The following is a 48,140-nucleotide window of genomic DNA, read 5'->3' on the forward strand; positions in this document are numbered from 1 at the left end:
GGATGGTCGGGAACGTAAACGCGCAGTTGAAGACTCATGGCAGGGCAGGGGACGATGGGCTCAGAACATCTTACCGGCTCGCGGATCCAGCAGGGGGTTGTAACCCTCGTAACCATGATGCTGGTGTTTTGGCTGTTTGCAGAATCGAACAGCTCGTCAGCGCCCTCCCGAACATCCTCGGCGGCGTGCTAAAGTCACTGGCGTGATTGGAGGCACTCGCCGTGCTTCGACCCAGGAGCTGGTATTTCGTACCTGCTTTCGCGAGACTGAATGGCTAAGGGTTTCCCCAGCGCAGGATGTAATCATTTTGTTGCTTCGAACCGCACATCCCACAATAGAAGGGACGTTTTGGTCCGGCAACTGCATGAGTGTCAATCGACTTGCCAGCGGCTCGCTCTGTTGGCGTACTGGGATGCTAACGCTTGCCTGGTTGGGACTGCAAAGCGGGACCGCGATCGCGCAATCCGGTCTGCCGACCGCTGCACCAGCCGGACAAACTGGAAGCTGTCGGCCGTCGGTACTGTCGCAGCTAGAGCGCCATACAGTGAGTGCTGGCGAGACAATCTCGAGCATTGCCGCGCGCTATGGTTTGTATCCTGGGACGATCGCGCGGCTCAATCCCGGCGTGCCGGATGCGCCTGCATCGGGAATGGAAGTTTTGGTGCCGCCATTTAACGGCATGCGCTTGGAAGTGCCCTCAGGCACTACCTGGAACGATTTGGAAACAGCTTATGGCGTCCGAGCCGACGTGCTGTTCGAGCTGAATGGTTGCACGCCGCGTCCCGAATCCGTATTCTTGCCAGGCGTGAATTGGTCTCCTACCGGACGAGTCGGGGACTACAACGGTTTCGACGGCTATCCGCTACCGGAACGTGCCGAAGTTACGCTCGCTTACGGTCCGCACGGGCGCGGCTTCCACAGTGGCCTCGATTTGCAAGCTGCGCCGGGCACGCCGGTGCTGGCAGTGGCTGCCGGAACTACGGCCTTCGTCGGACCGAGCGATGCCTATGGCAATCTGGTCATTGTCAATCATCCCGACGGCCGACAGACGCGCTACGCACACCTGGGCGAGCTGGGAGTAACGGTCGGGCAACCTGTCGTCGCCGGTCAGCAAGTAGGTACCGTTGGGACGAGCGGCGTTCCGGACGCGCGGAAGCCGCACCTGCACTTTGAAATACGCATCCGCACGCCGCAGGGATGGGTCGCCCAGGATCCGGTGCTGCATTTAATCGGCGATCGCAGCAACCCCGAGACCAACCGCTATACTGGCGAGGAATTGAGCAAATGAGACGGATGCGGTCGCTGGCTAGAAGGCGTCTAATTTCTCGCGCGCGGTCTGCAACAGCTGTAGCGAGCTAGATAACCATGGACGTAGAGAGGGACCGAAAGCGATGGAGGGCGTGGCAGTGGATCGCCCTCGGGTGCGGGGGGACTCTCTTTGTGGGGTTGGGGCTGTTGGCAATCGGCGGGTACCTTATTACCCTTAGTGTCAGCAGGTCAAACAACCCCGAGGAGGCGCGTGCCGCCCTTTTGCCTACGAGATTCCGGGTGGAGATCGCGGTTTCGCCAGCATCAGCATGTTCGGCTTCGCGGTCTCGCAGGTCTCCGACCTCAACGAACCGCCGACGGCGTTCTTGTCTGTCGTTCAGTTGCCATGAGTCGGCGACGCGTCAGCCCCAGCAGTCGAAACAACCAATTTCGAGCAGAGACTCCTCGACTCGGCGCGCGAGTCGCTGATGCTGGCGGCAGGGCAACCTTGGATGAAATGCCCGAGCGAATGGAGCTGGTGGAGCTTTGTGGTGCAACCGTGCCCGTGACGAACTTGGCAGGGCAAGTGCGCGTTGCAGAAACGCCCGAGGCTATGCAGATAGTGGAATATTCGGCATCGGTCAGCTACGAAGGCCAAATCCGCATCGTATATGTCTACACGAAAGGTGCCGAAGCTGTTTCGCGCGCAGCAGCAATTTTCGACTCCTTGGAATGTCAGTAAAGGCCCGTACGGCCGGCGCGGGCGATCGCCTTGCCTTCACCCGCGCGCATGCCAAAATCAACCGACCTCGCGACGCAGGAAATCAATTAAGTCGCCGGAGATGTCCTCGCTCCAGTGTTCTTGCGGGTAATGTTTGGCATCGGGCAGCTTGGTAAGTTCGATATTGTCTGCTGCCGCGATCGCCTCGACCGCTGCCACGTCCAGCCAGGGATCGCGCGCGCCCCAGAAGATCGCTGTCGGTTTCGTCCAGGATTGCCAGCCGATGTCCAGCTCCGTCATCGCCTTGGCAAACTGCATGTTTTGAACGGCCATCAACAGGGAACGCCCGACTGCCGAACTCTCCAGAAACGGTGCGCGATAGGTGGCTAAATCGCGATCGTCGATGCGGAAACCGCTGCCACCCTCGAGCGTGCGATCCACCAACAGCGGGTCTTGGGTCAGCATGTCGCCGACAAACGGGATACCCCACTGTCGCATCGTCCAGGGCAGTCGCGCTGCCATCGATAGCGGTGCGTTCAGAACGACCAACCGCTCAATACGCTCGGGATGGCGCTGCGCGTACTGCAGCCCCACCGAACCGAGAAACCCTTGCACCACAATCGATACACGATCGCAGCCCGCGGCATCCAGAAAATCCCCCAGTGCGGCAACGAATGCATCCGGCGTGTAACGAAAATCGAAGCGGTCCGGCTTGTCAGAGCGTCCCGAACCGAGCCAATCGGGGGCGATCGCGCGAAACCCCGCTTCAGCCAGCGTTGGCATTAAATAGCGCCAGCAAAATCCGTGAGACGGCAACCCGTGCAGAAGCACGACAGGAGATTCACGCGGCGTGCGGTCGGGCGCGCTCTCGCGATAAAACCAGGTGAATTTGCCTGCCGTCACCGTTTGCTCGGCAATTCCAGCCATTTCCGCGCTCCAGCTAGCGTACCGAGCAATTATACGGGGAAGCCGAACCCGCTCGGTTGCGATCCGCATTAGCGTTACAACAACTTGCCAAGATCGGGCTCGGTTCTAGAATGGTAACCGTGCGCGGCGGTTGAGGAAGTTCTGCAAGCGATCGCGCCAGGTGGGCGGCGTCCAGGTGCCTCGGTCTTCCCATTCGGCAACAATTTGCCGGCCGAGCAAGGTGAGCCGAAACTTGTCGGTGATGCCTTGACCGTCTACCTCGCGACGCAACATGCCGACCTGGATCAGCCACATCAGAGCGGCTTCAGCAGCCAGCTCTGTCAGCGCGCGGCGAGCATAACCGTTGTCAATGCCTCGCTTGTCCGCGATCGCCGGCAACGCCACGCCCTGTTGGCGCATGTCTGCAAAAAGCGCGAGGAAGAATGGCGAGCAGCGCAATGCCAGATCGGCTCGAGCGATTGTTGCCGCGGGATATTGGATTTCATCTTGAGGCGATGCGGTTGTCACTGTTTGTCCCGAAGAATCTCGACCTGGCTTGGTTACATTCCTGCCTATTGTAAAGTTCGCGATTATAAAGTTCGCGATCGCCCGACCGCCGGGCTTTCAGAGATGCTTTTCGACCTGAATGGAGGTGTGTGTATTCGTACTTCGATCGGCGCAGATCGAATTCCAGTGCTCCATCCGGGACCTCAATTATCGCTCGAAAAACTCTGAAACCAAACCCGGGGGAATCTCATCTGAACCAGAACCCTGAAGGTCCCCCAGCAAGAGCTTGCAGGAATTTAGTTCTGGTAAGTATTTAGCCGTGTTTGATATGAGTATGACGATTGTCCCTCTTAGCAACTGGTTTGATTGCCAGCCTCGCTCGCAGCAAAACCACTGACTCGAGGGACAATTAGGTTACGGCTTCGGGTACGCGGACGGCGTATGGGTCGCTATCCTGTCCGGTGGCAAACCGTAACGAATGCACTAAGTCCTTACTAGATCGAGTCAGGAAGACTGCCAGCGCCAGCGCCGCCAGCCCAGCTGCCAAAAAGAACAAGCCCCGGTAACCAACGGCAAGCGATAGCGAACCCAGCAGCGGACCCCCGAGGGCGATCCCGAAATCGTACCCAAACAAGCACAGCGAGTAGATTTTGCCGCGCTCGTGAGCTCGCGAGCGGTCGGCCATCAAGGCAATTGCCATGGGAATCAGCGTGCCCGCCCCGGCTCCCTGCAACACCGCCGCCCCGAGGATTTGCTGCGGTGATTGCGCTGTTGCCAAGATAAACATCGCCGTGATGTAAGCAACTAAGCTGCAGCTAATGAACAGTCCGCGCCCGTAGCGATCGCTCGCGCGGCCAACGTAGACGCGCACCGTGAAGCTTGCCAAGGCCGACGTGGTGTAGAACCAGCCTGGATTCAGCGGCACGCTAAGGTCGCGCACGTAGAGCGGCAAGTACGACGCTAGCGTCCCGAACACCAAGCCCATCAGCAACATCACTGTTGCCGGCGTCCGCAGGCGATCGCCAAGGAGCAATTGCCAAAACTGCTTATCGTCCGAGCCGATTTGAGCCACTGCATCTTGACGCGCGCGCGATCGCGGCTCGTGTACGAGCGCGGCCGAAAAGAATCCCCAGAACCCTGCTGCTGCCGAGACCAAAAAGAGGGTCGTGTAACCTGCTTGAACCTGCAGCAAACCACCAACTGCAGGTCCCAGTGCCATGCCGATCGGCACGACCAAACTCATGTAGCCAATTAACTCGCCTTTCTTCTCCGGCGGCGAAATGTCAACCACTAAAGTACTGTAGCCCGTGGTAAAGGCAGCAATGCTAATCCCGTGAAACGCCCGAAAGAGAGCGAGTAGAGCGACTGAGTGCACCAGCGCGTAGCAGAGCGGCGCTGTGCCGACAATGGCTGTCCCCAACAGCACGACTGCCTTGCGACTGTGGCGATCCGCCGCACGCCCCAGAATCGAGCGAAAAAGTAGTAGCCCGATCGCAAAGCTGCCCATCACCCAGCCGACCAGATAGTCGGAGCCGCTCGCGTCCCGGATGTACGGCGGGAGCGTCGGCAGCAACATTGTCAGACTCGACCAGAACATCAAGCCTGACAGAAACAACGCCGCCAGATTGCGTTGCTGAGGGGGCGCGAGCGTTTGAAAAACCTTCAATTTACCTGAACCTCGGTACATAAACAAACGCGATCGCGTCAGTCGAATCAGGTTTTTTCCGCAGGGCGATCGAGTCCCGCTTCTTCACTATTCTTAATACTGCCGCCAACGACCTCCCTCACGCGGTAGATGGGACGCCCTTGGGACTCGTGATACGTCCGCATCAGCAGCTCGCCCAATAACCCGAAGCAAAATAACTGCACGCCAGCTAGCAGCAGCACCACGACTAAAATCAACAGCGGGCGATCGCCGATATTTTGGTTCATCATCAGCTTGAGCGCGCTGAGGTAAATGCCAAGTAGCACGCCAGCTGAGAACGATAGCAACCCCAGCGAGCCGAAGACGTGCATCGGGCGCGTGAGGAATTTCTTCATAAACCAAACGGTCAGCAAGTCCATTAGCACCCGGAAGGTACGCCCCAGCCCGTATTTACTCTGTCCGAAGCGGCGAGCGTGGTGCTGAACGGGGATTTCGGCGATTTTCGCCCCTTCAATGAAAGCGAGGGCGGGCAGGAAGCGATGGAGTTCGCCGTAGAGGTTCATGTCTGCCAATAGCTCAGAACGATAAGCCTTTAGAGAACAACCGTAGTCGTGGAGCTTGACCCCCGTTACTTTGCCGATCAGCCAATTGGCAATGCGCGAGGGAAGCAAGCGCGTGAGCGCTGCGTCTTGGCGTTGCTTGCGCCAGCCGCTGACGAGGTCGTAGCCTTCGTCGAGTTTGGCCAGTAATTGTGGTATGTCGCTCGGGTCATTTTGCAAGTCGGCGTCGAGGGAAACGATCGCCGCACCGCAGGCGTGCTCGAAACCAGCGGCCATGGCAGCGGTTTGACCGTAGTTGCGACGCAGCAAAATCGCTCTTAGGTCGGCGCGATCGCGAGCAAGTGTTTTGAGCAGGTCGGCAGAACCGTCGCTGGAGCCGTCGTCGGCGCAGACGATTTCATAGCAGAGTCCAGTGGCCGCAAACGTGGTGGCAATCGCGTCGATCAGGGCTGGGAGGCTTTCAATTTCGTTGTAAATCGGAAGGACCACCGAAACGTCCGGACGCTCGGTGGTGCTGGGGGCAGCGGGCAGCGGGGACATACGGACCATGAGCGGCAGGCAACCTTTGACGACAGGGCGGAAGGAGACGGACTGGCAATGAACGAGTGATAGCGATCGCCTGCGGGGGCGCTAAAGTTGAAAATCGAGAGCTTGATTGCCTTTCGACGAGATTCTCGCTAACTATGTCGTTCTACCATTCCGACGCCCTGCTCGACCAATTGGGTGCTGATGTACTCGCGGCCGTGTGGAAGGAGTTCCCGTCCTTATCCAAAACACACCTAGCCCTGACGTGGCTGGTGTACGACCCACCAGTTGTTGTAAATACGGGCGGCGCGCTCTCAGCAGAGGAGTTTTGGAAGCACTCGATGCGCGGCTTCTGCTATCGCGGTGTGGAGCCGTTTTATCCTGCTAGCATCGTGAAGTTGTTCTATCTGGTGGCGGCCCACGAGTGGCTGGAGCAGGAGATGATCCCGCTGTCCGGAGAGCTGGAACGGGCGCTACACGACTCGATCGTATTTTCCTACGACGACGCAGCCGGCCTGGTGGTGGATGCGCTAACGGGAACAACCAGCGGTTTGGAGTTGCCGCCAGGCCCGCTCGAGACCTGGGCAGCCCAGCGCAACATCGTCAATCGCTATTACCAATCGCTGGGATGGGAAGAACTGAAAGACATCAATGTTAATCAAAAAACATGGTGCGACGGCCCTTACGGACGGGAGCGCCAGTTTGCTGGAGACCTCTTGGAAAATCGCAACCAGCTAACAACCGATGCGGTGGCGCGACTGTTACACGCAATTGCGGGCGGCGTGGCCGTATCGTCTGCGCGATCGCAAGTAATGATGCAGTTGCTGCAACGCGATTTGACTCGTCCGGAACAATACGAAAATCACGGTGAAAACCAGATAGCGGGCTTTTTGTCTGAGAGTCTGCCGCCGACAGCACGCGTTTGGTCGAAGGGCGGATGGACGCGTCAGGTTCGGCACGATGCTGCCTACATCGAGCTGCCGGACTGTCGCCCGTATCTATTGGTGGTGTTCGCGCGCGAGAATAAGCGTAGCCGTCAACTCATCCCATTTATCTCCCAGCAAGTAGCCGTGGCGATGGCGGGATTGGACTCCTAAGCGAGATCTTCAGGCGGAAGGAATTGCGGTCGGCACGGGTAAATCTTGAAGTGATAGCATTGAACGGCCGACATAATGCTCACTGTGGTGGAGTTTTGCCTGCTAGAAAGCGTCAGCAGCTATTGCCCGCCCGCCCGATCTCTTAGGAAGTAATGCCCTTTCCCCGGCCATGTTTTTAAAAAATCTCTTAGGCGATCCCAACGACCGAAAACTCAAAAAGCTGCAACCCACCGTCGCGGAGGTTGCGCTCTACGAGGAGGATATGCAGCAGCTGTCCGATGAGTCGCTGCGCGGGAAGACGGCAGAGTTTAAAGCAAAATTGGCGCAGGCGAAGAACGACGAAGACGAAGCCGATATCCTTGAAGAGATCGCACCCGAGGCCTTTGCCCTCGTGCGCGAGGCAGCACGGCGCGTCCTCGGAATGAGACATTACGACGTCCAAGTGCTCGGCGGTCTCGTGTTGCACCAGGGACAGATTGCTGAAATGAAGACCGGCGAGGGCAAAACCCTCGTTGCTACCCTGCCCGCTTACCTCAACGCCCTCTGCGGGAAAGGGGTTCACGTCGTCACCGTTAACGATTACCTCGCCCGCCGTGACTCCGAGTGGATGGGGCAAGTGCATCGTTTCCTCGATCTGAGTGTCGGACTTATCCAACAGGGGATGTCGCCGAGCGAGCGCCGCCGCAATTACGCTTGCGACATCACTTACACCACGAACAGCGAAATCGGGTTCGATTATTTGCGCGACAATATGGCGACTTCGATCGAAGAAGTCGTTCAGCGTCCGTTTAATTACTGCATTATCGACGAGGTCGACTCGGTACTGATCGACGAAGCCCGTACGCCGTTGATTATTTCCGGCCAGGTCGACCGACCGACCGAGAAATACATGAAAGCTGCGGACGTGGCGCGATCGCTCGATCCGGAAGAGCATTACGAAGTCGATGAAAAAGCTCGCAACGTTTTGCTCACTGATGAAGGCTTCGCAGCCGCGGAAGGCTTTCTGCGGGTTGAGGATCTCTACAACCCTGAAGATCCCTGGGCTCACTATATTTTCAATGCCATCAAAGCAAAGGAGCTTTTCATCCGCGACGTAAACTACATCGTTCGCAAAGACGAGGTCGTCATTGTCGACGAGTTCACTGGCCGAGTGATGCCCGGGCGCCGCTGGAGCGACGGACTGCACCAGGCGATCGAAGCGAAAGAAAGGGTTGAAATTCAACGCGAAACGCAAACTCTAGCCAGCATCACTTATCAGAACTTCTTCTTGCTCTACCCGAAACTAGCGGGTATGACCGGAACGGCAAAAACCGAAGAAGCCGAGTTTGAGAAGATCTATAACTTGCAGGTTACGATCGTTCCGACTAACTTGCCGCTCGCGCGCCGCGATGTCTCCGATGTCGTTTATAAAACCGAAGAAGCGAAGTGGCAAGCCGTTGCTGCCGAGTGTACTGAGTTCTACAAGCAAGGACGCCCGGTTTTGGTGGGAACGACGAGTGTTGAAAAGTCCGAGTTGCTGTCGAAGCTGCTTGCGGCTGATAACGTTCCGCACAACTTACTGAACGCACGTCCCGAGTATGTCGAACGCGAGTCGGAAATTGTCGCTCAAGCCGGTCGCAAAGGCACGATTACCCTCGCTACCAATATGGCCGGGCGTGGCACAGACATCATCCTCGGAGGCAACTCCGATTACATGGCGCGACTTAAACTGCGCGAATATTTCATGCCGCGCGTAGTCATTCCCAGCGACGACGACGATTTAGTGGCAGGCGTGCCGCTGGTCGGCAAGCCGAAAAAGCTGCGCGCCCAAGGTTTTGCAGAACCGCAGATGAAAGTTAAAACCTGGCGCGCGTCGCCGCAAATCTTCCCCGCTGAGTTGGGAGCGGCCGCAGAGTCCAAACTCAAGGAGTGGGTAGATTTTGCGGTCAAACACTACGGCGAGCAAAGTCTGACCGAGCTGGTTGCCGAGGAGAAAGTCGCGATCGCGGCCGAGAAAGCTCCCGTTGACGATCCCGGCATCATCAAGCTGCGCGAGGCGTACAATTTACTTCACGACCAGTACGAACAATACACCTCAAAAGAACACGATGAGGTGGTAGGGGCCGGTGGTTTGCACGTCATCGGCACCGAACGACACGAGTCGCGCCGCATCGATAACCAACTGCGAGGTCGTGCCGGCCGGCAGGGTGACCCGGGTTCTACCCGATTCTTCCTCAGCTTGCAGGATAATTTACTGCGAATTTTCGGCGGCGATCGCGTATCGGGTTTAATGAATGCCTTCCGCGTAGAAGAGGATATGCCGATTGAGTCGAAGTTGCTGACGCGATCGCTGGAAAATGCTCAGAAGAAAGTCGAAACCTTCTATTACGACACCCGCAAGCAGGTGTTCGAGTACGACGAGGTGATGAACAATCAGCGTCGTGCCATCTATGCCGAGCGGCGGCGGGTTCTCGAAGGTCGCGACCTCAAGGATCGCGTCATTCAGTATGCAGAAATGACGATGAACGACATTGTCAACGCTTACGTCAACCCCGAGTTGCCGCCGGAAGAATGGGATCTCGATTCGATGGTCGCAAAGGTGCAAGAGTTCGTGTATCTGCTTCAGGATCTAACATCGGACCAACTTGCCGATATGACCGTTGGCGAGATCAAAGCATTTCTCCACGAGGAAATTCACAAGGCTTACGACCTCAAGGAGAACCAGGTAGAGCAATTACAACCCGGTTTGATGCGACAGGCCGAACGCTACTTTATGTTGCAGCAAATCGATACGCTCTGGCGCGAGCACTTACAAGCAATGGATGCCTTGCGCGAGTCGGTTGGCTTACGCGGATACGGGCAGCGCGATCCGCTCATCGAATACAAGCAGGAAGGCTACGAGATGTTCCTAGAAATGATGATCGACATTCGTCGCAATGTGGTGTACTCGCTGTTTGAATTCCAACCGCAAATCCAACCGCAAGCAGTCTAGAGTCGATCGAGTCCTGGGTGAGTTTTCAGGCTCGCAAACATTATTCTCGTGCTGCCGTCTTCTCGAGAATGCAATTGCCGATATGCTTGTGCATTTGCTGAAGAACATACCAGGTCAAAGAATTTTCGTGACGGATAGGGCATCCAAAATACTGCCATAGCCAGTTCGAGCAGTCACAACCTTTGGTGTGTTCTTCGAGCAGCTAGCTGCTCGAGTTTGCTCTACAATTTCCCCAAGTCACCTAATACCTCCTTATGTAGGTATCGCTATGTAGGTATCGCTTCAAGTGCTCCCGCACCCCTCGGTTGGATTAAATTCCTGACAGGAATGCACCTGGAATAGCAGCATAACCCTTAAAGAGCTCCAAACTCTGGATCATGTGCACGCGATCGTTGGCGACTACAAAAATCGAAAAGTTTCTGGTCTTCGATAAAAAAGGCTCAATGGCGAGAGAAAAATCGGGCTCAAGGATGAATGCAAGGAGTTGTCAAGTTTTTTTGGGAAACAAGTCAATCTCAGTCGGTGAAGCACTCTGGATGCTCGATGACAAATCACGCTATGGCCGCCTCCCAGTTCGTCAGCTGTATTGTCCATTGCACGGAAATCTTGCCAGCGCTAGGTAGGGCTTGCCGAAAAAGGCTAAAATGCCCGCAATGAAAGGTTCTCAGCTTTTCTATGCCAGAAAAGTGCAAGGTTAGGCACCAGAGCCTTAAAACCCTTTCAATTGGGCCGTGAATCCGAGGAAAAAAGCTGGGGCTAGATCATAGTAACCTGATGCCATAAGCTCTCTGCCCCCTAAATTCGTTAGTGGACTTTTTCTGCAAACCCTAGGCAGAGCAACTTTAAGACCGCTGTCTCTGAAGGAGACGACCCATTGGTCTTCAATACCTTCCGCAAAAGTTAGCTTCGCGATCCAATCGCGTTGGTCGTGTAAATCACTCGCTGAATTTCCAGTAGTAGGTCATCGAAGCACGCGGATGACCTGTTCCCAATGCAACAACACCATTCAAGCTGATGGTTTAGTAGGAGGCGTCAAACTGCCTGGCGAAATTTGCCAAGGCATCAGCCATATCCTTAATCCTGCAAGAGTAAAATAGCTGTTCCCTCCGAGCATCGAGTTGCCTAGCGAAGCCGCTGTAGGAAACCGTTACGCTTCTTCGATGCTTGGTTCTCTCCCTCTGTGTAGTATCCCTGGGCGTAGTAGTAGTAATAGCTATCGGGTTCGTTAGCGGGAATCACGCCATTGACCACCATGCCAACCACGGGTTGCCGCGCACGTTCCAGAGCTTCGCGCGAAGCATCCACGTTCGTGACATTAACAATACCGGGTCGAACAACCAACAATACGCCATCGGCAACTTTGCCGAGAATCAGAGCGTCGGCAGCCACTGCCAAGGGCGGGGTGTCGATAATGATGTAGTCATAGTGATGCTTAGCCTCGTCCAACAGCGTGGTCATGCGCTGAGAGTCTAAGAGAGCGACGGGGTTAGGTGGTATTACTCCTGCAGTCAGCACGTCCAGCTTGTTGCCGTCTTGCCCTTCAGCGTGAGCGATTTCAGCGACGCTTAACTGTTCGACCAAGACATTACTCAAGCCCGTCGTATTAGCCAACTCCCACACTTGGTGTTGACTCGGACGGCGCATATCGGCGTCGATGACGAGAACGCGATTTCCCAACTCAGCTAGTGCCACGCCTAAATTAGCCGAAACGGTAGACTTACCCTCACGTGGGATGGAGCTGGTGACAGCGACGACCTTGAGCTTGCGATCCGTGGTGGAGAATTTGAGATTTGCCTGCAACATCCGGAATGCTTCGCTCATCGACGAGCGCGGGTAATCTCGGACAGGCAGCGTAACTGGTCGCGTTCCATCTACCGGGCGATTGAATCGACCAAAGAGTGGAATCGACCCTAGCATGACGTAACCAAGACGGTTCTTAGCCTCTTGAACGGTTTTGAGGCTCTGGTCGCGGACATCAAGGGTTATGGCCGTAGCAGTTCCAATCAGCGCGCCCACGATGCCACCAGCCATCAAGATGAGTTGCATGCGCGGCCAGATTGGGTTTATCGGCACAAGTGCATTCTCGACAACCCGTGCATTCCCAAGGTTCTGGTTTTCGGTGACGCGCACTTCCTGCAAGCGTTGTAGGAGTGCCTCGTAGGTCGATTGGGCGGCATTTAACTGGCGCTCTAGTTCCCGCTGTCCCTGTTCGAGGCGCGGAAGCACGCTCGCGCGGGATTGGTAAGCTTCGCGCTCGCGTTGCAGGGAGCTGAGGCGACTGCTCGTCCCGAGGCGATCTACCTCGGCTCGAACGAGATCTCCAGTCAGCTGGATTTCAACTTCGCTTAACTGCAGGGTGCCGCTCGCAATTGCCACATCCACGGGGATAGCTCCACCTGCTGCTGGCGACTCGCTGAGAACGGTCTGTATGCGCTCGTTGAGAACCTGCCGCAGGGCATCGCGGCTCTCGACAAGGCTCACGATCGCCGGATGCTGAGGCTGATAGCGCGACTCAGCAACGGCAAGTTCGGACTCAATGGATTGATAACTCTCGAGAGCATCCCGCACGGCCCTCGATTGGGTGAGCGCGCTGGCAGCTAGGGCTTCGGCGGACGACAAGCCGAGCTGTGCTGATAGTTCTTGAATACGAGCCTGGGTATCGTTCAGGCTGGTCTGGGATTTGACTAGCTCTTCGTCGATGCTACCGAGCAGGCGTACGGTTGTTTGCGCCTCTTCATTGAGGACGATGATACGGTTGCGTTCCTTAAAGCGACGTAAAGCTTCCTCGGCCTCGCGTACGGAGCGCTCGGTGAGGGGAAGCTGCTCCTCAATAAACTCGCGGGCCGCAGCAGCTTCCGAGCGGTTAATGCGGACGTCGTTATCGCGATACACCTCCATGAAGCTATCAACCACGCGGGCGGCCTCTTCGGGGTCGGTGCTCTGGTAGGTTAGCTCGAGGATGTGCGTGTTCGGGACTTCATACACCTTCAAGTTGCCGACAATATTCTGCGGTGCCATCGGTGTACCATCCGCATTGCGGATATCCAGCCGCTCAATAACTTGCTGGCCGATGGGTAATGAGCGAATGATTGCCGCTTCATTAGCCAAAAGGGTATTGCTAGTGGAACTGCCTCCGCTAAAACCAGCAAAGGGAATAGCACCATCGGCGGTTTGCAAGAGCAAGCGCGCACGCGCCTCGTAAATCGGCGTCTGGCGAGCTGAGTAGATCCCGGTTAGCCCGATTGTCGAGATCGTTACGAGCGACGCAGGCAACCACCGCCGTTTGAGGATCGACCAGTATTTTTGCAGGTCGAGAAAGTCGTCGTCTTGGCGCAGGTTGCGATCGATAGCTTCCATCTCTTAATCCCACTGACTGCGGGCAGCAAACTTCGGACCAACTTCGGTTCTTCGGTACTCTGTCGACGTCCTAGCAGCTCCGGCAGCGGAATACTGCGTTTTGAAGCGAGTTTAGAATATTTTACAGCAATTTTGGTCTCTTTCCAACCACCGGTCGGATGCAGAGCACACGATAACCCGTGCTCCTCAATTAGTTACTCTACCCAGATCTCCCAAGCGCGATCGGCAAGCGCGCGGGCAGTTTCGTAGTCATAGCGATCGAGCAGCAGGGTCGCGTGACCGAGTTTGCGCCCGGGACGCGCAGTTTTTCCGTACCAATGAACGCTTGCGCCAGGGAGGTCCTCGAGGCGACGGCGCTTGTCACGGTAGTCGCGATCGGCGTGCTCGTAACCGAGGAGGTTAACCATAACGGCTCCATCGCAGTGTAAGGCAGTGGCACCAAGGGGCAGTTCGGCAACGGCTTGCAGCTGCAAGGCAAACTGCGAGGTATAGCAAGCGTCTAGTGTGTAGTGACCGGAGTTGTGCGTACGCGGGGCAATTTCGTTGACCAAGAGACGATCGCCAGCATCGAGAAAGAATTCGATCGCGACAATACCGACAATATCCAAGGATTGCAACAGCGTACGGGCAATCTCGCGGGCGCGATCGCTGACGGCAGTGCTGACGGGGGCGGGGGCGATAGCCCAACGGCAGACTTGCGCGACTTGACGAGTTTCGGTGATGGGAAAGGTGGCGATGTCGCCGGCAGCATTACGTGCGGCGACGATCGCCAATTCGCACTCGAAGGGCACGTAAGCTTCGCGGAGCAGGGCGGGACGATCCGGGCGCTGCCAAAAGGTTTTCAGATCGGAGGGGTCGGAAAAGATGAACGTGCCGCGACCGTCGTAGCCGTGGCGGCGGGTTTTTAGCACCAACGGCAGCGTCCAATTTGGGTCGAGGGGGCGGTCGGGAGCGATCGCTTCAAAATCCGGGACGGGCAACCCGGCAGCAAGCAAGCAGCGACGCTGGTAGTACTTGTCGAGTAAAGGTGCAAGACTGTCCAAGCCTGGGCGGAAGCAAACCCCAGCAGCTTCTAGTCCTCGCAAGGCCGGCAAATCGACCAACTCATTTTCGAAAGCAATCGCGTCGCAGTAACGGGCGAGTTCGGCAGTGGCGACGGCGTCGTCGGGCGCGCCGTAGAGGACCTTTGCTGCACGGGCAACTGCCGGATCGTTTCGGCTGGCAGCCTGCACGACGAGTTCGATGCCAAGTTTGGGTGCCTCGCCAGCGAGCATCCAGGCCAGTTGTCCGCCGCCGATGACGCCGATCCGTTTTATCGTCATGGCTTTCCTGCTGAGTCGTTACTTGGACGTTGTGCGTAACCGGCAACCGCAGCGAGGTAGAGTCACGTTGCGGTAGCGAGGGGAATCTTTACGGGCACCGCAAGGACGCGCGGGTGTCGATATGGGTTTGGGAGTTGCGACCGGAGGCGCGCTCACAGAGTTCGCGTACCTGAGCGCCGTCGAGAATAGCACCACTGAAGTCTGCACCAGTAATGTCCGTGCCATCGAAAGTCGAACGTAGCAGGATTGCTTCGGCAAGAATGGCGTCGCTGAGGTCGGCACCTGTCAAGGCGATTTGATCGACCATCGCGAATCGGAGGTTCGCTCCGTGCAGGTTGGCTTTAGTCATGACCGAAGCGCTGAAGATGGAACCGCGCAGGTCGGCGTGACTGAAGTCGGTCAGCTCGAGATTGGCGTTGGAAAATTCGGCGGCGCGCATGACTTGCCCGGAAAAATCGCGACCGGTGAGTTCGGCGTTGCTGTAGGACAGAGGTGGTGGGTAGTACTTGCTAGCCTGGGCGCGAGCGGGCAGCGGCCCGAGTGCGGCCCAAGCAACGCAGGCGATCGCGAGAAAGTGCCAAAAGCGGATCATGGTCGCAGATAGAGAACACGAGAGCAGGATCGTGCAGTGCAGTTCTCACCCTAGCATCGCGACGGTTCGGGACGAACGCGCTAGGGTCAGCCGCAATCTCGCCGCGCCGACGTGGGTTGGGGGTGACGATCGCTCCATGGACCCGGCCAGGGAATGCCGCCGACTTCGAGACCGCAGGTGTCGCTTTTGGCAGTGAGACGCGTGCGACCGGCGCGATCGCGCAGCTCCAGAATCAAACGACCGTGCATCGTATCGCGGCAGCAGTAAACTAGACCGCGCTCGGTAGGCGCGCGCAGTAGCGTGCCGGGACGGGAGCTCGTCCCGCTGAGGGAAACTGTATAGTCGGTATTGCGCGCCTGCATCTTCCATTCTCCCCAGGGCTGTACCTGCCAGTGCACCTCGGCGTTCCAGGGAACGAACTCGTAAAACATGCCGCGATAGTGCAAACAGATGAGTGCTACGTCTTCGTCCCACCACAAAATCTCGCGCCGGCCACCACCAGCGGTTAGGGCTAAGTCGGGTTCGTCGTGAAAGCTATTGCAGTTGAGCCAGAACCACGTGCGTGGAAAGGCGCGACCCCAGTTTTTCTCGCTGTAGGCGGGCGCGCCGGCAAACTCGTAGCGTACGCCGTTCCAGTCGATCCAGCCCGTGGCGCGGCCGTGCGCCAGTAAGATCTGCCAGCCTGGCTCGAAGATCGGCAAAAATGACAGCCAGCCGGCGGTGGATTGTTGCGAGCGCTGCGGATTGCCCCAGCCATAAACCGGCTGGATGGTGTAGTGCCATCGGCACCAACGCCCGCTCCCCGGATCGCGAATTGCGCCTTGATTAAGCTGTGCGGTTGCTTGATAGCCCGAACGTACCTCGGTGAAGAAGGTCTCTGGATCCAGTTCCCGCAGTAGATCGTCGCGGACCGTGTCTGCGGCAATGTGACCCAGCGCAAGGCGGTCGCGATCGGCCCAGAATCCGCGCGGATTTGGAAAGGTACGACAAAGGTAGCCGTCATCGGGACCGAGAATCTGGGCGGCACCCCCGCTGTGGGGCCGACCGCCTGCAGGATCCTCAATGGAGTACATGAACGCGAACGTCTGCGCACGCTCGGGTAGCGTTACGCGATAGTACCAGCCTTCGAAAAAACGTTCGCTGCTGCCTGTCCAGTGATAGCCGCTGTGAGGGGTCTGTAACGGGACGGCGAGCGATCGTTCGCTGGGCATTAGCAAACTGATGAAAGATGTAGCAACGGAAGAGAGCGTCCGGTCATTGTCCGGGTCAGGAATTTGGGCTTGTCTTTTTTCTAGCCTTGAGATGCTCGAATTGACTCCTCAACAGCCATAGTAAATTGCTGGAGATGCATGAGACATCAAGAAAAAAAGGCCTTTACTCTCGATTTAGCTAGAGCGAACCCGCTTTTAGCCCGAGGGTGGTTTTGAGAGGTGCTCGATAACGATGAGCTGAGCGATGATAATGGACGCGAAAGCCGTCAGCTGCTCTAAGTAGCAGCGTCCCTGAATGACTCGCTCGCCGCTCGTTTGACAGCGAGCAAGGACGACCCAATCCTTAATCCTGAGGCGATCGACTGTGCTTGCCGTCGAAGTCGAACATCTAAGCAAAAATTATCCTGTTGCCGTCAAGGATCCCGGACTGGCGGGGGTGCTCAAGCATTTCTTCCGCCGCACCTATCGCGACGTCAAAGCAGTTCGAGATATTAGCTTTACGATCGCCAGCGGTGAGATCGTCGGATTCTTGGGGCCGAATGGGGCGGGTAAGACAACTGCCCTGAAAATGCTATCGGGATTGATTTACCCCACAAGCGGTCGCGTGCACGTGGCGGGGTTCGTACCATACCGTCGAGAACGCAAGTTTCTGCGCAAGATGAGCCTTGTGATGGGACAGAAACAGCAGTTGCTCTGGGACCTGCCGGCAATCGACTCGCTACGGATAAATGCCGCCGTTTACGAACTGACCGATGCGGAGTTTCGGCAGCGCGTCGGGGAGTTTACGGAGTTGCTGAACCTGGAGGGCAAGTTATCGCAGCCGGTGCGCAAGCTTTCCCTCGGAGAGCGTATGAAGGCGGAGCTGCTGGCTGCGCTACTGCATCACCCGCAGGTGTTGTTCCTAGACGAACCAACGCTCGGATTGGACGTGAATGCTCAGGAGGCCGTGCGAGGTTTTTTGCGAGCTTACAACCAGCGATATAGAGCCACGATTTTGTTGACCAGTCACTATATGGCAGATGTAACAGCGCTGTGTCCGCGCGCAATTTTGATCGCGAAAGGCAATATCTTTTTTGACGGTTCTTTGGATGGGCTGCAGGCTCAGTTTGCCCCTTACCGGGAAGTGAAAGTGGAACTCGTGCAACCGCTGCCGGAGGAAAAGCTGTCGGCGTTCGGCGAGCTGCAGTCGGTGGACGGTCGCGAGGTTCGATTTTGCGTGCTTCGCGAAGATCTGACGGCAATGACAGCACGCTTGCTTGGACAACTAGACCTCCTCGACCTGACCGTTACCGACCCGCCCATCGAAGCGACGATCGGCCGCCTATTCCGGCAAAGCAATCAGTCTTCAGCGGAGTCAGCGGCTGACACGGTGCGTTAGACGGTCCCCTCAGGAACGCATCCCAACCCGATCTACTTCGGATCGCCGCCGGGTAGCAATCTGGGCAATACATCCCCGGTGTGTTCCGCTTTGTGGTTCGAGCACTCCATCCCTCTATTGTGCACGACATACTTAGTACAAGGCGCATTTCGGAGAGAGCGCTCAGCGCTTTAGCGCCATTGCCTTCTGCCTGGCTTGGCAGCGTTCACTCCTCGCGAAGGCTGCCAAATTACCTACCACCGGCGAAAATCTGCCTCGCGCCTGCGGTCATAAACCGTGCAATTGGAAACAGAAAACTTGCGTATTCGTATCTACCTCGATCGGCTGGAAAACCCGCTCTTTTGCCTGGCACGAACTAGCAGATTGCCATCGCCATAACGGCAGTGGAGGTTCCCACCCGGACACGGTACCTAGGACGTATCGAATGTTCGATAACCTGGCGATACTGGTCATCGAACTCAAGGAGCGTATCCAAGTTCTAGAAGCACGGTTGAGGGACTTACAGGTAACCATCGCCCATAGCTGGAAGACTCGCTAACGATTCCACATTTCGACCCGAGTCGCCACCTTTTGTCGCCAGGCGATCGCCGATGCAATCGCCAAGCCACTCAACCATGCTTGCGCTACAAGATGTCGCCGAGTTGCTCCGCATCCGAGTGCATATGTACCTTTAGAGCCATGATGAACTCGTGTGGGGATTGCTCGACCGCAGCTAGCAAGGGTTACCAGAGCGCGCGAACCGGAGGTTGAACCTCGGGTCTGGGCGGCGGCTCGAAAGCCGGCTTGACGAGAACGGATCCCTCAAGAACGAGAACCTCTACAGGAGAGATTGGTGTCCGCGCGGCATCTACGTAGAGTCGTTCATCTGCTTCGTAGATAATCATTCCCGGTTCCAGAACGGCAGCTTCGACTCTGTCGATCGAGAACAGTTCCGTCTTGTCTTGTCCGTTGAACGCCAGCATGACACTGGTTTCATCGACAGCAACAACTGACGCGCGTCGCGGGATAATCGGCCGGAGGTCGTAAGGGTTGCTGTCGAGATCGTACGTAACCGGTTGGGCGTTCGCTGGAGCTGTCATCCCAAGTCCGAGCGCGAGCAGAGTGGCAACGCTGGCAAAGGCACTGCGGAAAATCGCAACCATGATGACCTCCGGTTGGAGTTAGAATTACCTCGCAATCATAGCAAGGAAAACCTACACGCAGCCACGGGAAGCGATCCGTTGTTCTCTACCAGTTATCCTTTCCAGGAATTTTACATGGATGCCATCAGAGGGGCACGCACGCCTATCGATCCAGCCTGTTATTTTCGACTACCAATCTGTCTTTAGATGCCGGTTCCATCAACCATAGCCAACCACTATTAATCATCGAACTGCGGATATCGGCAGAATTAGGTAAAAACCGCAACCGGTTGAAAATGGTTTGCATGATTGTTTCTACACAAAGGGAGTGAGTGGCGCGCACCGCTTCAACAGTCAAATATCACCTGAGCCCAGCGACAGGACGGTTGCAAATACCTACGGACGTATTTTGTTCCGCCAGGTTGAAGCGCGCATCCGAATAAACCGCATATCCCTCTTAGGGTACCGAACTCAGCGGTGGCGGAGATTACGGCATCCGTAAATCCTAGTGGCAGCGGTTACCCCGATACAATCGTGATAGAAACTTTTTCAGTGGATTATCGGAGGAACTCATGGGCAACGCAATTCGCGTTGGTAGTTTATTCGGCATACCGTTTTATGTCGATCCCTCCTGGTTTTTAATTTTGGGTTTGGTGACGTGGACCTACGGCAGCATTCTGGATGCCTCTTCAGGGCTGCCAGGTGTTTTGCCCTGGCTCCTAGGCTTAGTATCGGCACTTCTGCTATTTGCCTCGGTGCTAGCTCACGAATTAGGACACAGCCTGGTCGCGATGCGTCAGGGTATTGGCGTGCGTTCGATCACTCTATTTATTTTCGGCGGGCTGGCAAGTTTAGAAAAAGAGTCGGATTCTCCCGGCAATGCTTTCTGGGTAGCGATCGCAGGACCAGCAGTCAGCTTTCTGCTTTGTGGTTTGCTGCTATGCGCCATGCTGTTTACCGAGGTCAGTGGAGCGCTATCCCAGGTTATTGAACTCCTTGCTTCGATCAACTTCGTGTTGGGCACGTTCAACCTGATTCCAGGACTGCCGCTGGACGGGGGGAACATACTAAAGTCCCTGATTTGGAAGATTACCGGCAATCCCTACAGCGGTATTCGCATCGCCAGTCGTGTGGGTCAGGCAATCGGCTGGCTCGGGATTGCAGTGGGTGCTCTGTCGGTTCTGCGCATAACGCAGTTCGGCAGCTTCTGGATGTTGCTAATCGGTTTGTTTTTACTGCAAAATGCAGGACGCTCGGCACAATCCGCAACGATTCAGGAACGCTTGGACGGATTGACGGCTGCCGATGCCGTAACGTCCGACAGTCCGGTTGTCTCCGATCGCATTTCGCTGCGCGAGTTTGCTAACGATTTCGTGATCGGCAAGAGCAAGTGGCGGCGCTTTCTGGTTGCCGATGCCGAAGGCTTTTTCGTCGGTACGCTGAACGTAGACGACCTGCGGGGAGTGCCGACGTCAAACTGGCCCTCCGTCCCGGTGCGCGAGCTCACGCAACCGTATGCCGAGAAGACGGTTCGGTCGGATCTGCCGCTTTTACAAGCAATCGTGATGCTTGAGGAGCAATCGCAAACCCAGCTCCCAGTGGTCCGCGAAAACGGTATCCTCGTTGGCTTACTAGAAAAAGCTGCTATCGCACAACTGCTCCAGCACGACGTGCAACCAGCATTTGCTTCGGAAGCATAGCTATCCGAGCACGACCTACAATCAGAAGCTCTGCTATTCGATTGAGAGGCTGCCGTGGAGGTATTTGCCGAGATCCTCGGCCAGGAGCGAGCGGTCGAGTTGCTCTCGACCGCTAGTGTGCGCGATCGCATCGCTCCGGCCTATCTGTTCGTCGGTCCGGCCGGTATCGGCAAACGCTTAGCCGCCGACTCATTTGCTGGGGCACTGCTCGCTAGCGGAGATGTGGCGATCGCGCCGGAACGATTGTCTTCTCACCCGGACTTCATCCGCCTCCAGCCAACGTACCGAGAGCAAGGCAAGTTACTAACCGCAGTCGAAGCGACAGCTGTCGGGCTTAAGCGCAAAGCTCCACCGCAAATTCGCATCGAACAGATTCGGAGTCTGGCCAGGATGTTCGCTCAGCCGCCCCTGACGGCCCCGCGAGCGGTGGCGGTCGTCGAAGAGGCCCAGACGATGGCGGAAGCGCCAGCGAATGCATTGCTCAAAACCCTCGAAGAACCCGGCCGCGCGACCATAATCTTGCTAGCGCCCAGTGCCGACGCGCTCTTACCCACCCTCGTGTCGCGCTGCCAGAGCATTCCCTTTCAGCGCTTGTCAGCAACTGACATGGCGAGCGTGTTACGCCGCTGCGGTCGTGCCGACATCCTCGAGCAACCGACTTTACTGGCGATCGCACAGGGCAGTCCCGGCGACGCTCTCCAGGGCGACAAGCAGCTACAATCAGTTTCCCCAGATTTATTGCAAGCGGCGATTGAGCTGCCGCATCGAGCGGCTGGACCGCAGGCAATCGCGGCGGCACTAGATTTAGCAAAAGCAATTGCAAGCGCTTTAGACGTGCCTGCTCAGCTGTGGCTGACGGATTATCTAATGCATTGCTACTGGCAGCAGGTTCTGGAGGGAACCACCGCGCAGTCGTCTCTCGCGCACCTAGAAGACGCGCGCAAGGCTTTACTGGCTTACGCGCAGCCGCGGTTGGTGTGGGAGGTGCTGCTAATGCAGCTTGCAACCGCCGCCGTGCCGTGCGCCCCCGCCTGACGCGCTCGACAGGAGCATCACCGGCCCTAAACGATGAGACCCCGGCCGGCATACCTCAACACATGACATCCCGTACCCTGACCAGTTTTTATCTCGCCCGATCGGCCCGACCTCCCGACAGCAGCTTGATATGCTCGTGAATAGTCCGCTCGACATTCCGCCACCTCTGCACGAAGCAGCGAGTCCATGCCAGTAAGGGGATCTGCTCCTACAACCGAGCACGCCGCTCGATTTCAGAACTTGCAAGCGCAGCTACGCGATCGCTGGCAAGCGATCGACGATCCCGACAGCGACAACTACGACATCCTCGTGGTGCCGTCGTTCAGCGTCGACCAAGAAGAAGGTGGCAAAATTCAAGGGCTCTTGCATTACGAAGAGCGCTTGCTATTCTCGCTGATTCGGCTGCGGAACCCCCACGCCCGACTGATTTACGTCACGGCGATGCCGCTGTCGCCCGTCGCGATCGAATACTATCTGCAGCTGCTGCCGGGCATCCCCTTTTCTCACGCCCGAGACCGCCTGCTGCTGCTCACTGCTTACGACAGCTCGCTGCGCCCTTTAACCGAAAAGATCCTCGAGCGCCCGCGTTTGATCGAACGCATCCGCCTATCCCTGCGACGCGATCGCGCCTACATGGTTTGTTATAACTCCACCGCGCTCGAACAGGAGCTGTCGCTGCAGCTCGGAATTCCGCTGCTTGCATCGGATCCGGGCTTGCTCTACTGGGGCTCGAAAAGTGGCAGCCGCGAGATCTTCGCTGAAACCAGCGTTTTCCATCCCGATGGAAGCAAGTGCGTTTGGAACGCCGAAGACCTGGCCCGCGAAACTGCTCTGTTGTGGGAACGTCAACCGCACCTGCAGCGCTGCGTCGTCAAACTCAACGAAGGCTTCTCCGGAGAAGGGAATGCGCTGCTGGATCTGCGCTCGCTGACTGGCGTTGCTCCCGGACAGAAAACGCGCGGCGAGAGAGTTGTCGCAATTCTGAGGGCTTTTCCTAGTATGCGCTTCCAGGCTGCTGGCGAAACCTGGGATAGCTACGCTCGGCGTCTGCCAGACTTGGGCGCGATCGTCGAGGCTTTTATTGAAGGCGAGAAGCGATCGCCCAGCGTCCAGGGCTACATCACACCCAATGGCAAGGTCAAGATTCTCTCTACGCACGATCAGATCCTCGGCGGTGCAGACCAACAAATCTATCTGGGTTGTCGCTTCCCCGCCGATGCAGAGTATCGCTTGCGACTTCAGGAGTACGGCTTGCGCGTGGGGCAGGCACTCCTGAAACGCGGCGCAATGGAGCGCTATTGCGTAGATTTTGTAACGGCTCGGCGGTTCGATGGCAATTGGGACATCGCAGCCGTGGAGATTAACCTGCGTAAAGGGGGCACGACGCACCCGTTTATGTTGCTGAAGTTGCTCACCAACGGGCACTACGACACCCAAACCGGCAGCTTCTTCAGCCAGCAAGGACAAGAGAAGTTCTATATCGCCAGCGATAACTTACAGGCATCGCTTTATCGAGGACTGCTGCCGAGCGACCTGATGGACATCATCGCCCATCACCGCCTCCATTTCGACAGCAGCACGCGCACGGGCAGCGTTTTTCACTTGCTCGGAGCGCTGTCCGAGTTCGGCAAGCTTGGTCTGACGAGCATCGGCAACTCATTCGAGGAAGCAGAAGCACTCTACCATCGCGTCGAAGCCGTGCTCAATGAAGAAACCCAACACTATGGGGACCGCGCGAACTTATCTTCGCCGACCCTCCCGATCGCCGGACTCTGTCGCGACTGAGGCTCGAGCCAATCTATACCTCTATCTTTGGAGGCGCGAGCGAATGGCTTCCACGCGTTTGCGGTTGACGCCGAGATCCGATTGCCCCAAGCGCGACGCCGAGCGCACCTGCACGACACCTGCGGTTTCGTCGCGGTAAAACTCCACGTCGTCCACAAAGCCCATTAGCTGGCTTTTGAACTCCGCGTATAGGTAATCGTCTCGAGCCTCGACAACTGTCGTACGCTCCATGCTTTCCACGATCGCGCGTATCTCGGGAATACCGTTCAGGGGCAGCGATGCGATCGCGTGTTCGGCATCGTCATCGTAGCTGCAGACGCAGTTAGGTGAATTCGGGCAAGAGAGCAGTTTGCCATCGCGCACGCCCAAATTATCCGGTCGCTGTCCTGAAAAATCGAACATGATTAAAGCTTCCAAGCTACTGTACTGCTTGCATGAATCTCATCTTGCGTCCCCTAACAGTCGCTACCGTCGGGCTTCTCAGAAAATGCATCCCATCCGTGCAGGCGGAGTGTTCCTGCTGCAATTTTCCCGCGAGGGGCCCGACTGCAGCCAAGTGCCTGACGCGCACTTAAGCAGCTTCTGCGACAACTGAGTCTGCCGTCAAGAGCCGCACTGCCTGAAGGTATTGCTCGTCTGTTTCCGTTCCCACTTGCTGGGGCGCGATCGTCGGTTGCAATACTTCGTAATCCGGTGAGATGCCTTTTTGGTGGATATCCGTGTGATTGGGGGTTTCGTACTTTGCCACTGTCACCGCCATGCCCGATGCATCCGGGAGCTCGAATAACGATTGGATCAAGCCTTTCCCAAAGGTACGTTCGCCTACAAGCACCGCGCGCACATTATCCTGTAGCGCCCCAGCCAGAATCTCGCTGGCACTGGCCGATCCGCCGTTGACCAACACCACTAGCGGTGCATCCGTAATCGATCGCCCCTCGGCTTCGTAGCTGCCAAGCGTCCCTTGTCGGTTGACCGTGTAAACGATCGTGCCCTCATCGATCCACAGCCGCGCTACTTCAATACCTGCCTGCAAGAGACCCCCCGGATTGTTGCGCAGATCGAGAACGAAACCCCCCGCCCCCCGCGCTTCCAACTCTGCTACGGCCTGGGCGACTTCCGTTGCCGCATTAGCACTGAACTGCGTCAGGCGGATATATCCCACCGGCACATCCGCTGAATGCGTATCGAGCTGAGCCACCACCGGATTCAGTTCGATGAGGTCGCGCACGATCGACACATCGCGCTCCCCGTCCGTGTTCGGCGATCGCACTGTCAACATCACCGTCGTTCCGACCGGCCCGCGCATCAGCCGCACCGCCTCATATAGCGTCAGTCCCTGTGTTGGAGTTCCATCAATGGCTAAAATTCGATCGCGCGGCTCCAGCCCGGCGGCATCGGCCGGGGAACCAGCAATCGGCGCTACCACCTCCAACGCCCGCGTCCTCGAATTGAGATCGATCTGCAACCCCACGCCCGAAAGCTCTCCCGCCGTACTCACCTGCAAACTACGATACTGCTCGGGCTTTAACAGGCGCGTAAACGGATCGTCCAGCGAGGCTAGCATCTCCTCGATTGCGGCGTAGGTCGCCTCCCGGTCGGCCGGAACAGCTCGCAACAAATCCCGGCGGACAAACCACCAATTCTGATGGTTGAATGTACTGTCGAGATACGCCTGATTTACAATCCGCCAAGCTTGAAGAAGCATTTGCTCTTCATTGCCATAAGCTTTTGCCGAGGGCAAACAGACCGTCCAGCAGGCGAATGTTAAAACTATGAGGGAGATCCAGCGGAACCAAAACTTGCGCTCGCACATGGGCAGTTTGTCAAGAATTATTTCAATAATAGGCATAAAAGGGAATTGTATTAACGATTGTAAATTTACGTTTCGCACACTCCAGTACCTTATCCTAGGATCGTATTCGGCATTGGAGCGAGCTACTACCTTCCCCAACCGAACGTCGGTTGGGTCAGTGGCTGCAACCGCCTCAGCCTTCCTGAATTGGCTTTAGAATCAGCTCTAAAGCGAATCCGACTGGTTGCCGATGCGGCAGCATTCGCGACCGGCAAGTCGACGATACCGCGTCGGACGCTAGCCAAGATGAGAAAATCCCCTTAGCAGCAGGAACTCCGGCTTCATGTTTTCCAAGCAGGTTACCGATTCCAAGGTATTCCAGTGGTTCGACGAGCGCCTTGAAGTGGAAGCGATCTCGGACGACATCTCGAGCAAGTATGTCCCGCCCCACGTCAATATTTTCTACTGCCTGGGCGGCATCACGCTGGTGTGCTTCATCATTCAATTCGCGACGGGCTTCGCGATGACGTTCTACTACAAGCCCACTGTCACAGAAGCGTTCACGTCAGTGCAGTACCTTATGAATGAAGTGAACTTCGGGTGGTTAATTCGCTCGGTTCACCGCTGGTCTGCGAGCATGATGGTGCTGATGATGATCCTGCACGTGTTCCGCGTGTATCTGACGGGGGGGTTCAAAAAGCCTCGGGAATTGACCTGGGTGACGGGTGTCGTCCTCGCCGTGATCACTGTATCCTTTGGCGTCACCGGTTACTCGTTGCCCTGGGACCAAGTTGGCTACTGGGCGGTCAAAATCGTTTCTGGCGTCCCGGCAGCGATTCCCCTGGTCGGCGATTCGATCACCGAACTGATGCGCGGTGGCGTGAGTGTCGGTCAACCAACTCTGACCCGGTTTTACAGCTTGCACACCTTCGTACTGCCCTGGTCGATTGCGGTATTTATGCTGCTGCACTTCATCATGATCCGCAAGCAAGGTATTTCCGGCCCGTTGTAAGGCTAGCTCGACGTGAGTGCGTGGGTTCGAGAGCTTTGACAGAAGGTCTTCACGGGATTTTAATTGCTGCTGGCGAATACTTCGGATTTACAATGCGCGTTAACGTCGCAGCAATTAGTTGTCTCTTTATGGGACACCCTCGGCAAACGTCGCCCATCATTGTCTGCCGCTTGCATCGCAAGTATATTTTTGGGCACCTCGATTGATTCCCTCGAGACCGAAGGTCGGCAAGGCACAGGGCATTTCGTCCGCGGGTCCGCCGCTATTCAGCAATGTTTCGAGGTGCCCGTGTTCTTAACTAACATTTTGCAATCAGAGGAGAAACCCGCATGTCTACGCTGAAGAAGCCAGACCTGAGCGATCCCGTTCTGCGTGCCAAACTGGCCAAGGGGATGGGTCACAACTACTACGGCGAGCCTGCCTGGCCGAACGACCTGCTGTATGTCTTTCCGATCGTAATCATGGGTACGATCGGCCTTGTGGTTGGTCTGTCAGTAATCGACCCTGCGATGATTGGCGAGCCGTCCGATCCGTTCGCAACCCCCCTAGAGATTCTGCCCGAGTGGTATCTCTACCCGACGTTCCAACTGCTTCGCATCCTGCCGAATAAGCTGCTGGGCATTGCTGGCATGGCAGCGGTTCCATTAGGGTTGATGTTGATACCGTTTATTGAAAGCGTCAACAAGTTCCAGAATCCGTTCCGCCGCCCGGTAGCAATGTTCGCGTTCCTGTTCGGAACCGTCGTAACGCTGTGGCTTGGGGCCGGAGCAACGTTCCCGTTGGATAAGTCGCTGACATTGGGCTTGTTCTAAATCCGGTAAGTTAAAACCGGTACGGTAAATAAGATAAACTCCCCGAGCGCAGTCCGTCCGTTGCCCAGGTGGTTTCTAAAAAGCAACGCTAAGGGGCAGACACGGTCTGCCCCTTAGCGTTTCGAAAAAGGAGTCCCTGCAGATGGGGGAACAGTTTAGGCAGGGATTTCCGGCGAACCTACGGTCGAGCAACCAACCCCTGCTTGCAGCTCTCCCGGGAGGGGATAGGCTCAATACCCCCTAAAACGGCAACTACACATGGCGCGATCCCCAGCAGCGCGAGAGTCCCATTCGCTCGAGCAAGGCCGTCGCCCACCTCTTCGTACCGGCAAATCCGTGCAAATTCTTAAGTCTGCTCGGCAAGCATTGCCAGCCAGTGTTTTTTTTCGCTATTCAATTAGCGTGGGTCCGTTTACTCCCGAGAAATTTACCTGTCTGCATGCTAGCTACCAGTAGCGTCGCGACTTCATCAGAATTTAACAGCACGCCTGCAGCTGGAGCGGTTACACCAGGGAGCGGGTGCGGCAAATGCCCTTATCCGCCCTCGGCCCGGAGTTTAGCAGCCGGTGCGCACCAAGCGTCCGTCAGCCCTCTGCGACCCTAACATCCCGCGCACAACATCACGCGAATACACTGCGAGAGTCATGACCGAATTTCCCTGGCTGACAGTCATTATCTTATTCCCGATTCTGGCATCGTTGGCGATTCCCTTCTTCAACGACAAGCAGGGCGAGATCGTCCGCTGGTACGCGCTCTGCGTCGGATTGATAAATTTCGTACTCATCATTGCGGCTTTCTACTTAGGTTATGACCTCACCAACCCCGAACTGCAGCTAGTCGAAAGTTATTCCTGGGTACCAGAGTTGGACCTTAACTGGTCCGTTGGCGCAGACGGTCTGTCGATGCCGCTGATCGTCCTCACCGGATTTATCACTACGCTGGCAATCCTGGCAGGCTGGCCGGTGACGATGAAGCCCCAGTTGTTTTACTTTCTGATGTTGCTGATGTACGGCGGCCAAATTGCGGTATTTGCCGTCCAGGACATGTTGCTGTTTTTCCTGGTATGGGAGCTAGAGCTAATTCCGGTATACTTACTGCTCTCGATTTGGGGGGGCAAGAAGCGTCTGTACGCAGCAACGAAATTCATTCTTTACACCGCTGGTGGCTCGCTGTTCATCTTGGTGGCAGCGTTGACCATGGCCTTTTACGGCGACACGGTCACGTTCGACATGCGATCGCTGGCGGCTAAGGACTACGCGCTGGGTTTCCAGTTGTTGGTGTATGTGGCATTTTTCATTGCCTATGCCGTGAAGCTACCGGTGTTCCCGCTACATACTTGGCTGCCAGACGCTCACGGTGAAGCCACCGCACCCGTGCATATGTTGCTGGCTGGCATCCTGCTGAAGATGGGTGGTTACGCATTGATACGCATGAATGTCGGGATGCTGCCGGACGCCCACGTCTATTTCGCACCCGTCTTGGTTGTTTTAGGTGTCGTCAATATTATTTACGCGGCGCTGACCTCTTTCGCCCAGCGCAACCTCAAACGCAAGATCGCTTACTCGTCAATTTCGCACATGGGCTTCGTGTTAATTGGTATGGCGTCGTTCACCAACCTCGGGTTGAATGGAGCGATCCTGCAGATGGTCTCCCACGGCTTAATCGGCGCGAGCTTATTCTTCCTGGTGGGAGCAACTTACGATCGCACTCATACCCTGATGCTGGATGAAATGGGGGGTGTCGGTCAGCGGATGAAAAAGATGTTCGCCATGTGGACGACCTGCTCGCTAGCATCGTTAGCGCTACCCGGTATGAGCGGTTTCGTCGCCGAGTTAATGGTGTTTGTGGGTTTTGCCACGAGCGACGCCTATAGCACCACTTTCCGCTCGATCGTCGTTATCCTAGCCGCAATTGGCATTATTTTGACGCCGATCTACTTGCTCTCAATGTTGCGCGAGATCTTCTACGGCGAAGAGAATAAGAAGTTAACCGCTCACGAGGTTTTGGTGGATGCCGAGCCGCGCGAGATCTTCATCATTGCCTGTTTACTCGTGCCAATTATCGGGATCGGGCTTTATCCAAAAATCCTGACCCAGATATACGATTCGACGGCGATCGCTTACACCGATCGGCTGCGCGAGTCAGTGCCGACGCTTTCGGGTACAACGGATGTGGCACAAGTGCTGCTGCGTGCTCCGACAATCTGGCAGGAGTAGCACCCTAGCCCCTGACGAAATCGTTTGGAACGACGACTGGGCGATCGCCCTCACCTTTGAACTGGAACAAAAATGACTTGGATCCTTTAACTATGCGATCCAAGTCATTGTTATTAGTAACTACCTCGTTTTTTGTGACTATTTCCATGCCATTACACAAGGTGCAGTCCCGACATTCAAGTCATGAATGGGGCGTACTAGGCATCGCGACCGACCGATGCGGTTGAAAGGATAATTACTTATGGCGTCCTGCTTGGACAGGGTCGCGTTAGATGCAGACCAAGGGTATTTATACTTGAAGGTTTGCAAATAAATGTAACTCAATTACCTGGGGGTGCACTTTGTATGTCTAGATCGTGAAAGACAGATCGGGTGATGGGGCTCACACTAGTAGACCGCTTTCCGATCGCACCAACTGCTGTAAGGAGTTGCAGCAGTATACAAAGATTTAGTCGAGCTGATTTTATGGCGATCGCCCGCGACTTGATTGGTTTGGGTATCGGAGTTTTAGTTAGTTCGGCACTTGGGTGGTCGGCTACTATGCCTGCTGGCGCTCAACTGTCACCCCCTCCGGAGGAAACGTTACCGCTCCGGATCGACATCGAGTCAACTGCATCAGACACGCAAGAACGCGCAGATAGGTTGCTGCGCGCTGCGATGGAGTTTGTAAGCAACCAGCAGACTTTACGCTTTGAAGCCGAGATTACCTACGACAACGTTTTTTCGACCGGTGAGAAAGCCCAATACACCGCCTATCAGGAAACAACGCTGCAACGCCCGAATCTCCTGCGCACCGATTACTCCGGCAATTTACGCGCGACGCGTTTTTTCTATGATGGTAGGTCTGCCACATTACAAGATACCGATCGGCAATTTTATGCCACATCGCCTGCTCCGCCAACGGTCGACGAAACGATCGTGGCGTTGAGAGAGCGATTCAACGTCCGTCTGCCACTGTCGAACCTCTTGTCAAGCGATCCCTATGCCCTGATCGCCCCCCAAATTGAAAGCAGTCGGTATCTGGGCTTGAGCGTCGTGAACGGCTTGCCGTGCCACAGTTTGCTATTTGTCGGAAAGGATGTCAACTTCCAGATTTGGATTGTTGCAGATGGCGATCCTGTCCCCCAAAAGCTTGTCATTAACTATAAGAACTTGCCAGGTTCCCCTCAGTACTCGGCTTTGTTTGTGAATTGGGACTTCTCGCCAGCGATCGCCCCCGACACCTTCGCGTTCGTCGCTCCAGAAGGAGTTGGCCGCGTCCGCTTCATTCCGTCTACAGACGATCTTCCCTAGTTCATCCTATTCTCGTAACCTAACCTGCCATGCTCGCGAACAAATCCCTTAAATTTTCCATTCTTGCTCTCGCAATCGGCACCCTGATGTTCCCTGCTGAGTTGGCACTCGCACGACAGGGCGAGGGTAGGGGCGGTGGCGATTGGGGTGCGGTTGCCCAACGTGAGCGTAGAGGGTCTCGAGGGGGCGATCGACCCTCCAGATCTGGAAGTGCGCGCGCGGGGCGTTCGTCTGGAGGCCAACGCGAGCGCAGAAGCAGTCACCGACATTCGGGTAGCTTCGATCGCGACTTGAAAGATCGCGGTAATGTCAACAGGGGCGATCGCCGGACCGATAGCCGTCCTAATGCTGGGGACCGCGAGCGGCAGCAAAACCGCAGCGAGAACCGCCAGAAGCTTAGCGATTCTCAACGCCGCGAGCTGGAGAACCGGCGCGATCGGGCTCGTGATGACCAGCGCTCGGATATCGAGGACCGACGCAGGGACCTTGAAAACCAGCGCGACCAAGCTCGAGATGACCGGCGCTCGGATATCGAGGACCGACGCAGGGACATTGAAAATCGGCGCGACCAAGCTTGGGATGACCGGCGCTCGGACATTGAGGACTTACGTAGGGACATCGATCGCGACATCGATATCGATATCGATCGCGATATTGATTTTGACAGAGACCGATGGCGCGGCGGCGGTTGGTACGGCGGCGGCTATTACGTACCTCCCGGTTGGGGCTGGGGAGCAGCAGCGCTGACGGCGGGTTTGGTTATCGGATCGGCAGTGAGTTCGGCTCCGCCCTATTACGAAACTGTTTACGTCGGTTCGACCCCGTATATTTACTCCGACGGTATCTACTTCGAACCGAGCAGCAACGACGATTACATAGTGGTCGCCCCACCAACGGGCGCAACCGTGCCGTATTTGCCCGACGGTTGTGAAGGGTTTTTCCTAGAGGAAGACCAGTTCTACGACTGCAGCGGCATTTACTACCAGCCCGTTCTGCTCGACGGTAGTTCGGCGTACGTAGTCATCGAATTGTAAGTTTACGATACGTCCTCGTTTTCCGATGAACAACTATTCTCCTCGCACAACAGGTTTTGCAATTCTGGCTGCCAAGTTGGCTGGCGCCATCTCGGTTTCGACGATCGCCTTCGGCACAATTGCGAGTTCAGATGCTGTTGCAGGGACTTATAGCGGGCGTTGCTACCATTCCGGTTCCAGCGACTTTAAAGGGTGCGATATTACCATCGAGTCGGAGCTAACGCTGAGTTTCGGCAAAGAAGAGTTCCAAGACGAAAATGCGGCGATCGCGGAGGGCTCGATTTCAAGAATTGCGACCGAAGATGCTAGCAATCCAGTGCCGGTCATTAGAACGCCCTTGAACAAAACCCGGCAGCAATACTTACTAACTCTAGGCGCTGAGAAGCAAGTGGCCGTGCGCGTCAATCTCGAGGACGCCCCTCAGTTCCAGCAAGAGCTGACGCAGTTCTCGGGCCAATACGTAAATTTTCCTGTGCCCCCGTCGGGTCCTTACAACGGACGCTGCTTCCATGCGGGCGAACAGGATATGAAGTCATGTTTTGTCTCGATTGCCCAATCGGAAACCGAGGTGATCTTTGAAAAAGAGGAATATCAATACGGGAACGTAACAATTCCGAAAAATGCCATTACTGCAATTGCTTCGGGCAACTACGCCAAGCGATTGATGACCGACACTGGCAGCATAATTGGCAGTCTTCTTATCGGACCGGCGTCGTTTATATCTCGCCAGTTTTACGACAAGGAATACCAACAGTACGTTTTAGACTACACGCAGCCGGATGGCGACCCCACCTCGATCGTGCTCCGTCTTCGCCGCCGCGATGCAACGGTTTACCAACAAGGACTTACTGTAATTACCGGTCGCTACATTGGCTTTGAGGAGCCGCAAACCGACACTGCGATCGATGTCGGCCCCGATTTCCTCCCCCGATAGTTGCGTTGCCTATTCAGAAAGAGCACCTCGATAATTCTCTCAAGACCGAAGGTCGGCATGGCACTACTGGCATTTCAACCGCCGGTACACTACGATCCCGAAATTGTCGAAGTGCCCAGAAGTAAGTGGTAGTGCACAAAATCAAGACCCGAAACGATTTAACAAATCGGTTCGGGTTCACTTGTTGGGCAACGGAGGGGAGCGTCCGGACAGTTTCCAAGGCGGAAGTTGCGAGAGCCGTTTGTTTCCGACTAGGGGCGTCCGAACCAGCTCCTCAACCGCTCTATCCTCTCAGCACTCCAATAGCTTTACGAGCTGACGGAGTCTGCGGGCTAGTAGGGCCAGCGCCAGTCGACGATATCCTCCCGATCCACGCCGTAGGTGTAAGCGTAGTTGCGACACTCGATCTGTTGGTTGAGGAACTTTTCCTTGGCATGTGCACCTGCTACCCTCAAGTGCGGGATGCGGTCGATCGCGTCGATCGCCAGGCTAAAACGATCGATGTTGTTGCGAATCGCCAACTCCAATGGCGTGTTGATGTTGCCCTTCTCCTTGTAGCCGCGCACGTGCATGTTGACGTGGTTGGTGCGGCGGTAGGCCAAGCGGTGAATCAACCAAGGGTAGCCGTGGAAGTTGAAGATGATCGGCTTGTCCAGGGTAAACAAGCTATCGAAGTCGCGATCGCTTAAGCCATGGGGGTGCTCGGTGTCTGGCTGCAACTTAAACAGATCCACCACGTTAATGAAGCGGATCTTGAGCTCCGGGAATTCCTCGCGTAGCATTGCAGTTGCCGCCAAGGCTTCCTGAGTGGGAATATCGCCGGCTGAGGCCATAACGAGATCCGGTTCCGAGCCTAGATCGTTGCTCGCCCAATCCCAGATGCCGAGTCCCTTGGTACAGTGCAATACTGCCGAGTCCATGTCCATGAACTGCAGGTGCATCTGCTTGTCGGCCACGATAACGTTGACGTAATCCTTGCTCTGCAGGCAGTGATCTGCCACCGACAACAGCGAGTTTGCATCCGGCGGCAGATAAATCCGCGTCACTTCGGCGCTCTTATTGCAGACTACGTCAAGGAAGCCCGGGTCTTGGTGAGTGAAGCCGTTGTGGTCCTGGCGCCATACCGTTGAGGTGATTAACAAGTTCAGCGACGGAATCGGTGCGCGCCAGTTCGTCTCGTGGCACTTCTCGATCCACTTCGCGTGCTGGCCGACCATCGAGTCGATCACGTGAACGAAGGATTCGTAGGTCGCGAAGAAGCCGTGGCGTCCGGTGAGCAAATAACCTTCCAGCCAACCCTCCAGAGTGTGCTCGCTGAGCATCTCCATCACGCGACCGTCCGCAGCAAGTTCGCCGCCATCAGCATCTTCCGGCAGGTATTCTGCCAGCCAGGTCTTTTTGCTGACTTCGTAGACCGCATCCAGCTTGTTGGACGTGTTCTCATCCGGACCGAACACCCGGAAGTTGGTCATATTGTCAGCCATGATGTCGCGTAGAAAGCGACCCAACGGGCGCGTGTTCTCGGCAATCGACTGGGCGGGCTTGATTACTTCGACGCCGTAGCCGCGGAAATCTGGCATCAACAAGTTCTGGCACAACAGACCGCCGTTTGCAGCGGGATTTGCTCCCATGCGCCGGGTGCCTTCCGGAGCAAGTGCCTTCAAGTCCCGCAGGAATGCACCGTTCTCGTCAAAGAGTTCTTCGGGCTTATAGCTCCGCAGCCACGCTTCAAGGAGTTCCAGGTGGGCGGGATTGGTCTTGGCATCCTTCACCGGCACCTGGTGCGATCGCCACGAGCCTTCCATCTTCTTCCCGTCAATCTCGCCGGGCGACGTCCAGCCCTTAGGCGTCCTCAGGACGATCATCGGCCAGTGCGCGAACCTGGCAACACCAGTGCTGCGAGCTTCTTGCTGAATCGCGCGGATTTCTGTCACGCAGCGGTCGAGCGTGGCGGCCATTGCCTGGTGCATGGTCTCGGGGTCGGAGCCTTCCACGAAGTATGGGGTATAGCCATAGCCTCGGAACAAGGCTTCAAGATCGTCGTGGGGAATGCGCGACAGGATCGTCGGGTTGTTGATCTTGTAGCCGTTGAGGTGCAGGATCGGCAGCACCGCACCGTCGGTAATGGGGTTGAGGAACTTGTTAGAGTGCCAGGACGTTGCTAGAGGACCGGTTTCTGACTCGCCATCGCCGACCATAACCGCGGCGATCGCGTCGGGCCTATCGAGCACCGTACCGAATGCATGGGAAACGCTATAGCCGAGCTCGCCACCCTCGTGGACCGAGCCGGGGGTTTCGGGCGTGCAGTGGCTGCCGATACCACCGGGGAACGAAAACTGCTTGAAGAAGCGCTGCAGTCCTTCCACGTTCTCGCTGATTTCGGGGTATACCTCGGAGTAGACGCCTTCGAGGTATAGCGGAGCCAGCACGCCGGGCGCGCCGTGCCCCGGTCCAGACAGAAATAGAACGTCGAGATCGTATTTCTTGATGACTCTATTGAGATGGATGTACGTGAAAGACTGTCCCGGGCTAGACCCCCAATGCCCGAGCAGGCGAGGCTTGAGCTGATCCGCTGTCAAGGGCTCTCGCAGTAGTGGATTTTCCTTCAGATAGATCATCCCAAGAATGAGATAGCAGCAAGCGCGCCAGTAGGCGTTCATTCTGCCGACCTCGTCGGGACTCAGAGGTGACCCAGTGACAGTGGAGCGAGCGCGCCCAAACGCACTAATCGTAGTGGCTGATGTCGGTTTCTCTGGTGCTGCCACCATAGCTATATCCTCCTGCAATCGGTTTATACCCAACAAATTAGCGCCATTATACTCATGACCGATAAAGAAATTGTTAAGATCGTTTTGCTTCGAAGAGGACGAGTGTTTCCTTAAGATCTGCTTCATGTTTCATCTGCAAAACGTAAAATACGAAAGGCATTCGAGCGATCGCGTAACAAGCAACAAGTTTGATAAGAAGGATGCATATAAGAACCGAAATAGTTCTGGAATCAAAGGCGGGATGGATGAGTCAGAACCAAATTTGGTGTAAAATCTACCTGCGAGATAATCACCGAAAGCTATATAGAAATGTATTACCAACAGCACGCCAATCGAGGACTGCAGCTGCTTTCTGAAGCATCGCGATTGAGTACTAGTGGAGAATACTAACCTTCTGAGGTGAAGCGTTGCTAATTTAGGGACTTGACGTGTCGGCTCGGCAGCTCAAATGAGCGGAGTTCTCCTATCACAACATCAGTTCATACAGCTCCGTACAACCTAGACTTGCAGTTCGATATCTGTTTCTTACAATATCAGGAGGTTTCTAGGGCATCTCGAAAAATTGCCGGATTGTGGCGTATCGGCGGCTTAAATGTTTGTGCTGTCGTGCCGACCTTCAGTCTTGAGCAAATTATTCGAGGTTCCTTCTAGGGTGTTTTCAGAGGCTTTTTGAATCAAACCTGAGATTGCCTTGCACGTCAAATCGCTCGATTCGAGAAATCTTCCAGGGTTGAATGAGTAGAAGTCATGAATAGGGTGTTTTAGACCCACTGGAGGACTTACGGGCACCTCAAAAATTGCCGAAAAGTGGCGTACCGGCAGCTGAAGTTCCCGTGCTTCCGTGCAGACCTTCGGTCTTGAGCGAATCGATCGAGGTGCCGCATAGGAAGACTGACAAGGAGCAAGTTTAGAGTGGGGTTTATGATTAAGAGAGAGGAGGCAGCGAAAATGAGTGGTGTTGTAATAGCAGTCAGCCGGAGTAAAACCCACACATTTACAAAAGTAAATCAGGAAAGTATCCAGCTTCTAACTGGTTTGGGAGTGCAAGATGATTCCCATATGGGCAAGACTGTTCAGCATCGATCGCGAGTAGCTGTCGACCCAAGCCAGACTAATTTACGTCAGGTTCATCTAATTCATGCTGAATTGCATGATGAGTTGCGGGCTTCTGGTTTCGATGTATCTGCAGGGCAGATGGGTGAGAACATCACAACACGTGGCATTAATCTGCTCGCTTTACCAACTGGTACACAGTTACATATAGGCAACAAGGCAGTAGTAGAACTAACGGGTCTGCGAAATCCTTGTACCCAGTTAAATCGATTCCAAGCAGGACTCATGGCAGCAGTATTAGATCGTGACAAACAAGGTAAGCTAATTCGCAAAGCTGGTGTCATGAGTATCGTTGCAGTTGGTGGCGAGGTTAGACCCGGCGATCTAATCCAAATCAAATTGCCTCCTGAACCTTACAAGTCTCTCGATCGGGTCTGAAAGATAATGATTTTAACCCTTTTCCTTCGAATAGTTTCGCCAGCCATCATGTCGATGTAGGGGACAGACAAATTCACCAATGGTGTTGCAAATTACATCTGCTGCCGTTTGTCCTGGACGTTAGGCTTCCCCCGTCCTCCTCAGATAGAATTTATTTGGGGGGTCTTCAGAGGGTGGCTTGCAGGGGGGCGATCTGTTATTCTCCCAGCAAGCACAACACCTGCAACATAACAGGTCGTCGAAATCAACAACCATAACTGAATCTGCAGGGACTTGCCCACCAGCTGAGATGGGTTCATAGATTTTAAGCGGAGACTCCAGTGATTTGAGGGCTAAATCGTAAGTAATTTAGTGCCATTTTAAACATAAGGCTATTGCTAGGCTTGACGAAAGATGGATTCTAGATGAAACACGAGAATGAGTGTAGTGGATTCTCCACATTTCTCACCAACATAGGTGAAATTGCTAGATTAGTCCTTAGTGGTTAGCATTGCTAATAGTCTTAAGTTTTGACCGGATTTAAAACCCTATGTAGCAATGCCAGCCAGACTAATTTTAGAGTAGTAGAACACAACTTTATTTAGGTTGGGTCAATGATTCCCTCACCAATCATTCGCACACCAGTTATGCTTGGCAAAAAGAAATAATCACCCCCGCGAGTTTCCACAAAGCGTGGCATATTAGCACAAAAGAACGGTATGCGCTTGCCCTTCTCGCCTTCAATGACCATACGACCCCCTTTCCCATCAGCGATCGTACCGTGGTTACCCAAGAGAGGATCTCTTTCGTTGGCTAATTTAAAATCATTGCCATAGTTGATCCACTGTTGTTGTACGAATTCAAACTGTCTCTCGATGCTCGCCCCCAGAGCCATAAAAATAATACCGTGGTCGCCATCGTCGCGGGCCGGATCGTCAACTTTGCCGTATGGCAATCCCCGTCGGAGCAGTCGGCGGCGATCGATCAATGCTCCCGGCGTCTCAAAAGCTTCCTTGCCGAATTCTAACGACCCACGAGGATTAGTACGGCGTGTATGGGAACTCACCGGGCAACGACTGCCTTCGAGATCGTCATCGAAATTAAACGCCTCCAGCTTCTGCCGCAATTCATAAAACTTGGGATCGCTATTCTCCCTTGCCTCGTGCAATTCCCTCATATGATCGTCAGCTTCTTTCTCGGTGGGGAACAATGCTAAAGGTGCGCCATTTGGCCAGCGTCCGGAAAATTTGGCCATTAATGCAGTTTTACCATCTGGGTAGTATTGGCCGACTTTGTCGATATAGCTCCGAAAAGACATTACATTCTGATGTAACTTACGGTACACCAGGAAAGTACCGTTAAGTGACAACAAACGCGGAATTGGTGCAACTGGATATTCTTCTGCTTCATCACGGTAGCCCAGGATAAATTCACCTGTTTCAAGTGGCTCCCAGCCCTCAGAGGTTTTGGGATTGCCGCGCGTGCGCGTGAGTTTACCACCTCCAACAACTGCAGCCGAATTGCGACAGCTGCCTTTGAAGTAAGGCTCACTAATGCCATCGACATAACCAAAGTGCTCTTTTGAGGTGGGAGAACCATCGGCATCCAGCAGCGCTGCTGCATCTTGATAGGGCAAGTTTTCTCCAGTCGAGCTGCGATGACCGATTACTTGTTCGACCTCATCATATCTATCGACAATACCGCATATTTCCTGATAGCGAGTTTCAAGTTGCTCGCTTTTTCTGGCATTGATCCAAACCATGATATCCACCGGTGTTTCTTGTTGCCAAATAGGATCCCAATGCTCTGGCGCGCTCGGACCATCATCCCCTAGAATATCTCTGCGGGCCTTCATGCCCATCATAAATTCGGGCGGGAAACTCTTCAGCGATTTTAATGGCAAACCTAGGTTTTTGAGGCCGGTAAAGGTGAAGGCAATATTTGTTGTTACAGGAGGAATTCTCACCTCGTTGCGCTTATCCCAAGCAGCACCATTAGTAATCTCTGGCACTAGGTCGCGAACAAAGGCTCGTCCTTGGCTCCCGCCCTCACCCAGGATACGATAAAAAATGTAGCGTGCTTTCGTAAATTCAAAGCGCCCATAGGCTTTGACGAGATTGCCTTGCACGTCAAAGAGGTCGATGTGACTTGCTTCATCGCGGTCAATGAAGCGACCATTTTCAACAAAATTGAGCATGACGTTTATACTCTAGTCAAGGGTTTACAAAGTCAATGCTGGCGAGATTCTAAAGGTCGGAGATTCCTTCTGGTTCGATGCCAATGCCCGCAGGCCAGAAGGGGCTATCGACTTCATGTGGTCTTGTAACCTCGACAAAATTGCGAAAGGCTTTTTGTAGTCCGACCGCATCGATCTTGCCAGTTTGAATTTGCGTTTGATACTTGAAGACAAAGTGGGTAAATGCCTGTCTCAAATACAGCGCTTTGAGCTGTTCTTTGAGTGAATCATCGGTGGAACCATTAAAGAATAAGGCATTGTCAACTTGACAGCGCTTAATATAGCCAACAAACGCATTTTCTTTTTTGTCCGCTGCCTCTTCTCTATTGACGCACTCAAAGCCAACGCAATTCTGCAACAACTTGGTTAGCTCCTCACCTGCATATTTCCACATTCCTCGCACATAATCTTCGAGAGCTTCGGGAAACTTCCAAAACTTACTGTAAAAATTGCCAGAGAAAACAATATAACTTGACTTTAAATGCTCTTCTATTGCTGGCTTTCCTTCGTAAAAAATATCATTGAGAATGTAAAAACGACATAGATAGGTATTGGGAACTTTAGCCATCGGGCTTAAGTCATCCACATCCATACTGTATTCATTTGAAGGCCATTGCTGCAAAATTTGTCGAGCATTGCTTGCATAGGATTGGCCCAAGTTTTCAGTTTTTTTGTTGCTTTTTATCGGGATCAGGGCAGTTAGTCCGTAGGCTTTTCCACTTTTACGTAATTTGCTTTTATTTAACATGGTTCACGTGTTTCCCTACGATATGCGATCCAGATAAATGCTCGAGAGATCGCTAATTTAAGAGGTTTAGTTAGTGGCGTTGCTCTACCGCATCCGCTGCTAAACTCACGATCGGTGTTCGCTCCATCAAGACAAGATCGTGTTGCAAATCGCCAAGTAAAACGTTGAATCTAGCTTGAAATTCCTCCGCCGAGCTATTCTCGGTATCTTCGATAAAGCCCAGCAATTTGGCCTTGACATTTTTTGCAGACTTAATATCGTTCGATGCAGCCATTGGATAGGCATTATAGTAGTGGTTCGTCCAAATCTGATTATATTCAATGTGATCGTGAAATGGCTTTATGGGAACGGACTTCGGGTATCGCACATTTTTAAACCAAAAGAAATCAAGTCCTGTAGGAATAGCCATACTGAACGAATCGACATATTGATCCCAGCTACCATTGAAATTGCTAAAGAAGAACATATACCGATATTTCAGTTTTTCTTTCGGCTGTTCTTTCCCTAAATTAGGAAACTGATTATCTGCCAGAATTACCCAACGGGCATAGTGAATAAGAGAAAGAGTAAGCAACCCTAGCAAAGTACCTTGACGCAGCTTGGCAAACAAAAAAATCAGGCGGTTGATGGGGGCGATATACCATGGTATTGGAGTTACCACGTTCATCGCATAGGATTTTCCAGCAATGTTTGACACAATTAGTTCCTGAGTAAGCTATTGGACAAATTAGACTTGCGTAATTTTAACTTCAAGAAATGAGTCTTTTAAGTCAAGCATTGAAGCAGCATTTATGCTTACTCTTCAAAGGGTGAGAAGTCCACTGGCTCGTGCCGTTTAATGTTGTTTTTTTCGTGCCTAAACTTAGAGATGGATTCGTATATGACTTTTCGGGCTCGATTGATCCCTCCCAGTGGGCGGTGCTCGGGGAGGGCATGCCAAGGATTAAAGGACAGTGTATTGCCATAGGCAAATTGCTCTGGCGAGTCAATTTTTTGGCGATGGATCTTAATTGTAGCCACTTTAATAAAAGGAGATTCGGTTTCACTCCAGCGTTTACTTGAGTCTTCTATTGGCATAGATTTTGAGTCATTCCTTAGTTGCACCATAAAGTCAAAGCTAGTTCCTTTTTTAGACAAGTAAGTTGACAATGCACTGCGCAGGTAATTTTCATCTGGACTATCAGGTATCTCACCAAAATCAGAGTCATTAGGTTTTGCAGAATATTTCACTATCCGATCGCCATACTGATAAGGTGTTGAACTCCAATAACGAGCTGCCAATGGATTGGGATAATTTTTGTTGGAGCGCAGCAAATTTATAAGCACTCCCGGGTTGAGCAAGAAAAATAACACGATCCTAACCTTGTGGCTCACCAAAGCGGCAATTAATTTTTCAAACTGATTGACACTTTTGGTTACAAACATGGGCGTGCTGATAAGGATAAAGTCATGTGTTGTGGCATTTTTTTCTTCTTCAAGGAGCTTTTCTCCTGAGACTCCCATCAACTTTATAGCCATCCCGCGGATATCTTTTACGTTATCTGGTTGTGGATCTGAATTCTGATTGGAGAAACGTATCCAAGCTTTGTAGCTACAGGGCTGCTTGAAGACCCCTATTTTTAGGTTTACTGGTATATTTTCTTCCACGATGAACTCCGCTTTTACCAAGCCATGCTGCTTTGGATGAGCGTCTCGCTGCATCCTTGCCGGGGGAGGATAATCTCGGGTCATCTTTGCTTGAAGCATTTGCTCTAAGCTAGCGGTATCCTGTCGTTCATTCTCGGGAATGTGCTCCAAATCCTTAGTCATGAAGTGGGCCTTTCTGATTCTAAGTTCTGTAGTTTTTCCAATCTGTTTTTCAGTCTTAATAATCCAAATTCAATCTTTGAGAAGTTCATCGTCTTGAAGATGAGATACTGCAGGCTTAATAAGGATGATTGTCCAGAGTACTTAACTTTATCTCTTGCGATCGATCGGGGATGAATAGTAAACTTATCATAAGTCTAGATCGGGAAGTTTAATTCAAAAACTATTGCCAACTTCTTCACAAAAACAAAAGTTTATTAACCACAAGAACCTCAACTACTTTTTCGTCAAGCACTGAAGGCTTCTTTAAAAGAGAGTAACTGAATCACAAACCCATAAGCCAGCTCTTGAAACAATTGGTATTAATCTGCAATCATTGCAAAACAAAGGCGAGCTGGTAGGGGTGGGTGGCTTCTTCCGGAGATGAAAATTAGGTTGGAGGTGTGCCTCCATGCTCGGATTGCCTCAAGGACCCCGCGGACTCCGCTCACCTCCAAGAAAAATGTCGCGGTAATCGAAGACATCCTCTATCGCAACTCTCTCTCTCAGGTTATCTCCAGACCCTCAGAGGGATCGAGCAGACCGCGAGCGCCTAAGCCCAGCAAGCTGTCCTGAACGAAGCTGGGAATTTTTTTCTCGCGGCAACTACGCAGATTGCCGCCAGCTCCCCCCGACAGGTGAAAAGCATCCTTGGGTCCTTAATTCTCCTCAACGAGCAAGCCTAGCGCATGCCACTCGAGCCTCTCAGCCAACTTAGCTTGCTGCTCTAGCGCTAATGACAGAGCGTAAGTGCCAATTTTCCCTCCCAGCACGTAGCGGCGGATATCGTATGGCTCGCTGGCATACCCGTCGGCGCTAAAACTTAACACCTTGTTTCATTACCAGTAGTTTCCGGCGCAACCTGAAAAAGCATTATTTGCGCATAACCAATTTCGAGTATCTGCAAAATGAGGAGGTATGTGCCATCGGATAGTGGGTCAGTGGAGTCAACGGTGAACCAGATTGAACGGCGGCTGAAAATTTCAGGGGCAAAATGGGAGACTGGCAATGTGCCGCAAGTGCTGGCACATTGATGCGCCTACCTCGACAAACTGCTTCGAATTCTCTCTGTAGAAGGTTACGGGCACCCTGCGGCATGTCCGTCCGCGTAACATTGCGATCGCCTTCAGAAGGGAAACTTATTAGGGCTGGAGTAACTACCGGCTCGAACGCCTCACGGTAAAGTGTTGGCAAAACGAACCCACTCGCAACGCTAAGGATTTAATTTGAGGGCAGAGATTGCAGGCATGTCTGTTTTACATTGCTTATTTACATCGCTTAGTGAGGCAGCTGCGAGCTTGCTAGCTTGCGAGAGCAAGACCATGGGAGCAAGATTGTGAGTAGCCCCGAGCGCCTTCGAGTTTTGCTCATTATCGAGCAGTGCAATCCTGATTGGGCTTCCGTTCCGCTGGAAGGATATAACTACTACTGCGGGATCGCCCGACATGCCGACGTCCACCTCGTTACGCACGGGCGAAATGCTCCTGCCCTTAGTCGTACGACCGATACACAAATCACCTATATCTATGAAGGTGTACTTAGCAAGCGGTACTACAAACTAGTTGACGGCTTGACCGCGCGCGGCCGCGTGAACTGGCCGTTGCGCAATGCCCTTGCCTACCCAATATACGAAGAATTTAACCGTCAAGTTTGCCGGCGGTTTTCGCCAAATGTGGAGCGTGGAGACTACGACCTCGTCCACGCCATCACCCCTATGATGCCGCGATATCCAGTTGCCATCCATCGCGCCTGTTTGCAAACGCCGTTTCTCTTAGGTCCGGTAAATGGCGGCGTGCCCTTTCCACCTGGCTTCGGTAAGATAGCACGCCAAGAGTCGGCGCAGTTCAATTTCTTGCGTGCAGTTGGGCGCTCTCTCCTACCGGATTATGTGGCGACCTATAAAAATGCCCACAAAATCCTTGCCGGCTCCACGTATACGCTCGAACTGCTCAAGCGGTTATTTGCCATTCCCGACGAACGCGTCGAGCTATTCTACGAAAATGGCATTGATGCTTGCTTTCTCGACCCAAGGGCACCAAGTGTTTCAGAAGATGGCAGGGTGAGACTTCTGTTTGTCGGACGTCTCGTACCCTATAAAGGTGCAGACATGATACTTGACGCGATCGCCAACCTCGACCCAACAGTTCGCGATCGCCTTGTCCTAACGATTGTTGGCGATGGCTCGGAGCGATCGCGTTTGGAGGAAGTTGTTAGGGATCGCGGTCTGAACGCGTCGCGGCTGACGGTAGAATTCGCCGGCTGGGTGCCCCAGGCTAAAACTCTGGAGTACTACCGTCGAGCAGATATTTTCTGCTTTCCATCAATACGCGAATTTGGCGGGGCTGTGGTGCTTGAGGCGATGGCTTGCGGATTGCCCTGTATCGTCGTTGACAATGGTGGCATTGGCGAATACGTGACCGAGCAAAATGGGTACAAAATTGCCCCGACATCGCGCGCTGAAGTCGTTACTCTGCTCGAGCAGCATATTTCGACACTGGTCACCAACAACAAACTACGAGCACAAATGTCAGAGCAGGCGATCGCCCGCGCTCGAGAATTTACTTGGAGCCATAAGTCCGAGCAGCTGTTATCGATCTATCGCGAATTGATAGTGAGTTGTCGGGCAAAATAGACCGTCACGGACGATGAAAATTGGCTACTTGATACCCGAATTTCCGGGTCAAACACACATCTTCTACTGGCGAGAGCGGCAGGCTTTGGAGCAGCTTGGAATTGCAGTCGATCTGGTCTCGACTCGCCAACCCAAGAAAGGCATCATGTCTCATACATGGACGGAGGAAGCCTGCCAGCAGACAACTTATTTATTCCCGATCGCGGTCCGATTCTGGGGAATTGTCAGCGAATTGTTGCGCAGCGGACTGACGGGATGGTGGCGTGTCTTTCGGGCAGTTGCCACCGCCGACGATGTAAAAGGTGCAGCAAAGTTGCGAATGTTGGCGTTAACCGTCATCGGAGCCGAGCTTGTCAGCATCGCACGCGATCGCGGTTGGCAACACGTCCACGTCCACTCCTGCGCTGACGCTGCCAATGTGGCTTTTTTTGCATCACTGTTGTCGTCGTTGACCTACAGCTTGACCCTACACGGTCCACTCACAGACTACGGTTCCAATCAAGCTCAAAAGTGGCAGAATGCTGCATTTGGAGTAACCATCACGACCAAACTGGCTCGCGAGGTCAAAGAACGGCTTGTCGGTCACCTGCCGCCGCAGCTTGAAGTCGCGCCTATGGGCGTGAATGTAGAGCGGTTTACGCGTCGAGATCCCTACATTCCCTGGCAAAGGAATGGCAATGTGCGTTTGTTTAGCTGCGGTCGGCTCAATCCATGTAAGGGGCATGCAGAAACACTTGAGGCAATCGTTATACTTCGCCAGCAGGGCTTTCCTATCGAGCTAGATATTGCTGGCGAAGACGAGCAAGGTGGTGGGGGGTATCACCGCTACCTCGACACGCTCATCAGCGAACGCCAACTGACTGGTAGCGTCCGCCTGTTAGGGGCAGTTAGCGAAGAAACGGTCAAATGCTATCTGGAAAATGCTCATTTATTCGTTTTGGCAAGTTGGCATGAGCCTTTAGGCGTTGCCATTATGGAGTCGATGGCAATGAGCGTTCCTACTGTTTCTACAGCTGCGGGTGGTGTTGCCGAACTGATCGACCACGAGAGTGATGGACTGCTGGTGCCGCCGCGATCGCCAGAGCGCCTTGCCGATGCAATCGCGCGTTGCCTTCAGTCTCCCGAACTGGCGCTCCATTTGAGTCAGAGGTCGCGCGATAAAATCGCCTCCAAGTTCCATCATTTCCGCAGTGCGACACAACTTGCCAACTGTTTACAAACAGTCCTCAACGGTAGCAAATAACCTATAGCTATCAGCTTTGAATCGGGGATTTCAAACCATGAACAGACCTCCCTCAAAATTGCCGATTGGATTTTACTTTTTTGCCCTGAGTCTGACTTTTATCCTGCTCGGCAACAGTATCCGAAGCAATCGCGAGCTGCCAACGTTTACACCGGTTAGCAAGAGTGTCGAGTTCGTGCCGACCTTACTGGCACATGCCGAGGGAACAGCGATCGGAACGAACCTAGCTGGCGCGATCGATTACTCCACCGAGTATCCCTTCGTTGACTTGTTCAAGATGTCGCGTCCGTGGATTCCGCAGAGCAATGACGAGTTCAATACCAGGGAGTACGATGCCCTCGATCTAGACGAACGCGGCTGGGTCCGCTCTCTACCCGAGACAAATGCACCCGTTCGGTACAGACGCGTTGTTACGCTGATGCACTATTATAACGGCGGAGAGTTTGTGGTTCTTTACGACGGTGAGGGAACCTTAGAATACTCACTAGACGTGCAAAAGGATCGCTCGAACTCGCAACCGGGACGCGATCTGCTGGTTGCAAAAAAGCCTTCAGATGTCCGGATCGGAATGAACGTTGTTGCCACAGATCCAAACAAAACGGGCAACTATATTCGTAATATTCGGGTGCTTCCCGCCGAGTTTGAAAGTACTTACCAGGAGACAATATTCAATCCAGTTTTCCTCGCGCGCGTTGCTCCCTTCTCGGCATTGCGATTCATGGACTGGATGAGTACTAATAATTCCGATCAGCAAGAGTGGTCGAACCGCCCCCAGGTTGATGATGCGCGCTACTCAGTTAAGGGCGTACCGCTAGAACTCATGATTCGTCTTGCCAACGCGTTAAACGTCGATCCGTGGTTTACGATACCCCATCGCGCCACTGATGAGTACGTCGCAAACTTTGCACAGCTCGTTCGCGAGCAACTCGATCGCGGACGCCACGTGTATGTTGAGTACACAAACGAAGCTTGGAATTCAATTTTCGAGCAGTTCCATTGGCTGCTTAACAATGGAATCGTTACAGCTGCAGACGAACCCGATGACTACCGTCGCATATTGACGTCTTACACCCTGCGCGCCCTGCAAATCGGCGACATCTGGCGCGAAAACTTCCAGGATAATGGCCGCACGACGGTTGTATTGGGAACGCAAACAGCCAGCCGCTATGTTGCTGATGTCGTGACGTCATACCTTGAGTGGGCCCCTCCAGGGTCCTACAGCCACGGTTTTGATGCCTTGGCAATTACGGGCTACTTCGGACGTTCGATGGGTGCTCCTGGCAATGAAGAGGTGGTTCAAAGCTGGCTCGACGGTGCTCAAGGCGATCCTTTTCAGATAGCGATCGCGCAGCTCAAAGATGGCAGTATCCTCGGCTCAAACGATTCATTAGTGCACGTCAAGGACGACTTTGAATATTACAAACAGCTCGTTGTCGAGCATCCGCATCTCAAAGAACTTCTCGCCTACGAGGCCAACTCCCACGTGGCGGGCTACCAGGGAGTCCAGAATAACGAGGAACTGACGCGTTTCTTTATCGAACTGCATCGACGACCTGAATTTTACGATTTATATACGCAGCTGCTGGAAACATGGCAAGATTCCGATGGAGTGCGAACTTTGTTTATGAACTTCAGTTCTATCGGCACTCCTACCAAATACGGCAGTTGGGGCGTCCTTGAAAGTGTCGAGCAGACCTCGTCGCCCCGCTATTCAGCATTAGTTGACTTTATCGCTCGCCAACAAGCCAGCTAGTGAGGAGAATCAATTCTTGAGCTTGCAACGGTCGGTCGCAATAAAGCCAATCGCGGCAAGCCCTCGGCGCGATCGCCGAGGTACCGCGCGAAGTCCCAGAAGCTTGGGTTTCCTGCTGAGGGTAAGCCTGCAAAGACTCCGCTACGCTTTTCTTCGTCAGCGCAGATTCCATGAAACTTAAGTTAAACGCCTAAACAGATTTTAGCGACTACTACCACCATTGGCTCGATTCAGGCCCTCCTGGGAAGAGTGGAGCTAAGGGCCTCCTGAGCCGTACCAAGCTTGGACCTAACCGCCTTCGGTAGTTCGACCTGCTCCACACAGCCGGCGAACCGATCGTACCTTTTGAGGTGTGCGGACCATTAGCGAGGCAATAACCCCGGTCGCCTATTGGCGGTCTATCACAATCCTTTTGCACACCGAGCATTAGAGTAGCTAGGATAGCTGCAGTTCTTGTTCTATAAGGAATCCGCGTTTAACGATTACGGGCTCTATATCCGAACCATACATCAATTGACACTCAAATATGTGCATGCTATATTTCGAAAAAGATTAGTTGTTTTGGCTCGTAGCGATCCGAGAAACTTCCGTCCAACAGAAGCTCACGCTACGAATTGAGAACTAATTATGGCTATTTGCCAAACCTGGCCTAACTCAAGAAAAGGAGCCTT

Annotated in this window: 38 protein-coding genes and 1 pseudogene (1 of these 39 running past the window's edge); 20 read left to right on the forward strand and 19 right to left on the reverse strand. The window is 54.1% G+C overall.

The window, feature by feature from the left end:
* Window positions 1-38: the 5' portion of a uracil phosphoribosyltransferase gene (gene upp / locus KR51_RS02550; RefSeq protein WP_022604503.1), read on the reverse strand. The gene continues 616 nt to the left of window position 1, outside the view; only the first 38 of its 654 coding nucleotides appear in the window; the start codon lies at window positions 36-38; its stop codon lies off the left edge, out of view.
* Window positions 39-412: 374 nt separating this feature from the next.
* Here upp and KR51_RS02555 point away from each other — a divergent pair, with 374 nt between their 5' ends.
* The gene (locus KR51_RS02555; protein WP_051358036.1) at window positions 413-1,288 is read left to right on the forward strand and encodes a M23 family metallopeptidase; all 876 of its coding nucleotides are present in this window, start codon (window positions 413-415) and stop codon (window positions 1,286-1,288) included.
* Window positions 1,289-1,765: 477 nt separating this feature from the next.
* Entirely contained in the window at window positions 1,766-1,990 is a 225-nt protein-coding gene (locus tag KR51_RS02560) for a hypothetical protein (RefSeq protein ID WP_156914931.1), read from the forward strand.
* A 57-nt stretch (window positions 1,991-2,047) separates the two neighbouring features.
* On the opposite strand, the gene KR51_RS02565 is transcribed toward KR51_RS02560, so the two are convergent.
* The 4 genes from KR51_RS02565 to KR51_RS02580 form a co-directional block, all read right to left on the reverse strand.
* On the reverse strand, window positions 2,048-2,896 hold the full coding sequence (locus KR51_RS02565) for an alpha/beta fold hydrolase (protein WP_022604509.1): 849 nt from the start codon (window positions 2,894-2,896) through the stop codon (window positions 2,048-2,050).
* Between the two features lie 105 nt (window positions 2,897-3,001).
* On the reverse strand, window positions 3,002-3,403 hold the full coding sequence (locus KR51_RS02570; RefSeq protein WP_022604510.1) for an Npun_F0494 family protein: 402 nt from the start codon (window positions 3,401-3,403) through the stop codon (window positions 3,002-3,004).
* 388 nt (window positions 3,404-3,791) lie between these two features.
* Window positions 3,792-5,048 carry an MFS transporter gene (locus KR51_RS02575; RefSeq protein ID WP_040654877.1) on the reverse strand — a complete coding sequence of 419 codons (1,257 nt, stop codon included), beginning with the start codon at window positions 5,046-5,048 and terminating at the stop codon, window positions 3,792-3,794.
* Window positions 5,049-5,095: 47 nt separating this feature from the next.
* On the reverse strand, window positions 5,096-6,127 hold the full coding sequence (locus tag KR51_RS02580; RefSeq protein ID WP_071783190.1) for a glycosyltransferase family 2 protein: 1,032 nt from the start codon (window positions 6,125-6,127) through the stop codon (window positions 5,096-5,098).
* Between the two features lie 143 nt (window positions 6,128-6,270).
* Between KR51_RS02580 and KR51_RS02585 the strand changes: the two genes are divergently transcribed.
* Together KR51_RS02585 and secA are read left to right on the forward strand one after the other, a co-directional pair.
* Window positions 6,271-7,209 (forward strand): serine hydrolase, encoded by a 939-nt coding sequence (locus KR51_RS02585; protein ID WP_022604516.1) that lies wholly within the window; start codon window positions 6,271-6,273, stop codon window positions 7,207-7,209.
* A 169-nt stretch (window positions 7,210-7,378) separates the two neighbouring features.
* On the forward strand, window positions 7,379-10,180 hold the full coding sequence (gene secA / locus KR51_RS02590) for a preprotein translocase subunit SecA (RefSeq protein ID WP_022604519.1): 2,802 nt from the start codon (window positions 7,379-7,381) through the stop codon (window positions 10,178-10,180).
* Window positions 10,181-11,302: 1,122 nt separating this feature from the next.
* Here the strand turns inward: secA and KR51_RS02595 are convergent.
* The 4 genes from KR51_RS02595 to KR51_RS02610 all read right to left on the reverse strand — a co-directional run bounded on the left by KR51_RS02595 (window position 11,303) and on the right by KR51_RS02610 (window position 16,662).
* Window positions 11,303-13,537 carry a GumC family protein gene (locus tag KR51_RS02595; RefSeq protein WP_022604520.1) on the reverse strand — a complete coding sequence of 745 codons (2,235 nt, stop codon included), beginning with the start codon at window positions 13,535-13,537 and terminating at the stop codon, window positions 11,303-11,305.
* 194 nt (window positions 13,538-13,731) lie between these two features.
* Window positions 13,732-14,859 (reverse strand): 5-(carboxyamino)imidazole ribonucleotide synthase, encoded by a 1,128-nt coding sequence (locus tag KR51_RS02600; protein WP_022604522.1) that lies wholly within the window; start codon window positions 14,857-14,859, stop codon window positions 13,732-13,734.
* A gap of 88 nt (window positions 14,860-14,947) precedes the next feature.
* Window positions 14,948-15,451 carry a pentapeptide repeat-containing protein gene (locus KR51_RS02605; RefSeq protein ID WP_022604524.1) on the reverse strand — a complete coding sequence of 168 codons (504 nt, stop codon included), beginning with the start codon at window positions 15,449-15,451 and terminating at the stop codon, window positions 14,948-14,950.
* An 86-nt stretch (window positions 15,452-15,537) separates the two neighbouring features.
* Entirely contained in the window at window positions 15,538-16,662 is a 1,125-nt protein-coding gene (locus tag KR51_RS02610) for a tocopherol cyclase family protein (protein WP_022604526.1), read from the reverse strand.
* Between the two features lie 364 nt (window positions 16,663-17,026).
* Between KR51_RS02610 and KR51_RS02615 the strand changes: the two genes are divergently transcribed.
* On the forward strand, window positions 17,027-18,040 hold the full coding sequence (locus KR51_RS02615) for an ABC transporter ATP-binding protein (RefSeq protein ID WP_022604528.1): 1,014 nt from the start codon (window positions 17,027-17,029) through the stop codon (window positions 18,038-18,040).
* A gap of 722 nt (window positions 18,041-18,762) precedes the next feature.
* Here KR51_RS02615 and KR51_RS02620 read toward each other — a convergent pair.
* Window positions 18,763-19,182, reverse strand: a complete 420-nt coding sequence (locus tag KR51_RS02620) for a hypothetical protein (RefSeq protein ID WP_022604532.1) — start codon at window positions 19,180-19,182, stop codon at window positions 18,763-18,765.
* Window positions 19,183-19,733: 551 nt separating this feature from the next.
* Between KR51_RS02620 and KR51_RS02625 the strand changes: the two genes are divergently transcribed.
* From KR51_RS02625 to KR51_RS02635, 3 genes are all read left to right on the forward strand, one after another.
* Complete coding sequence (locus KR51_RS02625) at window positions 19,734-20,861, forward strand: site-2 protease family protein (protein WP_022604533.1); 1,128 nt, start codon at window positions 19,734-19,736, stop codon at window positions 20,859-20,861.
* A 54-nt stretch (window positions 20,862-20,915) separates the two neighbouring features.
* On the forward strand, window positions 20,916-21,896 hold the full coding sequence (locus KR51_RS02630; protein ID WP_022604535.1) for a DNA polymerase III, gamma/tau subunit: 981 nt from the start codon (window positions 20,916-20,918) through the stop codon (window positions 21,894-21,896).
* 186 nt (window positions 21,897-22,082) lie between these two features.
* A complete protein-coding gene (locus KR51_RS02635; RefSeq protein WP_022604537.1) occupies window positions 22,083-23,681 on the forward strand; it encodes a peptide ligase PGM1-related protein in 1,599 nt (532 codons plus the stop codon).
* A gap of 21 nt (window positions 23,682-23,702) precedes the next feature.
* On the opposite strand, the gene KR51_RS02640 is transcribed toward KR51_RS02635, so the two are convergent.
* Window positions 23,703-24,083 (reverse strand): DUF1499 domain-containing protein, encoded by a 381-nt coding sequence (locus KR51_RS02640; RefSeq protein WP_022604538.1) that lies wholly within the window; start codon window positions 24,081-24,083, stop codon window positions 23,703-23,705.
* A gap of 169 nt (window positions 24,084-24,252) precedes the next feature.
* The gene (ctpA, locus tag KR51_RS02645; protein WP_040654924.1) at window positions 24,253-25,494 is read right to left on the reverse strand and encodes a carboxyl-terminal processing protease CtpA; all 1,242 of its coding nucleotides are present in this window, start codon (window positions 25,492-25,494) and stop codon (window positions 24,253-24,255) included.
* A gap of 322 nt (window positions 25,495-25,816) precedes the next feature.
* Between ctpA and petB the strand changes: the two genes are divergently transcribed.
* The 7 genes from petB to KR51_RS02675 all read left to right on the forward strand — a co-directional run bounded on the left by petB (window position 25,817) and on the right by KR51_RS02675 (window position 32,774).
* Window positions 25,817-26,485, forward strand: a complete 669-nt coding sequence (petB, locus tag KR51_RS02650; protein WP_022604544.1) for a cytochrome b6 — start codon at window positions 25,817-25,819, stop codon at window positions 26,483-26,485.
* 329 nt (window positions 26,486-26,814) lie between these two features.
* Window positions 26,815-27,297: a cytochrome b6-f complex subunit IV gene (gene petD, locus KR51_RS02655; RefSeq protein WP_022604546.1), complete on the forward strand. Its 483-nt coding sequence runs from the start codon at window positions 26,815-26,817 to the stop codon at window positions 27,295-27,297.
* Between the two features lie 644 nt (window positions 27,298-27,941).
* Window positions 27,942-29,513 carry a photosynthetic/respiratory NAD(P)H-quinone oxidoreductase subunit D1 gene (ndhD1, locus tag KR51_RS02660; RefSeq protein ID WP_022604548.1) on the forward strand — a complete coding sequence of 524 codons (1,572 nt, stop codon included), beginning with the start codon at window positions 27,942-27,944 and terminating at the stop codon, window positions 29,511-29,513.
* A gap of 465 nt (window positions 29,514-29,978) precedes the next feature.
* Window positions 29,979-30,806, forward strand: a complete 828-nt coding sequence (locus KR51_RS02665; protein WP_022604550.1) for a DUF2092 domain-containing protein — start codon at window positions 29,979-29,981, stop codon at window positions 30,804-30,806.
* Window positions 30,807-30,941: 135 nt separating this feature from the next.
* The gene (locus KR51_RS19100; RefSeq protein WP_156914932.1) at window positions 30,942-31,100 is read left to right on the forward strand and encodes a hypothetical protein; all 159 of its coding nucleotides are present in this window, start codon (window positions 30,942-30,944) and stop codon (window positions 31,098-31,100) included.
* Window positions 31,097-31,840 carry a DUF6515 family protein gene (locus tag KR51_RS02670; RefSeq protein ID WP_051358037.1) on the forward strand — a complete coding sequence of 248 codons (744 nt, stop codon included), beginning with the start codon at window positions 31,097-31,099 and terminating at the stop codon, window positions 31,838-31,840. The genes KR51_RS19100 and KR51_RS02670 overlap by 4 nt, the downstream gene beginning before the upstream one ends.
* Before the next feature lie 76 nt (window positions 31,841-31,916).
* A complete protein-coding gene (locus KR51_RS02675; RefSeq protein ID WP_156914933.1) occupies window positions 31,917-32,774 on the forward strand; it encodes a hypothetical protein in 858 nt (285 codons plus the stop codon).
* A 332-nt stretch (window positions 32,775-33,106) separates the two neighbouring features.
* On the opposite strand, the gene KR51_RS02680 is transcribed toward KR51_RS02675, so the two are convergent.
* Complete coding sequence (locus tag KR51_RS02680) at window positions 33,107-35,542, reverse strand: phosphoketolase family protein (protein ID WP_022604557.1); 2,436 nt, start codon at window positions 35,540-35,542, stop codon at window positions 33,107-33,109.
* A gap of 948 nt (window positions 35,543-36,490) precedes the next feature.
* Between KR51_RS02680 and KR51_RS02685 the strand changes: the two genes are divergently transcribed.
* Entirely contained in the window at window positions 36,491-37,033 is a 543-nt protein-coding gene (locus KR51_RS02685) for an MOSC domain-containing protein (RefSeq protein ID WP_022604560.1), read from the forward strand.
* Between the two features lie 580 nt (window positions 37,034-37,613).
* Here KR51_RS02685 and KR51_RS02690 read toward each other — a convergent pair.
* The 5 genes from KR51_RS02690 to KR51_RS19105 form a co-directional block, all read right to left on the reverse strand.
* Entirely contained in the window at window positions 37,614-39,209 is a 1,596-nt protein-coding gene (locus KR51_RS02690) for a Dyp-type peroxidase (protein WP_022604563.1), read from the reverse strand.
* A 49-nt stretch (window positions 39,210-39,258) separates the two neighbouring features.
* Window positions 39,259-39,996: a hypothetical protein gene (locus KR51_RS02695; RefSeq protein WP_022604565.1), complete on the reverse strand. Its 738-nt coding sequence runs from the start codon at window positions 39,994-39,996 to the stop codon at window positions 39,259-39,261.
* A gap of 70 nt (window positions 39,997-40,066) precedes the next feature.
* Window positions 40,067-40,693: a hypothetical protein gene (locus tag KR51_RS02700; protein WP_022604567.1), complete on the reverse strand. Its 627-nt coding sequence runs from the start codon at window positions 40,691-40,693 to the stop codon at window positions 40,067-40,069.
* Window positions 40,694-40,791: 98 nt separating this feature from the next.
* A complete protein-coding gene (locus tag KR51_RS02705; RefSeq protein WP_022604568.1) occupies window positions 40,792-41,805 on the reverse strand; it encodes a catalase family protein in 1,014 nt (337 codons plus the stop codon).
* Window positions 41,806-42,500: 695 nt separating this feature from the next.
* The gene (locus tag KR51_RS19105; RefSeq protein WP_022604569.1) at window positions 42,501-42,671 is read right to left on the reverse strand and encodes a hypothetical protein; all 171 of its coding nucleotides are present in this window, start codon (window positions 42,669-42,671) and stop codon (window positions 42,501-42,503) included.
* Window positions 42,672-42,688: 17 nt separating this feature from the next.
* Between KR51_RS19105 and KR51_RS20490 the strand changes: the two are divergent.
* From KR51_RS20490 to KR51_RS02720, 4 genes and pseudogenes are all read left to right on the forward strand, one after another.
* Window positions 42,689-42,875, forward strand: a pseudogene (locus tag KR51_RS20490) (ISKra4 family transposase); the annotation flags it as partial.
* A 302-nt stretch (window positions 42,876-43,177) separates the two neighbouring features.
* Window positions 43,178-44,473 (forward strand): glycosyltransferase family 4 protein, encoded by a 1,296-nt coding sequence (locus tag KR51_RS02710; RefSeq protein WP_022604571.1) that lies wholly within the window; start codon window positions 43,178-43,180, stop codon window positions 44,471-44,473.
* Window positions 44,474-44,486: 13 nt separating this feature from the next.
* Window positions 44,487-45,716 (forward strand): exopolysaccharide biosynthesis GT4 family glycosyltransferase EpsE, encoded by a 1,230-nt coding sequence (gene epsE / locus KR51_RS02715; protein ID WP_022604574.1) that lies wholly within the window; start codon window positions 44,487-44,489, stop codon window positions 45,714-45,716.
* A 37-nt stretch (window positions 45,717-45,753) separates the two neighbouring features.
* The gene (locus KR51_RS02720) at window positions 45,754-47,469 is read left to right on the forward strand and encodes a hypothetical protein (RefSeq protein ID WP_022604575.1); all 1,716 of its coding nucleotides are present in this window, start codon (window positions 45,754-45,756) and stop codon (window positions 47,467-47,469) included.
* On the opposite strand, the gene KR51_RS02725 is transcribed toward KR51_RS02720, so the two are convergent.
* Window positions 47,444-47,641 (reverse strand): hypothetical protein, encoded by a 198-nt coding sequence (locus KR51_RS02725; RefSeq protein WP_040654883.1) that lies wholly within the window; start codon window positions 47,639-47,641, stop codon window positions 47,444-47,446. The genes KR51_RS02720 and KR51_RS02725 overlap by 26 nt on opposite strands.
* Between the last annotated feature and the right edge of the window lie 499 nt (window positions 47,642-48,140).

The organism is Rubidibacter lacunae KORDI 51-2 (assembly GCF_000473895.1).
Lineage (GTDB): Bacteria > Cyanobacteriota > Cyanobacteriia > Cyanobacteriales > Rubidibacteraceae > Rubidibacter > Rubidibacter lacunae.

Excerpts from the sequence above, each read along its gene's own strand:
- KR51_RS02555 (WP_051358036.1), top strand. The coding sequence starts at position 413 with ATGCTAACGCTTGCCTGGTTGGGACTGCAAAGCGGGACCGCGATCGCG.
- KR51_RS02560 (WP_156914931.1), top strand. The coding sequence starts at position 1,766 with ATGCCCGAGCGAATGGAGCTGGTGGAGCTTTGTGGTGCAACCGTGCCC.
- KR51_RS02565 (WP_022604509.1), bottom strand. The coding sequence starts at position 2,896 with ATGGCTGGAATTGCCGAGCAAACGGTGACGGCAGGCAAATTCACCTGG.
- KR51_RS02580 (WP_071783190.1), bottom strand. The coding sequence starts at position 6,127 with ATGTCCCCGCTGCCCGCTGCCCCCAGCACCACCGAGCGTCCGGACGTT.
- KR51_RS02585 (WP_022604516.1), top strand. The coding sequence starts at position 6,271 with ATGTCGTTCTACCATTCCGACGCCCTGCTCGACCAATTGGGTGCTGAT.
- secA (WP_022604519.1), top strand. The coding sequence starts at position 7,379 with ATGTTTTTAAAAAATCTCTTAGGCGATCCCAACGACCGAAAACTCAAA.
- KR51_RS02595 (WP_022604520.1), bottom strand. The coding sequence starts at position 13,537 with ATGGAAGCTATCGATCGCAACCTGCGCCAAGACGACGACTTTCTCGAC.
- KR51_RS02600 (WP_022604522.1), bottom strand. The coding sequence starts at position 14,859 with ATGACGATAAAACGGATCGGCGTCATCGGCGGCGGACAACTGGCCTGG.
- KR51_RS02605 (WP_022604524.1), bottom strand. The coding sequence starts at position 15,451 with ATGATCCGCTTTTGGCACTTTCTCGCGATCGCCTGCGTTGCTTGGGCC.
- KR51_RS02610 (WP_022604526.1), bottom strand. The coding sequence starts at position 16,662 with ATGCCCAGCGAACGATCGCTCGCCGTCCCGTTACAGACCCCTCACAGC.
- KR51_RS02620 (WP_022604532.1), bottom strand. The coding sequence starts at position 19,182 with ATGGTTGCGATTTTCCGCAGTGCCTTTGCCAGCGTTGCCACTCTGCTC.
- KR51_RS02625 (WP_022604533.1), top strand. The coding sequence starts at position 19,734 with ATGGGCAACGCAATTCGCGTTGGTAGTTTATTCGGCATACCGTTTTAT.
- KR51_RS02635 (WP_022604537.1), top strand. The coding sequence starts at position 22,083 with ATGCCAGTAAGGGGATCTGCTCCTACAACCGAGCACGCCGCTCGATTT.
- KR51_RS02640 (WP_022604538.1), bottom strand. The coding sequence starts at position 24,083 with ATGTTCGATTTTTCAGGACAGCGACCGGATAATTTGGGCGTGCGCGAT.
- ctpA (WP_040654924.1), bottom strand. The coding sequence starts at position 25,494 with ATGTGCGAGCGCAAGTTTTGGTTCCGCTGGATCTCCCTCATAGTTTTA.
- petB (WP_022604544.1), top strand. The coding sequence starts at position 25,817 with ATGTTTTCCAAGCAGGTTACCGATTCCAAGGTATTCCAGTGGTTCGAC.
- petD (WP_022604546.1), top strand. The coding sequence starts at position 26,815 with ATGTCTACGCTGAAGAAGCCAGACCTGAGCGATCCCGTTCTGCGTGCC.
- ndhD1 (WP_022604548.1), top strand. The coding sequence starts at position 27,942 with ATGACCGAATTTCCCTGGCTGACAGTCATTATCTTATTCCCGATTCTG.
- KR51_RS02665 (WP_022604550.1), top strand. The coding sequence starts at position 29,979 with ATGGCGATCGCCCGCGACTTGATTGGTTTGGGTATCGGAGTTTTAGTT.
- KR51_RS02680 (WP_022604557.1), bottom strand. The coding sequence starts at position 35,542 with ATGGTGGCAGCACCAGAGAAACCGACATCAGCCACTACGATTAGTGCG.
- KR51_RS02685 (WP_022604560.1), top strand. The coding sequence starts at position 36,491 with ATGAGTGGTGTTGTAATAGCAGTCAGCCGGAGTAAAACCCACACATTT.
- KR51_RS02690 (WP_022604563.1), bottom strand. The coding sequence starts at position 39,209 with ATGCTCAATTTTGTTGAAAATGGTCGCTTCATTGACCGCGATGAAGCA.
- KR51_RS02695 (WP_022604565.1), bottom strand. The coding sequence starts at position 39,996 with ATGTTAAATAAAAGCAAATTACGTAAAAGTGGAAAAGCCTACGGACTA.
- KR51_RS02705 (WP_022604568.1), bottom strand. The coding sequence starts at position 41,805 with ATGACTAAGGATTTGGAGCACATTCCCGAGAATGAACGACAGGATACC.
- epsE (WP_022604574.1), top strand. The coding sequence starts at position 44,487 with ATGAAAATTGGCTACTTGATACCCGAATTTCCGGGTCAAACACACATC.
- KR51_RS02720 (WP_022604575.1), top strand. The coding sequence starts at position 45,754 with ATGAACAGACCTCCCTCAAAATTGCCGATTGGATTTTACTTTTTTGCC.
- KR51_RS02725 (WP_040654883.1), bottom strand. The coding sequence starts at position 47,641 with ATGGAATCTGCGCTGACGAAGAAAAGCGTAGCGGAGTCTTTGCAGGCT.